The 56777-nt window shown below is 68.9% G+C and carries 52 protein-coding genes (2 of these 52 running past the window's edge); 25 read left to right on the plus strand and 27 right to left on the minus strand.

Annotated elements, in window-relative coordinates:
• Window positions 1-172: the final stretch of an Ig domain-containing protein gene (locus KB221_03855; protein ID WIY70166.1), read on the plus strand. 245 nt of this gene lie to the left of the window's left edge; the window shows 172 of its 417 coding nt (coding positions 246-417); its start codon lies beyond the left edge, outside the window; its stop codon occupies window positions 170-172.
• A 27-nt stretch (window positions 173-199) separates the two neighbouring features.
• Here KB221_03855 and KB221_03860 read toward each other — a convergent pair whose 3' ends face one another.
• From KB221_03860 to KB221_03875, 4 genes are all read right to left on the minus strand, one after another.
• Entirely contained in the window at window positions 200-1846 is a 1647-nt protein-coding gene (locus KB221_03860) for a peptide chain release factor 3 (GenBank protein ID WIY70167.1), read from the minus strand.
• 108 nt (window positions 1847-1954) lie between these two features.
• Entirely contained in the window at window positions 1955-3526 is a 1572-nt protein-coding gene (locus KB221_03865) for a DUF1570 domain-containing protein (GenBank protein ID WIY70168.1), read from the minus strand.
• 67 nt (window positions 3527-3593) lie between these two features.
• The gene (locus KB221_03870) at window positions 3594-3974 is read right to left on the minus strand and encodes a hypothetical protein (protein WIY70169.1); all 381 of its coding nucleotides are present in this window, start codon (window positions 3972-3974) and stop codon (window positions 3594-3596) included.
• 262 nt (window positions 3975-4236) lie between these two features.
• Entirely contained in the window at window positions 4237-4575 is a 339-nt protein-coding gene (locus tag KB221_03875; GenBank protein ID WIY70170.1) for a DUF1491 family protein, read from the minus strand.
• Window positions 4576-4632: 57 nt separating this feature from the next.
• On the opposite strand from KB221_03875, the gene KB221_03880 reads away from it, so the two are divergent.
• Window positions 4633-5493 (plus strand): hypothetical protein, encoded by an 861-nt coding sequence (locus tag KB221_03880; protein ID WIY70171.1) that lies wholly within the window; start codon window positions 4633-4635, stop codon window positions 5491-5493.
• Window positions 5494-5502: 9 nt separating this feature from the next.
• Here KB221_03880 and KB221_03885 read toward each other — a convergent pair whose 3' ends face one another.
• Entirely contained in the window at window positions 5503-6003 is a 501-nt protein-coding gene (locus KB221_03885) for a hypothetical protein (protein WIY70172.1), read from the minus strand.
• A 3-nt stretch (window positions 6004-6006) separates the two neighbouring features.
• Window positions 6007-7689 (minus strand): HAMP domain-containing sensor histidine kinase, encoded by a 1683-nt coding sequence (locus KB221_03890; protein WIY70173.1) that lies wholly within the window; start codon window positions 7687-7689, stop codon window positions 6007-6009.
• Between the two features lie 175 nt (window positions 7690-7864).
• Between KB221_03890 and KB221_03895 the strand changes: the two genes are divergently transcribed.
• Window positions 7865-8287: a SufE family protein gene (locus tag KB221_03895; GenBank protein ID WIY70174.1), complete on the plus strand. Its 423-nt coding sequence runs from the start codon at window positions 7865-7867 to the stop codon at window positions 8285-8287.
• Window positions 8288-8296: 9 nt separating this feature from the next.
• Here the strand turns inward: KB221_03895 and KB221_03900 are convergent, their stop codons facing one another.
• The 3 genes from KB221_03900 to KB221_03910 all read right to left on the minus strand — a co-directional run bounded on the left by KB221_03900 (window position 8297) and on the right by KB221_03910 (window position 10063).
• Window positions 8297-8824: a hypothetical protein gene (locus KB221_03900; protein WIY70175.1), complete on the minus strand. Its 528-nt coding sequence runs from the start codon at window positions 8822-8824 to the stop codon at window positions 8297-8299.
• A 157-nt stretch (window positions 8825-8981) separates the two neighbouring features.
• Window positions 8982-9710 carry a DUF6456 domain-containing protein gene (locus tag KB221_03905; protein ID WIY70176.1) on the minus strand — a complete coding sequence of 243 codons (729 nt, stop codon included), beginning with the start codon at window positions 9708-9710 and terminating at the stop codon, window positions 8982-8984.
• Complete coding sequence (locus tag KB221_03910) at window positions 9707-10063, minus strand: chromosomal replication initiator DnaA (protein WIY70177.1); 357 nt, start codon at window positions 10061-10063, stop codon at window positions 9707-9709. Before KB221_03910 ends, KB221_03905 begins: the two co-directional genes overlap by 4 nt.
• A 296-nt stretch (window positions 10064-10359) precedes the next feature.
• On the opposite strand from KB221_03910, the gene KB221_03915 reads away from it, so the two are divergent.
• Window positions 10360-11073, plus strand: coding sequence for a response regulator transcription factor (locus KB221_03915; GenBank protein WIY70178.1), 714 nt, complete (start codon window positions 10360-10362; stop codon window positions 11071-11073).
• Window positions 11074-11452: 379 nt separating this feature from the next.
• On the opposite strand, the gene KB221_03920 is transcribed toward KB221_03915, so the two are convergent.
• Window positions 11453-12955 (minus strand): DEAD/DEAH box helicase, encoded by a 1503-nt coding sequence (locus KB221_03920; protein WIY70179.1) that lies wholly within the window; start codon window positions 12953-12955, stop codon window positions 11453-11455.
• Between the two features lie 284 nt (window positions 12956-13239).
• On the minus strand, window positions 13240-13899 hold the full coding sequence (locus KB221_03925) for a DUF1345 domain-containing protein (GenBank protein WIY70180.1): 660 nt from the start codon (window positions 13897-13899) through the stop codon (window positions 13240-13242).
• 120 nt (window positions 13900-14019) lie between these two features.
• On the opposite strand from KB221_03925, the gene KB221_03930 reads away from it, so the two are divergent.
• Window positions 14020-16125 (plus strand): malate synthase G, encoded by a 2106-nt coding sequence (locus KB221_03930; protein WIY70181.1) that lies wholly within the window; start codon window positions 14020-14022, stop codon window positions 16123-16125.
• A gap of 74 nt (window positions 16126-16199) precedes the next feature.
• Here KB221_03930 and KB221_03935 read toward each other — a convergent pair whose 3' ends face one another.
• Both KB221_03935 and KB221_03940 read right to left on the minus strand, forming a co-directional pair.
• Window positions 16200-17582, minus strand: a complete 1383-nt coding sequence (locus KB221_03935; GenBank protein ID WIY70182.1) for an HlyD family type I secretion periplasmic adaptor subunit — start codon at window positions 17580-17582, stop codon at window positions 16200-16202.
• Complete coding sequence (locus tag KB221_03940) at window positions 17579-19411, minus strand: type I secretion system permease/ATPase (protein ID WIY70183.1); 1833 nt, start codon at window positions 19409-19411, stop codon at window positions 17579-17581. The genes KB221_03935 and KB221_03940 overlap by 4 nt, the downstream gene beginning before the upstream one ends.
• Window positions 19412-19639: 228 nt before the next feature.
• Between KB221_03940 and KB221_03945 the strand changes: the two genes are divergently transcribed.
• A complete protein-coding gene (locus tag KB221_03945; GenBank protein ID WIY70184.1) occupies window positions 19640-20518 on the plus strand; it encodes an ABC transporter ATP-binding protein in 879 nt (292 codons plus the stop codon).
• A gap of 10 nt (window positions 20519-20528) precedes the next feature.
• Window positions 20529-24101, plus strand: coding sequence for a M1 family aminopeptidase (locus KB221_03950; GenBank protein ID WIY70185.1), 3573 nt, complete (start codon window positions 20529-20531; stop codon window positions 24099-24101).
• A 3-nt stretch (window positions 24102-24104) separates the two neighbouring features.
• Here KB221_03950 and KB221_03955 read toward each other — a convergent pair whose 3' ends face one another.
• From KB221_03955 to KB221_03975, 5 genes are all read right to left on the minus strand, one after another.
• Window positions 24105-25148 carry an LLM class flavin-dependent oxidoreductase gene (locus tag KB221_03955; GenBank protein ID WIY70186.1) on the minus strand — a complete coding sequence of 348 codons (1044 nt, stop codon included), beginning with the start codon at window positions 25146-25148 and terminating at the stop codon, window positions 24105-24107.
• Window positions 25148-26062, minus strand: coding sequence for an alpha-L-glutamate ligase (locus tag KB221_03960; GenBank protein ID WIY70187.1), 915 nt, complete (start codon window positions 26060-26062; stop codon window positions 25148-25150). The genes KB221_03955 and KB221_03960 overlap by 1 nt, the downstream gene beginning before the upstream one ends.
• Window positions 26063-26164: 102 nt before the next feature.
• A complete protein-coding gene (gene upp / locus KB221_03965; protein ID WIY70859.1) occupies window positions 26165-26794 on the minus strand; it encodes a uracil phosphoribosyltransferase in 630 nt (209 codons plus the stop codon).
• Between the two features lie 20 nt (window positions 26795-26814).
• Window positions 26815-28056 carry a URC4/urg3 family protein gene (locus tag KB221_03970; protein WIY70188.1) on the minus strand — a complete coding sequence of 414 codons (1242 nt, stop codon included), beginning with the start codon at window positions 28054-28056 and terminating at the stop codon, window positions 26815-26817.
• On the minus strand, window positions 28043-29296 hold the full coding sequence (locus tag KB221_03975; protein WIY70189.1) for a GTP cyclohydrolase II: 1254 nt from the start codon (window positions 29294-29296) through the stop codon (window positions 28043-28045). The genes KB221_03970 and KB221_03975 overlap by 14 nt, the downstream gene beginning before the upstream one ends.
• Window positions 29297-29474: 178 nt before the next feature.
• Here KB221_03975 and KB221_03980 point away from each other — a divergent pair, with 178 nt between their 5' ends.
• The 5 genes from KB221_03980 (at window position 29475) to KB221_04000 (ending at window position 33439) form a co-directional block, all read left to right on the plus strand.
• A complete protein-coding gene (locus tag KB221_03980) occupies window positions 29475-30173 on the plus strand; it encodes an SDR family NAD(P)-dependent oxidoreductase (GenBank protein WIY70190.1) in 699 nt (232 codons plus the stop codon).
• 89 nt (window positions 30174-30262) lie between these two features.
• Window positions 30263-30592, plus strand: coding sequence for a helix-turn-helix transcriptional regulator (locus KB221_03985; protein ID WIY70191.1), 330 nt, complete (start codon window positions 30263-30265; stop codon window positions 30590-30592).
• Between the two features lie 23 nt (window positions 30593-30615).
• Complete coding sequence (locus KB221_03990; protein ID WIY70192.1) at window positions 30616-31728, plus strand: hypothetical protein; 1113 nt, start codon at window positions 30616-30618, stop codon at window positions 31726-31728.
• 105 nt (window positions 31729-31833) lie between these two features.
• Window positions 31834-32937 (plus strand): Ada metal-binding domain-containing protein, encoded by a 1104-nt coding sequence (locus tag KB221_03995; GenBank protein ID WIY70193.1) that lies wholly within the window; start codon window positions 31834-31836, stop codon window positions 32935-32937.
• On the plus strand, window positions 32918-33439 hold the full coding sequence (locus KB221_04000) for a methylated-DNA--[protein]-cysteine S-methyltransferase (GenBank protein WIY70194.1): 522 nt from the start codon (window positions 32918-32920) through the stop codon (window positions 33437-33439). The genes KB221_03995 and KB221_04000 overlap by 20 nt, the downstream gene beginning before the upstream one ends.
• Before the next feature lie 4 nt (window positions 33440-33443).
• Here KB221_04000 and KB221_04005 read toward each other — a convergent pair whose 3' ends face one another.
• Window positions 33444-34112, minus strand: a complete 669-nt coding sequence (locus KB221_04005; protein ID WIY70195.1) for a hypothetical protein — start codon at window positions 34110-34112, stop codon at window positions 33444-33446.
• A gap of 141 nt (window positions 34113-34253) precedes the next feature.
• Here KB221_04005 and KB221_04010 point away from each other — a divergent pair, with 141 nt between their 5' ends.
• The 6 genes from KB221_04010 to KB221_04035 all read left to right on the plus strand — a co-directional run bounded on the left by KB221_04010 (window position 34254) and on the right by KB221_04035 (window position 41074).
• Window positions 34254-35099: a hypothetical protein gene (locus KB221_04010; GenBank protein WIY70196.1), complete on the plus strand. Its 846-nt coding sequence runs from the start codon at window positions 34254-34256 to the stop codon at window positions 35097-35099.
• Window positions 35100-35260: 161 nt separating this feature from the next.
• The gene (nadA, locus tag KB221_04015) at window positions 35261-36340 is read left to right on the plus strand and encodes a quinolinate synthase NadA (GenBank protein ID WIY70197.1); all 1080 of its coding nucleotides are present in this window, start codon (window positions 35261-35263) and stop codon (window positions 36338-36340) included.
• A 187-nt stretch (window positions 36341-36527) separates the two neighbouring features.
• Complete coding sequence (locus tag KB221_04020) at window positions 36528-37310, plus strand: peptidase M50 (protein ID WIY70198.1); 783 nt, start codon at window positions 36528-36530, stop codon at window positions 37308-37310.
• Window positions 37307-38827 carry an L-aspartate oxidase gene (locus KB221_04025; GenBank protein WIY70199.1) on the plus strand — a complete coding sequence of 507 codons (1521 nt, stop codon included), beginning with the start codon at window positions 37307-37309 and terminating at the stop codon, window positions 38825-38827. Before KB221_04020 ends, KB221_04025 begins: the two co-directional genes overlap by 4 nt.
• An 11-nt stretch (window positions 38828-38838) precedes the next feature.
• On the plus strand, window positions 38839-39684 hold the full coding sequence (gene nadC / locus KB221_04030; protein ID WIY70200.1) for a carboxylating nicotinate-nucleotide diphosphorylase: 846 nt from the start codon (window positions 38839-38841) through the stop codon (window positions 39682-39684).
• Between the two features lie 97 nt (window positions 39685-39781).
• A complete protein-coding gene (locus KB221_04035) occupies window positions 39782-41074 on the plus strand; it encodes a hypothetical protein (GenBank protein ID WIY70201.1) in 1293 nt (430 codons plus the stop codon).
• Window positions 41075-41139: 65 nt separating this feature from the next.
• Here the strand turns inward: KB221_04035 and KB221_04040 are convergent, their stop codons facing one another.
• Window positions 41140-42141, minus strand: coding sequence for a cell wall hydrolase (locus tag KB221_04040; GenBank protein ID WIY70202.1), 1002 nt, complete (start codon window positions 42139-42141; stop codon window positions 41140-41142).
• Between the two features lie 558 nt (window positions 42142-42699).
• Between KB221_04040 and KB221_04045 the strand changes: the two genes are divergently transcribed.
• Entirely contained in the window at window positions 42700-42885 is a 186-nt protein-coding gene (locus KB221_04045; GenBank protein ID WIY70203.1) for a hypothetical protein, read from the plus strand.
• A gap of 159 nt (window positions 42886-43044) precedes the next feature.
• On the plus strand, window positions 43045-43407 hold the full coding sequence (locus KB221_04050; protein ID WIY70204.1) for a DUF6481 family protein: 363 nt from the start codon (window positions 43045-43047) through the stop codon (window positions 43405-43407).
• Between the two features lie 36 nt (window positions 43408-43443).
• On the opposite strand, the gene KB221_04055 is transcribed toward KB221_04050, so the two are convergent.
• Window positions 43444-47493, minus strand: coding sequence for a PAS domain S-box protein (locus KB221_04055; GenBank protein ID WIY70205.1), 4050 nt, complete (start codon window positions 47491-47493; stop codon window positions 43444-43446).
• A 276-nt stretch (window positions 47494-47769) separates the two neighbouring features.
• On the opposite strand from KB221_04055, the gene KB221_04060 reads away from it, so the two are divergent.
• The 3 genes from KB221_04060 (at window position 47770) to KB221_04070 (ending at window position 51147) form a co-directional block, all read left to right on the plus strand.
• Window positions 47770-48930, plus strand: coding sequence for a cell wall hydrolase (locus KB221_04060; protein WIY70206.1), 1161 nt, complete (start codon window positions 47770-47772; stop codon window positions 48928-48930).
• A gap of 167 nt (window positions 48931-49097) precedes the next feature.
• On the plus strand, window positions 49098-50684 hold the full coding sequence (locus KB221_04065; protein WIY70207.1) for a PAS domain-containing protein: 1587 nt from the start codon (window positions 49098-49100) through the stop codon (window positions 50682-50684).
• A 55-nt stretch (window positions 50685-50739) separates the two neighbouring features.
• The gene (locus KB221_04070; protein WIY70208.1) at window positions 50740-51147 is read left to right on the plus strand and encodes a response regulator; all 408 of its coding nucleotides are present in this window, start codon (window positions 50740-50742) and stop codon (window positions 51145-51147) included.
• 9 nt (window positions 51148-51156) lie between these two features.
• Here KB221_04070 and trxB read toward each other — a convergent pair whose 3' ends face one another.
• A complete protein-coding gene (trxB, locus tag KB221_04075; protein WIY70209.1) occupies window positions 51157-52167 on the minus strand; it encodes a thioredoxin-disulfide reductase in 1011 nt (336 codons plus the stop codon).
• Window positions 52168-52234: 67 nt separating this feature from the next.
• Here trxB and KB221_04080 point away from each other — a divergent pair, with 67 nt between their 5' ends.
• Window positions 52235-52558 (plus strand): hypothetical protein, encoded by a 324-nt coding sequence (locus KB221_04080; GenBank protein ID WIY70210.1) that lies wholly within the window; start codon window positions 52235-52237, stop codon window positions 52556-52558.
• Here the strand turns inward: KB221_04080 and KB221_04085 are convergent.
• The 5 genes from KB221_04085 to KB221_04105 form a co-directional block, all read right to left on the minus strand.
• Window positions 52555-53493 (minus strand): mitochondrial fission ELM1 family protein, encoded by a 939-nt coding sequence (locus tag KB221_04085; GenBank protein WIY70211.1) that lies wholly within the window; start codon window positions 53491-53493, stop codon window positions 52555-52557. The genes KB221_04080 and KB221_04085 overlap by 4 nt on opposite strands.
• A 53-nt stretch (window positions 53494-53546) precedes the next feature.
• Window positions 53547-54020, minus strand: a complete 474-nt coding sequence (gene greA / locus KB221_04090) for a transcription elongation factor GreA (GenBank protein WIY70212.1) — start codon at window positions 54018-54020, stop codon at window positions 53547-53549.
• A gap of 137 nt (window positions 54021-54157) precedes the next feature.
• A complete protein-coding gene (locus tag KB221_04095; protein ID WIY70213.1) occupies window positions 54158-54373 on the minus strand; it encodes a hypothetical protein in 216 nt (71 codons plus the stop codon).
• A 99-nt stretch (window positions 54374-54472) separates the two neighbouring features.
• The gene (locus tag KB221_04100; GenBank protein ID WIY70214.1) at window positions 54473-55138 is read right to left on the minus strand and encodes a glutathione S-transferase; all 666 of its coding nucleotides are present in this window, start codon (window positions 55136-55138) and stop codon (window positions 54473-54475) included.
• A 132-nt stretch (window positions 55139-55270) separates the two neighbouring features.
• Window positions 55271-56593: an amidohydrolase gene (locus KB221_04105; GenBank protein WIY70215.1), complete on the minus strand. Its 1323-nt coding sequence runs from the start codon at window positions 56591-56593 to the stop codon at window positions 55271-55273.
• 115 nt (window positions 56594-56708) lie between these two features.
• Between KB221_04105 and selD the strand changes: the two genes are divergently transcribed.
• Window positions 56709-56777, plus strand: the 5' portion of a protein-coding gene (selD, locus tag KB221_04110) for a selenide, water dikinase SelD (GenBank protein ID WIY70216.1). 978 nt of this gene lie beyond the right edge of the window; the window shows 69 of its 1047 coding nt (coding positions 1-69); the start codon lies at window positions 56709-56711; the stop codon falls past the right edge of the window.

The following is a 56777-nucleotide window of genomic DNA, read 5'->3' on the forward strand; positions in this document are numbered from 1 at the left end:
AAGCGGCAGCCTGCCGGCCGGCCTGACCCTGTCAGAGGACGGCGTGGTTTCCGGCACACCGACCGGGTCTGGAGATTGGAGCTTCACCGCCCGGGTCGTGGACAGCGGCGGCCAGTCCGCGACCCAGTTCTATCATTTGAGGATCGTCAGCTCCGCGCCCCCGCGTCGCTGAATCCGCGGCGACCCGGGACCTGCAGGCCTACCCCCGCTCCTTCGTCTTCGTGAACGCCACCTGCGGGAAGCGCTCCATCACATAGCCGGTCTCCCAGCTGGACTTGGCGAGGAAGACCGGGTCGTCGTCGATGTCGCGGGCCATCTGGCCGCGGTATTTGCCCATGAAGTCCTCGAGGTCGGACTTGGTCCCGCCGATCCAGCGGGCTTCGGCCCAGGGCGAGGGCTCGAAGATGACCTCCAGTCCGTATTCCTCGCCCAGACGGTCGGCCATGACCTCGAACTGCAGCTGGCCGACGGCACCGACGATGAAGTCCGAGCCCATTTCGGGGCGGAACAGCTGGGTCACGCCCTCCTCGGCCAGGCCGTCCAGCGCCTTCTTCAGGTGTTTGGCCTTGAGCGGATCCTTGACCCGGACGCGCTGGAGGATTTCCGGGGCGAAATTCGGCAGGCCGGCGAAGCGGATCAGACCGCTCTCGGACAGGCTGTCGCCGACGCGCAGGACGCCGTGGTTGGGGATGCCGATGACGTCACCGGCATAGGCGTCCTCGGCCAGTTCGCGATCGCTGGCGAAGAACATGATGGGGGCGTTCACCGACAGCTGTTTGCCGGTGTTCTGGACCTTCAGCTTCATGCCGCGCTGGAACTTGCCCGAGGCCATGCGGAACATGGCGATGCGGTCGCGGTGGTTGGGGTCCATGTTCGCCTGGACCTTGAAGACGAAGCCCGTGACCTCGGCCTCGCCGGGCGCGACCGTCAGGGGGACCGGCTCGGCGGCGTTGCGGGTGCCGGCGGGGGCGGCCTTGTGGGCCTTCATGGTTTTCGGAGGGGGCGCCCATTCGCCGATGGCGGCCAGCAGTTCGTCGATGCCGAAATGGCGCAGGGCCGAGCCCCATAGCACGGGGGTCATATGACCCTCGAGGAAGGACTGGCGGTCGAACGCGGGATAGCCGCCCTCGACCAGTTCCCGTGCCTCCAGCAGGGCCTCATGCTCGCCGGCCTCGAAATACTGACCGGCTTCGGACAGCGGCAGGGCGTCAGGGTGGGGCACGTCCTCGGCGGCGCCCGCGGGCTTGCGGGCGTAGGGTTGGAACCGGCCCGTGCCCATCTCGACCATGCCGCGCAGGCGGTTGCCGCTCTGCGCCGGCCACCAGATCGGGGCGGGGTCCAGCTGCAGGCGCGAGGCGATCTCGTCCAGCAGGGCCATCGGGTCCTGGGCCTCGCGGTCCAGCTTGTTGATGAAGGTGATGATCGGGATGTCGCGCAGGCGGCAGACCTCGAACAGCTTCAGCGTCTGCGGCTCGATGCCCTTGGCGGCGTCCAGCACCATGATGGCGCAGTCGGCGGCGGTCAGGGTGCGGTAGGTGTCTTCCGAGAAGTCCTCGTGCCCGGGCGTGTCGAGGAGGTTGAACATCTTTGCCCCCCCGTCTTTTGTCGTGTGCTCGAACGTCATCACCGAGGCGGAGACGGAGATGCCGCGCTCCTTCTCAATCTTCATCCAGTCCGACTGGGTGCGCCGGTTCTCGCCGCGCGCGCGCACGGCACCGGCCGCGCGGATGGCTCCCCCCGCCAGCAGGATATGCTCGGTCAGGGTGGTCTTGCCCGCATCGGGGTGCGCGATGATGGCGAAGGTCCTGCGGCGCAGGGCCTCCTGTTCGAGAGTGAGTTTCGACATGGTGGCGGGGGTTAGCGCGGACGGGGCCGAAAGTCACCCGTCGGCGATGGGACCGGGTCAGGGTGTGGCAGCCGGGCGGTCGCCTTGTCGGCGAGACCGGCCCGGGATTCAGTCTCCGTCTGCGGGTTCGCCCGGGGCTGGGGGCTCCGTCGCTTCCGCCGCCGCGTCCGCGTCCGGCGGCGCATCGACGTCCAGCGGCTCCAGCCCGGCCTTCTGGCGCGCCTCGGCCAGCAGGGTCCTGACGGGTGCCAGACCGTCGCCGCCGTGCGGATTGTTGGCCAGCGGGGCCAGAACAAGGACGGCCTCCAGATACCGCTCCTTGTACATGAGGAGCTGCGCCGCCTCGAACGCCGTGGTCCCGATCTGGGGGGCCAGGCGCCAGGCGGACTCGGCGATGGTCACGTCATTGTCGGAGGGAAAGCCCGCCGCGCCGCGGCGATTGTCCAGCAGCGCCAGATAGATGCGGTAGTCGAGCGGATCGGCCTGATAGGCCGCCGCCAGATGGGTCCGGGCCTGTCGGGTGAGCGCCAGTCTGGCCGCATCATCCTCGGTGGCATCGGCCTGTTCGTCCAGGACGACCCCCATCAGCCACTGCGCCTCGGCGTCCTCCGGCCAGGCGGCCAGCACCGGCTCGAGCGTCCGGCGGGCGCCGTCGAGGTCTTCGGTCTCCCGCTGGAGCTTGGCGAGAACCACGGCCGGCAGCCGGTCTTCGGGATTACGGGTCGCGGACGCCTGCGCCCGGGCCACCAGGGCCGGCCCGTCGTCGCCGAGCGGGCGCGCGGATCGCAGGTCCAGCCACACGACATCGCCGGTGCTGCGCGGCAGGCTGGTGACGGTCACCTCGGCCTGGGGCAGAGCCTGCTGCAGCGTATAGACGGTGATGCCACGCGACAGATAAGAGCGCATTTCGCGTCCGAGTTCATCGGGGGTGCGGCCGATATGGGTCGCAAGGGCGTCGATGGGTTCCTCGCCGCGCGAGACGGCATTCAGATAGGCGGACATCTGGGCCCGCCTCGCCGGGTCGCCCAGCAAATAGTGCGTCAGCAACCAGGCCTGGGCGTAGTAGGCGGCGCCGCGCCGCGCGGAGTTGCCCGTCAGGCGCGACCGCAGCACGTCCTCCATCGGCACCCAGCCGTTGGTGTCCTGAAGGGAATAGAGCCGTCCAAGCCGATACATGCCGTAGCGGACGCGGCTGATGCCCATTTCCGAGGGCGCGAAATATTCGGCGAACCCTTCCACGAACCAGCCCGGATAGGCGGCGTTGTTATACTGGAACAGGTAGTGGTGGCCGTATTCGTGGAACAGCGTGTTGTCGCTTTCCTCATTGTCGGTGTCGACCACGGCGAAGATCCGGTCGTCGGTGCGGCTGTAGAAGCCCGAGACGCCCTCGCGCATTGACGGCCAGATCTGGCGCATGTCGGCCCGGCCGTCGGCGAGGTAGATCCACAGTTTCGGCGCGACGACGTCGTCCTGTTCCGGCGGCATGAACATCGCCAGCATCGTGTGGAAGCGTTCGACCTTGCGGGCGTATTCCGAGATCGAGCCGCGGCTTGTGTCGCCGATGATGACGAAATGCTCGGTCTCTGCGCGGAGCCATTCCGCACGCGCGGGCGCGGCCACGAAGCTCGTCAGCGCCACAACGGCCAGCAGGGCCGCTTTCGCTATCGCCTGAATACGCATCACCCCGTTCCCCCAACCTTGGGGCGAGAGCCTATCCGCTGTGGATGCCGGTGTTCAAGCGTCGTCGTCAGGCGGCCATGCGCATCCAGACCGCGCGGTCGGCGGCGAGAGCGTTCAGCTGGCCCTTGGCGGCACGCGTCTTCAGCTGGCGCATGATGGTGTCGGGCAGGGCGCAGAACTGCGGCTCGACGAGGGTCGGATCACAGCCCGCGGCCGGGGCGGCGAACAGGGCGGCGTTCACCTCCGGCGACCGGTCGTGGATCAGCCAGGCCAGACGGCGCGCCCGCTGCGGGTCATTCAGATGCAGCAGCGGGTCCTCGGAAAACAGTTCGCAACCGAGTTCCAGTACATAGTCGAGCTCAAGGCTCTCAAAGCGGCGCGCGTCGCCGGGCGTGACCGGGGCGGCCTCATCCAGATCGAACACCACGTCGTTGAGAAGAAAGAGCATCGACAACACCCACCATCGCTCCGGGCTCATTGCGGCCCGTTGAAGCTGACCATAGGCGCCTCCGCTTGAGGTTCCGTGTGCGAACGCAGTTAAGGATTTCGCACTGGCGGCGGGGGACGGTCACAGGTGGTTAGGGGTGATTGGTGGTTGGTGATTGGTGACAGGCCGCCAGCCGGGGCGTGGCGTGGCGTGGCGCGGCCTTTGCCGCCCTTCCGCCGCCAGTGATGCGACCAGCCACCAATCACCAACCACCAATCACCCATCACTCGCCGCCCCCCGCCACCTTCTCCGTTATAAAGTGCCGCCCCTCGCGGTCCTCGATCTCGACGACCCAGAGGTCGGGGTCGTAGCCGGCCTGGCGCTGGATATAGGCGTCGAGCTCGCTCTCGAATTCGCTCTCGACCGGCTGCATCCACAGCCGCTCGCCGTCGGGTCCGAAGGCCTCACTATAGAGTCGGGCGCGGCGGCTGGAGGTGTCGAAGGCCTTGACGATGACCGTCCCGGCGCGGGCGTCGCCCTTGCGCGCGACGGTGGCGAAGGCCCCGCCCAGCTCGGCGCGGCGGATCAGGGCGGACACCCAAAGGTCGCTCGAAAGAAGCACTTTGATAACCCTGCTCGGAAACCGGACCGGAACGCGTGATGCGTAGTGTGCGGTCCCATGACGATAGGCCAGACCGCCTCGAAGACCAAAGCCGTCCTGCTGGCCGCCGCTGTGCTGGCCTTGCCCGACGTCGCCCGGGCCGGGGCCGCCGACACCTATTATGAGCGGGCCTTCGTGGTCGCCGCCGACGCGCGCTGCAACCTGTTCGCCCCCCATATCGACGCGGCCCTGAAAGCGGCCACGGCCCAGGCCCGCGGCGCCGCCCTGCGTTCGGGGGCGGGCGAGTCCGACCTCGCCGCCGCCGCCGGCCGCGCCCGTGCGCGCGCGGCCACAGTCTCCTGCTCGGATCCCCAGTTGGCCACGGTCCGCGCGCGGGTCGACGGCGCCTTTGCCGGCTGGCTGCGCACGCCGCGCATGGTCTTCCCGGGCACCCGTCGTTCGTGGGTCGCGAACCGCGTTAGCTCAACCGACGCCAACTGGCGGCTGCAGCAGATGTCCATGGTCGGTGCCTCGCCGGTGGCCTTCGGCTATGCGGGCAAGGGCGATACACCCGGCCTGACGGCGGTGGTCAGCTTCGTCGGCCGCTCGCGTCCCTATGCGGCGCGCATCGTTCTGCGGGACCCGGTCCGGGCGTCGCGTCCCTGGCTGGCCGGCGACGGTCTGGTTCCGGTCTCGGCCCGCGCCAGCCTTTGGGCCACGGGCGTTAGCGCCGCCGATCCGACCCTGCTGGCCGAGGAACGCCGCGCCGGCGAGGCCTGGCGCTTCCCTGCGGCGACCGCCACCGCGCTGGAGCGTCTGGACCCGCGCGAAACCTTCGCCATCGAGTTCCATTTCCGCGACGGCAGCGTGGCGACCGCGAAATTCGAGGCCGGCGACTTCACGGCGGGCCGGGCGTTCCTTGCGATGGGCATGCTCTAGGTCGACCCGCTAATAGGGTGCCGGCACATTGCACCAGGCGGACACCAGCAGACCGGTATCCGGATCGTAGACGACATTCACAACCGAGCAGCCGCCGTGAACGAATTGCGGAAGCCGGCCGGTTTCGCTGACCACGATCCCTGCGGGACGATCGACGACAGCCGTCGAGACCAGAACGCCGACGATGCGCCGCCCGACGAATTTACGGTCGCCTTCCGGTGAGTCTTCGAACGTCGTGAACGGCAGATCCTCTTCGGAGCGCAGGGTCAGAAGAGCGTAGTGCCGAACGTACCGGTCTAGTGGCAGCGCCCGATCCGGGACTGAGGGCTGCGCACCGGGCGGATTTCGGGGAGCCCAAAGTCCCGCCGAAATCCTGGCAGTCAGAAGTGTCTCGAGTTTGCCAACGTCTTCTGCGCCCGGAACCGGTGCGCCATGATTGCCGAGAGGGGTGGCGATCGCAGCAAAGGTCGCCGCACCCGCCAGACCCATCAGGACCAGCGCGCCGCGCATCGGCTAGCCCCCGCTCTTCATCGGCATCTGGATGATCTCGGCACCGCCCTCCGGTGCGGGCGCGCGGGCGATCAGGGCGACCGGCAGGCGCACCGTCACGGCCGTGCCCTCGCCGAGCGTGCTGTCGATGCTCATCCGGCCGCCGTGCAGTTCGGCGAAGGCGCGGACCAGTGACAGGCCGAGGCCGGTGCCCTGCCGGCGCTGTTCCATCTCGCCGGCCTGTTCGAACGGCCGGCCCAGACGGCGCACGTCCTCGGGGGCGATGCCGACGCCGGTGTCGGCGACGATGACTTCCAGGTAGGGGCCGATGGCCTCGACCGTGACAGTGATCGACCCGCCCTTCGGCGTGAATTTCACCGCATTGGACAGCAGGTTCAGGGCGATCTGTTTCAGGGCGCGCTTGTCGGCCGAGACCTCGACCGGATCGCCGGGCAGGATGCTGGACAGGCTGACGCCCTTGTCGTCGGCGTTGACGCGGACGAGCGCCATGGCGGCCGAGACCACTTCGCGGGCGTCGAACCGCTCCAGCGTCAGGGCGTAGCGTTCGGCCTCGATCTTGGTCACGTCGAGCACGTCGTTGATCAGGTCCAGCAGATGGCCGCCGGCCTGGTGGATGTTCTCGGCGTATTCGCTGTACCGGTCGGGCAGTGGGCCGAAGATGCGCTGGCGCATGATGTCCGAGAAACCGAGCACGGCGTTCAGGGGCGTGCGCAGTTCGTGGCTCATATTGGCAAGGAAGCGCGTCTTGCCGGCCTCGCGCGCCTCGGCCTCGGAGCGGGCGATCTCCAGACCCAGTTCGCGGGCATACTGGGCGGTGGCGTCGAAGACCTGGGCGATCAGGCGCGGGCCTGACGGGTCGTCCAGTCGCCGCACGATCAGCTGCACCCGGCGGTCCAGCGCCATGCGCGGCGCGAACAGGGCGGTGCCGTCATGGCCCTTCAGGGCGCGTTCGATGGCGTCCAGAAGCCGGGGCCGGTCCGGCGCATGCACCGCAGCCACGAGCCCCGTCTCGAACAGGGGGTCGACCGGCAGCGAGACGGGCGGCGCGCCATAGGCGGCGAGGACGCGTCCCGACGGTTCGAGCACCAGCGTCAGTCCGGGCTGGGCGGCCAGCAGGGTCTCGACCCGCGCCGTCTCGGCCTCGGCCGCCGTCAGCCGGGCCTCCCGCTGCCGCCATGACAGACGCACCGCCAGGGCGGCGGCGGCGGCGGTCAACAAGGCCGAGATGGCCGCCAGACCGGGCAGGTGCGGGCCAGGGGTGACCCAGGCCGACAGCAGGCCGGCGACGGCCGCCACGCCGACCGCAAGGGCGCCGACCTGCACCGGTCGAGGCCCGCCGAGGGCGATCCCCGCCGCCAGTGGAAGGAAGACAAAGCCGCTCAGCGGCCCGGTCAGGCCGCCCGACAGAGCGGCGGTCAGCACGGCGGCGAGGCTCCAGACGCCGAGCTGGGTCATGCGCTCCCGGGGGCCGTCGTAACGCAGCAGACCCAGACCGCTGAGCCCGGGCACCACCATCGCCAGGACGCCATAGAACAGCGGGCCGTCGACGCCCCCGAGCCAGCGTCCGCCCAGCGCCAGCAGGGCCGCCGCCACCGCCCAGCCCGCATGCCACGCAGCCAGCGACGGCCGATCGCTCAACGGAGCGTCGGGCAGGGGCTTCGGGTCAGGGCGGGCGGACTGGATCAAGGGCGGGTCGTGGCGGGCCGGACAGGACGCCGCCGGCTCTTTCAGCCTAGCCTTCCGGGTGAGTCGTCCAAAGCCCGCACCCGTTCCAGGCGACTGGCAGCAGGGGCTTGCGACCTCTTTTCCGGGGAAAGGACAGACGGTTGTCGTTAACGCCGGTCCGGCCTATCTGGCGCCCATGACCGACACCCCCTCCATCGATGACGTCCTGGCCGAACTGGTGGAGGAGTTCGATCTGCTCGGCGACTGGGAAGGGCGGATCGAATACGTGATCGAGCTGGGCAAGGGCCTGGCGCCGTTGCCGGACGAAGCGCGGACCGAGGCCCACAAGGTGCCGGGCTGCGCCGCCCAGGTCTGGCTGGCCGTGCGGCGCGAGGGCGATCGCCTCGCCTTTGATGCCGACAGCGACAGCGCCCTGTCCAAGGGCAACATCGCCCTGCTGCTGCGGCTGTATTCGGGTCGGATGCCGGCCGAGATTCTCGGTTTCGACGCGCGCGCCGCGCTCGATCGTCTGGGCCTGCCGTCGGCCCTGACCCGTCAGCGCGCCAATGGTTTGAACGCCATGGTCGGCCGGATCAGGGATGCTGCTGCGGCGGCCTGAGCGCCGGGCTCAGTAGTAGGTGCCGCGCACCGTCATGGTCGGGCGCTCGCCGGGCTGTTCCGACACCTCGACCGCCAGACCGTATTCGTCCGGATAGGGGCTGAGCCGCTCCCAGCGCCGGGGGTTTTCCGGCGGGCTGGTCCAGTAGCGTTCATCGCGGAAGGCGCGGCGGCCGAGGTCGGCCAGTTCGTTGGCGCTGGCCCGGCTCGAGGAGATGGTGCAGCTGGCCTCATAGGCCGCACGCTCGCCGCGTTCCACGGTGCCTTCCTCGATCTTGACCCGCCAGACGCCATCGTTGGACACCATGGTGATCTCGGACGCCCACTCATCCAGCGGTGCCGTGTCGTTGACGGGGCGGCGGAACTCGAGCGTGCGGGCGGCCCGGATCGACCGCTCGAGGGTCTGGGCGCGATTGGCGTAGGGCAGGCAGACTTCGGTCAGCAGACCCGCCGGCACGGTCTCCTGGGCTGCGACCGGGGCGGCCATGAACACCAGGCCGGCAAACAAACTCGATACTGCGACTGACTTCACCGTCATCCCCGGGGCTCGACGGCTATCGGGAGCCCGTCACCTGAACGCGATAGCGCGCCCCGAGGGGGCGCGCTTTCATCTTCATCCTACGGCTGAATAATCGCCGGAGAAAGTTACGAGCCTGTAACGTTGGCCCTCCCGCGTTCCGTCGCGGCTCCGGTGTTCAGCCGATGCGGTAGTGGGCGGCCAGGGCCGTGAGGCCCTCCAGCAGCCGAAGCTTGCCCTCGCGGCGGCGCAAGCCCAGGTCCCGTTCGGCCGCCTGCAGGGCCGAGGCGCGGATGCAGATGGCCTCGACCATGGGCCGGGCGACGCCGCAGGCGGACAGGGCGGCCTCGACGCGCCGGGCTGCAGCCATGGCCGGATCGCCCGGCTCTGCCCGGACAGCTGACCCGCCACCGGCGCGGGGCAGGGCATCCCAGCGCAGGGTGAGCGACGGCCCGCGCGCCGCCATCTCGGCGTCGAGCCCCAGACGGGCGGCCGCCGCGACCTGGGCGACGCCGAGCCAGGGGTGTCCGTCGGCGGTCCTGCGCTGCGCCAGCCAGGCCACCGCCGACTGCCCCAGGTTGGCGCGGCGTTGCACCGCCCGGCCGTCGCCCAGCATCACGGTGCGGGTTCCTTCGAGCAGGCCGGGCCGGCCGGGTTCGGGCGGGGCCTGCCGCTCCAGCGCGGCGGCGCGGGCGACCCAGCCGCCGCCGGGGCGCCGTCTCAGGCCCGGATCTTCCACCAGTTCGCGGAACCCGGCCTCGTCCACGATCTGGACGACCCGGCCGCGACGGTCCCCGCCGGGTCTGAGGCCGTAGCCCCCCGCGACCGCCTCGATCCAGCCGCCGCGCCGGGCGAGCACCCGCCGGGCCCGCGCCACCGCGCCCGGGCCTGTGGCTGGGCCGGTCATGCCGGCAGCTCGCAGGCCGGCGCTTCAAGAAGCTGGTTCACGCACAGTTCCAGCCGGTCCAGCAGGGCGTCGACGGTCGGATGATCGCGCCCGTCCTCGGCCCAGCGACAGGCCGCGGCCGCCGTCGCCCGGTTCAGGCCAAAGGCATGCGCCACCCGGTCCAGCGGCCAGCCGAAGGTGACATAGGCGGTGTACAGCGCCAGCCAGCGCGCCCGGCAGACCCGCCCCTTGAGCCGCACGGGTGCCGTCATCCTCTCCACGCTGATCCCCGTCGCCGCGGCGACCAGCTGCAGCGCCAGTCCGGCGCGAATGCGGTCCGCGTCGGCGACCGGCACGCGGTAAACCTCGACCATGTGAAACTCCCATCATCCCAGGGCGTCGGTCATTGAGGCTTGCCGACGCTGATTGCGGAATATAATCCTACAACCACGTCGAAAACGGTCGCATCGGGGAGCCCCTGATCGCTGGTCGAAAAAACCTCGCTCGCTTGACTCAGGACTCTCGACGCCGATTCGCAAATCAGCCTACGATTCGCCTCAATGGGGTGGCGTTAACCTTTCTTAAGTTTTTACTCGGTTAACTCTCGAACAAGGTTACCCGGCATTTGATGTCCGGACTTACTGTCTAGCTTTTGCCTGGAGGGGCATGAATGCGCGTCCTGCTTATCGAAGATGATCATGCGACCGCGCAGAGCATCGAACTCATGCTCAAGTCCGAAGGGTTCAACGTCTACACGACGGACCTGGGTGAAGAGGGCATCGACCTCGGCAAGATCTATGACTACGACCTGATCCTGCTCGACCTCAACCTGCCCGACATGAACGGCCTTGAGGTTCTGCGTCAGCTGCGCGTCGGCAAGGTCAATACGCCGGTGATGATCCTCTCGGGCTCCTCGGAGATCGAGACCAAGGTCAAGACCTTCGGCGGCGGCGCCGACGACTACATGACCAAGCCCTTCCACAAGGACGAGCTGATCGCGCGCACCCACGCCGTGGTCCGCCGCTCCAAGGGTCACGCCCAGGCCATCATCCACACCGGCGAGATCGCCGTGAATCTGGACGGCAAGACGGTCGAGGTGAACGGTCACCGCGTCCATCTGACGGGCAAGGAATACCAGATGCTGGAGCTGCTCTCGCTCCGCAAGGGCACCACCCTGACCAAGGAAATGTTCCTGAACCACCTGTACGGCGGCATGGACGAGCCCGAGCTGAAGATCATCGACGTCTTCATCTGCAAGCTGCGCAAGAAGCTGGCCACGGCCGCCGGCGGCAAACACTACATCGAGACCGTCTGGGGCCGCGGCTATGTGCTGCGCGACCCGTCGGAAAGCTCAGCTCCGGCCCCGGTCAGCGCCGCCGCCTGATCGGTCCGACGATCGAGACATTGAAACGCCCGCCGGAGAGATCCGGCGGGCGTTTTTCATGCGAGGCGTAGCAGCCCCTATCTCGCATATCCCCAGACCAGCATCAGCGCAGCGAAGACCAGCACCCAAAGGAAGTGGTTCCCCTGTGCCTGACCTTCGCGGTTTTCACGTTGGGCGAGGGCGTCTTCCCTGGCGACCCAGGCGGGGACCGCTGCCCGGCTTTCACCTTTGACAGGCGGGCGGGGCGGGCCGTCGACATTGTCCATGCCGGCAAGGTCTCCCGGTCGAGCCTTCGCGTCAACGTGGCCGACCGCGTCATGCGAAAACGCCCGCCGGATCGCTCCGGCGGGCGTTTCTGTATTCACGTGAGCGTTCAGGCTCAGCCCTGGGTCGCATACCCCTTGCCGCCATTCGACGGCTTCCGGCGGCGCGGGCGGCGCTTGATCTCGCCGTCGGGCTTGGCCGAGGCTGTGGCCGGGGCGCTGGTGTGGCGCGGGTCATTGTTGGTCGAGCGCGGACGCTCGCGGGCCAGCGGGTCGAAGGCACGCTCGGGGATCGGACGGGCGTCGCGGCCCGGGCCGGCCTTGCGGACGCGGTGCGGTTGTCCGCCGCCTTCCAGCTTGACGCCGTCGCGGCGCGGATTGCGCGGGCCGCGCTGCTGCTGGCGGTCGCCGCGGCCGTCGTCGGGCATGGAAGCCTTGGACTTGACGCCCGAGGCCATGATCGACTGGTCCAGCAGGGCCAGCGACTTGTCGTTGCGGCGGTCGGTCGAGGGGATCTTCTGGCGCGTGACCTTTTCGATGTCGCGCAGCAGCTTCATCTCGTCGCCGGCCACGAAGCTGATAGCCGTGCCATCGGCGCCGGCGCGGGCCGTACGGCCGATGCGGTGCACATAGGCTTCCGGCACATAGGGCAGCTCGAAGTTCAGGACGTGCGAGACGCCGTCGACGTCGATGCCGCGGGCGGCGATGTCGGTGGCGACCAGAACGCGCAGCTTGCCGGCCTTGAAGGCGGCCAGGGTGCGTTCACGCTGGGGCTGGCTCTTGTTGCCGTGGATGGCGCCGGCTTCAACGCCGCCGGCTTCCAGATAGGCCGCGACCTTGTCGGCGCCGTGCTTGGTCTTGGTGAAGACCAGGCAGCGCGTGTAGTGCGGATCGGCGAACATCTCGGTCAGCAGGGCGCGCTTGCGGCCCTGCTCGATGTGGATGATCGACTGGCTGATGCGCTGGACCGTGGTGGCCTGGGGCGTCACAGACACCTTGACCGGGTCCTTGAGCAGTTCGCCGGCCAGCTTGCCGATCTCGGTCGGCATGGTGGCCGAGAAGAACAGGTTCTGGCGCATGGCCGGGATGCGGCTGACGATCTGGCGGATCGGCTTGACGAAGCCGAGGTCCAGCATCTGGTCGGCCTCGTCGAGGACGAAGATCTCGGTGCAGGACAGGTCCAGCGTCTTCTGCTGCATATGGTCCAGCAGACGGCCGGGGGTGGCGACCAGGACGTCGAGGCCGGCCTGGATGGCGCGTTCCTGCGGGCCGTATTTCACGCCGCCGAAGACGACCGCGACCTTGAAGCCGAGGTGACGGCCGTAGGTCTTGAAGCTCTCGGCGATCTGGCTGGCCAGTTCGCGGGTGGGCGACAGGATGAGGACGCGCGCGGTGCGCGGCTTGGGCGCGACGCGGTTGGCGGCCAGACGGTGCAGGATCGGCAGGGCGAAGGCCGCTGTCTTGCCGGTGCCGGTCTGGGCGATGCCCAGCAGGTCCTTGCCGGCCATGACGTCAGGGATGGCCTGGGCCTGGATCGGGGTGGGGGTGGTGTAGCCTTCGGACGCGAGCGCCTGAAGGAGGGCCGGGTTGAGGCCGAAGGTGTCGAATGTCTTGCTCATGGAGCGGATGTCTTTCGCGTATGCGGCGACGCGCAACAGCCATGGCTCAACGCCGAAAAGGCCGCGCACCGCCAGTCCCGACAGGGCCTCAGGGTGAGGCCTTCGGGGTGGATCGGGCGCCGCCCCGCGTGTCCGGGCAGCGAATGAATCTTGAGGGCCGGCCGCTGCTACAGTCAGGTCTTCGAAAGTCGGAAGACCCACACGCGCTGGAGCGCACCGGGGCATCGCAATTGTGCGACGCAGCGCAAATGGGCGCTCAATGGGGCCAAGTCAAGGCGGAGAGGTTAACCGCCGCCCAGCAGGCCGACGGCCAGATTGACCGTCAGCGCGACGATCACGGTGTTGAACAGGAAGGCCGTGAGGCTGTGCACGGTCGTCGTGCGGCGCAGGGTCCGGTCGGTGATCTGGATGTCGGCGGTCTGCTGGGCCACGCCGATGATCAACGCGAAATGCAGGAAGTCCCAGTAGTCCGGCGCCTCGCCGCCGGGGAAGAGGAGCCCGCCGCGGTCCTTGCCCTTGCCCGCCGGGGCGTAGAAGGCGTGGGCGTAGTGGAAGGCGAAGATCAGGTGCACGAAGGTCCAGGACAGGGCGACGGTCGTGAGCGCCAGTATGGCCGCGCCTCCGGTTTCCTGACGGTCCCCGGCGACACGGACGGCTTCGCCGATCACCACGGCGATGCTGGCCAGCGCCGCGAACAGGGCCAGCGGCAGCACGGCACCCCCCGCCTCATCGAGCGCGGCGGCGCGCTGGCGGATATCATCGGCTGACCGGGCGCGGGTGAGCTTCCAAACGGTCTCGACCAGGAACAGGCCGACGCCGACGTCCCAGCCCAACGCCAGGCGGGACAGCCAGCCGCCGCCGGTGGGCCAGAACAGGCTGGAGGCCGCGATCAGCAGCAGCAGGACCAGGGGCCAATGCAGGCGCAGCCAGGAGGGTGATTTCATGGGGCGATGATGCGCCCGTCCCGATCCACAGCAAGCCCTGTCTTCTTCGCGCCTGCGAAAAGCCCTCGACTTCCGCAGGGTCATCACGGAATGTTTCAGTCCCGCCCCAAGGAGTGCTCCATGTCGATGACGCCGCGCGCCGGTCTGCAGATCGCCGGGGAACTGGCCGCCTTCATTGAGGCCGAGGCCCTGCCGGCGACCGGGCTCGAGGCCGACGCCTTCTGGACCGGGGTGGCCGCGATCTTCGCCCGGTTCGCGCCGGAGAACCGCCGGCTGCTGGCCGTCCGGGACGACCTTCAGTCCCGGATCGACGCCTGGCATCGCGCTCGACGCGGCGCGGCCCATGACGGCGCGGCCGCCGAGGCCTTCCTGCGTGAGATCGGCTATCTGGTCGACGAGCCCGCGCCCTTCGCCATCGGCACGCGCAACGTCGACGCCGAGGTCGCCACACTTGCCGGGCCGCAGCTGGTGGTGCCGAGCCTGAATGCCCGTTTCGTGCTCAACGCCGCCAATGCCCGCTGGGGCAGTCTGTATGACGCCCTGTACGGTACCGATGCCCTCGGCGACCTGCCGCCGCCGGGACCCTATGACGCCGCGCGCGGGGCGCGGGTCGTGGCGCGGGCCAAGGCCTTCCTCGATGAGGCCGTTCCCCTGGCCGAAGGGTCATGGGCCGAACTGGGCGATCCGCACGGCGGCATCGCGATCCGCGACCCCGGTCAGTATGTCGGCCACAGCGCGCGCGGACGGCTGTTCCGTCACAACGGCCTGCATATCGAGGTCGTCTTCGACCGCGACCAACCGATCGGCCGCGACGACCCGTCAGGGATCGCCGATGTGGTGCTGGAGTCGGCCCTGTCGACCATCGTCGATCTGGAGGACTCGGTCGCCGCCGTGGACGCCGCGGACAAGGTCGCTGCGTATCGCAACTGGCTGGGCCTGATGCGCGGCGATCTGGTCGAGACCTTCGACAAGGGTGGCCGGTCGATGACGCGGGCGCTGGCCCCGGACCGGGGCTTCACCGCGCCCGACGGCGCGACCGTGACCCTGCCGGGCCGGTCGCTGCTGTTCGTGCGCAACGTCGGCCACCTGATGACGACGCCGGCCGTGCGGCTGGCGGACGGATCGGACGCGCCTGAGGGGGTGCTGGACGCCATCGTCACCAGCCTGATCGGGATGCATGACCTCAAGAGTTTCGGGGCGGTCCGCAACAGCCGGGAAGGCTCGATCTATATCGTCAAACCCAAGATGCACGGGCCGGAGGAGTGCGCCTTCACCAACGCCCTGTTCGACGCGGTCGAGGACCTGCTGGGGCTGGCGCGGCATACGATCAAGGTTGGCGTCATGGACGAGGAGCGCCGCACCTCGGCCAACCTCGCTGCCTGCATCCATGCGGTGAAGGACCGGATCGTCTTCATCAACACCGGTTTCCTCGATCGCACCGGCGACGAGATTCACACGGCGATGCAGGCCGGGCCGGTGGTGCGCAAGGGCGACATCAAATCCTCCGCCTGGATCGCCGCCTATGAGGCGCGCAACGTCGCCATCGGTCTGGCCTGCGGCCTGTCCGGCAAGGCCCAGATCGGCAAGGGGATGTGGGCCGCGCCCGACCGTATGGGCGACATGCTGGAGCAGAAGGCCGCCCATCCGAAGACCGGGGCCAACACCGCCTGGACGCCCAGCCCGACCGCCGCGACCCTGCATGCGCTGCACTACCACCAGACCGATGTCTTCGCCCTCAGGGCCGCGATCGCGGCGCGGCCGATCCCCGGGCTGGAGGACCTGCTGACTCCGCCGCTCGCCCATGGCGTCAATTGGTCGGAGGCCGAGGTTGCCGAGGAGCTCGACAACAACGCCCAGGGCCTGCTCGGGTATGTCGTACGCTGGATCGACCAGGGTGTCGGCTGTTCCAAGGTGCCGGACATCCACGACGTGGGCCTGATGGAGGACCGCGCCACCCTGCGCATCTCGTCCCAGCACATGGCCAACTGGCTGCTGCACGGCGTCTGCACCGCGGCACAGGTGGAGGCGGCGCTGCTGCGTATGGCTGCCAGGGTCGACGCCCAGAACGCCGGCGATCCGCTCTATCAGCCGATGGCCCCGGACCCGGTGAACAGCCTCGCCTTCCAGGCCGCCCGCGCGCTGGTGTTCGACGGCGCCGCCCAGCCGAACGGCTATACGGAGCCGCTGCTGCATGCGTTCAGGCTGAGGGCCAAGGGGAGGGCTTAGGGCTTGGGGCTTGGGGCCGGGCAGAGCGACCGGTTCTTCCCTAGGCCCTAAGCCCTAAGACCTGATCCCCCGCCTCACTGTCCGCTGCCCGAGCGCCACAGGTTGTTGGTCAGAGGCTCCAGCAGGTAGCCGAGCGCCGTGCGCTTGCGCAGCAGGACCACGACCTCGACAGGCGCACCCGGACGCAGGGTCTCGGCACCGCGGCCCAGTTTGGCCAGTTCACTGGCGGGGACCACGATTTCCGCCCGGAAATAGCTCGCGCCGGTTTCCTCGACGGTGAAGCTGTCGGCGGAAATCCGGGTCACACGGCCATGGACGATCGGCGGATTGCGTTCGCGCAGGCCCGGGAATTTGACCTCCGTGTTCTGGCCGACCCGGAGGTTGTCGACGTCGTTGGGCGCGATCTGGGCGATGATCACCTGGGAGGCGTCCCTGGGCACGATCTCCATCAGGGTCTGGCCGGGCTGGATGACCCCGCCCTGGGTGAAGATGGTCAGGCCGACGACCTCGCCCGAGGCCGGGGCCCGGACCTCATTGCGCGCGATCTGGGCGCGAAGCTCGACCATCCGGGGACGGAGTTCATTCAGCTGGACATCGATCTGCCGTAGCTGATCGGCCACGTCCTCGTTCATCTTGGTCGAGACGCTCGACATCTGCAGCCGGGTCTCTCCGACCGCCGCCCGGGACTGGGCGATCTGGGCCCGCAAGGATCCCAGCTCGCCGTCCAGCTGCGCGGCGGTCCGCTCCAGCGCCCGGACACGGGTCAGCGGCGCATAGCCCTTTTCAGCAAGCCCGCGCATGCCGGTCAGTTCATCCTGGATCAGCCGCTGCTGCTCGACGTTGGCGACGATCTGACCTTCATAGCCCGCGATCTGCTCGTTCAACTGGGCGACGCGCTGGCCCAGCACCCCGGTTTCGGTTGACCGGCCGGTGCGACGGGCGCCGAACTGCTGCTGCTGAATGCGCAGGGATTCCCGCGCGAGGAGCTGGTCCTCGGCCGGCAGGTTGGCGAACTCGCGTGGTGTCGGAATGCTGCCAAGCCTGTCGCGTTCGGCGATCAGCCGGGCCCGCTGGGCGATCAGGGCGTAGACTTGGCTGGCCACGCCGCGCTCGGTGGCCTTGAGCTCGCCGCTGGAGAGTTGAAGCAGGACCTGACCGGCGCGGACCGTGTCGCCCTCGGCGACCAGCAGGGCGCTGACCACCCCGCCCTCGCGGTGCTGGACGGCCTGGCGGTTGCCGGAAATGGCGACCTGGCCCTGGGCATAGGCACCGGCGTCCAGTGGAGCCAGGGCGGCCCATCCGAGGAAGATGACGAAGAACAGGACGATGATCGTCCCGCCGATCACCAGTTCGCGGCGGGGATTGTCGAGGAAGCCCGCCGGACCAGGAGCCGGCACCGGCGGTACGGGGGCTTCGGGCGGGGGTGGCGGAGCCGGGGGAGCGACGACGTCGGTCATTGTGTGCGCCGCGGCTGGTTCTGGGCCGTCTGCGGTGACGGCTGGGGCTGAACCTGCCGTTGCTGCGGCTGGCCCTGCGACTGCGCCGTCGGCTGGCCGGCCGGAGCCGCCGGGCGGCCGGCGGTGGCGCGCATCTTCTCGAGAACCTCTTCGCGCGGACCTTCCAGCTGGACCACGCCGTCACGCATCATCAGCAGCCGATCGACCCGCGCGAGGACGCCGGCGCGGTGGGCGATGATGACCACGGCCGCGCCTCGGGCGGCGGCACCGAGAATGGCCTGCATCAGGGCGGCTTCGCCCTCCTGGTCGAGGTTGGAGTTGGGCTCGTCCAGCACCAGCAGGACGGGGTCGTTGTAGAGCGCCCGCGCCAGCGCCACGCGCTGCGCCTGCCCCGCCGAGAGACCCTGCCCATAGGGGCCCAGAATGGTGTCGTAGCCGTTCGGCAGGCGCAGGATGAGCTCATGCGCGCCCGCCGCCATGGCGGCTTTCACCGCGTTCCGGTCGGCGGTTTCCTGATCCACGCCGATGGAGGTCGAGAAGCGGGAGATGTTGTCCTTGATCGAGCCGGCAAACAGGCTGGGGACCTGGGGCAGATAGCCGATCCAGCGGGCCAGCTCGTCGCCGTCCCGGGCCTCGTACTCCGCACCGTCCAGCCGGACCGCACCCGCCTGGGGCTTGAGCGCACCGGCGATGACGCGGGCGAGGGTGGTCTTGCCGGAACCGCTCGAGCCGACGATGCCCAGTGTCTCGCCGGGCTTCAGCGCGAAGGCGACGCCGCGCAGCTGGGGCGCTTCCGTGTCGGGGAATTTGACCGAAACCCCCTCGACCTGCAGCCGGCCCCTGGGGTCGGGAAGGGTGGTGCGTTCACGTTCCACCGAGGCGGTGCTGGCGAACAGGTCTGTCAGGGTCTTCCAGCTCGTGACGGCCTGCACCAGGCTGGGCCAGACGCCGACCAGCAGTTCGATCGGGGCGACCGCGCGGCTGAGCAGAACCGAGGCGGCGATGATCGAGCCCGGCGTGATTTCGCTCTTCACGGCCAGATAGGCGGCCAGGCCAAGGGCCGCCGACTGCATCACCAGCCGAAGGAATTTGATCGCCCCCGAATAGTGTCCGCCGGCCAGCTGGGCGTCGGCCTGGGCGGCGGTGGCCAGCTGGCGTTGCTCGATCTGGCGCGCGATCGAGGACTGCCGCATCCCCAGGGCGCGCACGACCTCGGCCTGGCTGGCGACGCCTTCCTGAGCGGCATAGGCGTGGTTCTGGGACTGGATGGCCTTGTTCAGGCGGGGACGGGTGTCGCGTTCGTTCAGCCAGGCCAGGGTGAACAGGATGGTCCCGCCCACCAGTGTCAAAACCCCGATGGCCGGGTGAAGCAGGAAGCAGCACAGCAGATAGATCGGGGTCCATGGCGCATCGAACAGGGCGAGCATGCCCTGACCGCCGATGGCTCCGCGGACGTTGTCGAACTCCCGCAGTGCCTGGGTGTTGGGCGATTTGGCCTGCAGGTCGACGACCCGCGCCAGCACCTTGCCGGACAACAACCGGTCCAGCCGCAGCCCGGCTCGCAGCATCAGCCGTCCGCGCAGCCAGTCGAGCCCCGACAGGGCCGCTAGGGCGAAGACGGCGACCGCCGTGATGAGAACCAGCGTGGTCAGTCCCCCGGTCGGCACGACGCGGTCATAGACCTGCATCATGTAGAGCGTGGGGGTCAGGTACAGCAGATTGACCAGGGCCGAGAAGACGAAGGCCCAGATGAAATGGGTCCTGCACGCCTTCAGCGCCTCGGCGAGGGGCTCGGTGCCCGGCTTGCTGGGGAGCAGGTTCTTTAACACGGCAGCGGCTGGTTCCTGCGAGATCGAGCGACCAGTCTAACGGTTTGAAGCGGTTGCAGATAGACGGCGCGGTGGGGAGCCCAAATACCAGAAATCGGGTGGGACGGAGGCATCATCGCGTCAGTCCGGTAATTCCCGGCCGCAGTGGGGATTCACAAGATGTCAGAACCGTAACTTGCGGGCCGGGGTCTGTGGTGACAAGGTTCCTTTACTTCACGGAGGGCTGTCATGCTGACGATCGAAAACCTGACTCACGTCTACGGCAACGGTACGCGGGCGCTGGACGATGTCAGCCTGTCGATTCCCAAGGGGATGTTCGGCCTGCTGGGACCCAATGGCGCGGGCAAGTCGACGCTGATGCGATCGATCGCCACCCTGCAGACGCCGACCTCGGGCTCGATCCGCTTCGGCGACATTGACGTGATCAAGGACCCGGAACAGCTGCGCCGGGTGCTCGGCTATCTGCCCCAGGATTTCGGCGTCTATCCGCGCGTTTCGGCCTACGACATGCTCGACCACATGGCGGTGCTGAAGGGCATCTCCAACGGCAAGGACCGCAAGCAGACGGTCGAGGCCCTGCTGAACCAGGTCAATCTGTGGCCCGTGCGCGGCAAGGCGCTGGCGGGCTTCTCGGGCGGGATGCGCCAGCGCTTCGGCATCGCCCAGGCCCTGATCGGCAACCCCGAACTGATCATCGTGGATGAGCCGACCGCCGGCCTCGACCCGGAAGAGCGCAACCGCTTCCTCAACCTGCTGGCCGAGGTGGGCGAGAACGTCGTCATCATCCTTTCGACCCACATCGTCGAGGACGTCACCGACCTGTGCCCCCGTATGGCGGTGCTGGCCGGCGGCAAGATCCAGCTCGAAGGCGCGCCGGTCGAACTGACCCACGCCCTCGAGGGTCGCGTCTGGCGCAAGACCATCGACAAGGCCGATCTGGCGGCCCAGCAGGCCAGCCGCAACGTCATCTCGAGCCGCCTTTTCGCCGGCCGCACCGTGATCCACGTCCTGTCCGACACCAATCCGGGCGACGGCTTCGAACGGGCCCAGAGCGGGCTGGAGGACGTCTATCTGGCCACCGTCAACGCCTCGCGCCGCGCGGCCTGAGGGACGGATCATGTTCGCCAAGATCGCCAGTTTCGAATTCCGCTACCAGCTGCGCCAGCCGGCGTTCTGGGTCATCGCCATCGTCTTCGGCCTGCTCGCCTTCGGCGCGGTTGCCAGCGACAACGTCTCGCTCGGCTCCGGTGGCAATGTGTTCAAGAACGCGCCCTATGCCCTGGCCGGCGCGCACATCATCTTCAACGTCTTCTTCATGCTGGCGACGACGGCGATCGTCGCCAATGTCGTGGCGCGGGATACGCAGACCGGCTTCGGGCCGTTGATCCTGTCGACCCGGATCACCAAGGCCTCTTATCTGTACGGCCGCTTCTTCGGGGCCTTCGCCGCGGTGGCGCTCTGCTACATGAGCATCGCCATCGGCACCCTCATGGGCACCTTCATGCCCTGGGTCGATCCGGAGACCGTCGGGCCCCTGCGGCTGGGTGACTACGCCTATGCCTACCTCGTGTTCGGCCTGACCGGCCTGTTCCTGACCTCGGCCCTGTTCTTCATGCTGGCGACGGTCACCCGGTCGATGATGGCCACCTATATCGGCGTCGTCGCCGTACTGATCGCCTATCTGGCCTCGACCGGCGTACTCGGCTCGCGGCCCGAGTTCGAGACGGCCATGGCCTGGGCCGAGCCGTTCGGCTCCGGTGCCTATGCCCTTGTCACCAAATACTGGACGGCGGCGGAGCGAAACACGCTCAATGCACCGATCGAAGGCGTCCTGCTGTGGAACCGGGTGATCTGGACCGCGATCGGTGCCGTCTTCCTCGCGGCCGCCTATCTGCTGTACCGGCCGTCCCCGCGCGGGGCCAAGCTGAAGAAGCAGGAGCGTCTGAAGGCGCTGGTCGAGAAGGACGTCGTCGTCACGCCCGTCGGTGCCCTGCCGAGGCCCAGCTACGGCTTCGCCAGCGGCCTGACCCAGCTGTGGTCGCGCGCCGTGTTCGAGACGGTGTTGGTGTTCAAGAGCCCCGCCTATGTGGTGCTGGTCCTGCTGGCCATGGCCTTCGCCGTCGCGACCCTGTTGTTCACCGGCGAGATCTACGGCGCGCCGATCCTGCTGGTGACGCGGGTCGTGATCACCGCCCTGCTCGGCACTTTCGGCCTGATCTCGATCATCATCGCCATCTATTACTCGGGCGAGCTGGTCTGGCGGGATCGTGACCGCAAGATGCACGAGATCGTCGACGCCTCCTCGACCCCCGACTGGACCTTCCTGATCCCGAAGACCCTGGCGCTGGCGCTGGTGCTGATCTCGACCCTGCTGATCGGCGTCCTGGCCGGCATCGTGACCCAGACGATCAAGGGCCACACGGACTATGAGCTGGGTAAATACCTGCTCTGGTACGTCGTCCCCAATGCGATCGGCATGATCCAGATCGCCGTACTCGCGATGTTCGTCCAGGCCCTCTCGCCCAACAAGTTCGTCGGCTGGGCGATCATGGTCGTCTATCTGATCTCGACCCTGGTGCTGGCGAACCTCGGCTTCGACCACATCCTGTACCGCTACGGCGCGGGCATCGGCGTGCCGCTGTCGGACATGAACGGCCGGGGCGATTTCGCCGGCTTCGCGGCCTGGCTCGACGCCTACTGGACCGCCTTCGCCGTGATCCTGCTGGTGCTGGCCTATGGCCTGTGGCGGCGGGGAACGGAGAGCCGGCTGTGGCCGCGGCTGAAGCGGCTGCCGCACCGACTGATGGGGCCCGCGGGCCTGATTGGCGGGGCGGCCCTCGCGGCCTTCGTCGGCCTCGGCGTCTTCATCTACATGAACACCAATGTCTGGAACGAGTACCAGACCCAGGCCCAGCAGGAGGCCGAACAGGTCGCCTATGAGAAGGCCCTGCTTCGCTACGAGACCACGCCCCAGCCGTCGGTGGCTGATGTCCGACTCGTCATGGACCTGCGCCCGCATCAGCCGAAGCTGACGACGCGTGGAACCTATGTGCTGGTCAACAACACGGCCGCGCCCCTGCCGGAGGTTCACCTGCGCTGGACCGGCGATCTGGAGATGGCCAGCCTGGTCGTCGAGGGCGCGAGCGTCGCCCGCGAGTGGGACGATTTCGACTACCGGATCTACAGGTTCGCCACGCCGATGCAGCCGGGCGAACGCCGCACCGTCACCTTCGAGTCGGTGCTGGAGCAGCGCGGCTTCAAGGCCGGCGGCAACACCACCCGGCTGGTCGACAACGGCACCTTCGTGAACAACATGGAGTTCGCGCCGATGGTCGGCATGGACCGTCAGGGCCTGCTGACCGACCGCACCAAGCGGCGCAAGGCGGGCCTGCCGGCCGAGCTGCGTCCCGCCAGGCTGGAGGACGAATCCGCCCGCGGCCGCAACTACATCGGCGCCGACTGGGTCACGGCCGACATCACCATCTCGACCGAGGCAGACCAGACGGTGATCGCGCCCGGGCGGATGGTCTCGGACGTGGTCAACGGTGACCGCCGCACCAGCCGGTTCGTGACCGAGTCGCCGGTGCTGAACTTCTTCTCGGTGCAGTCGGCCCGGTATGAGCGGACCGCGCGGATGCACAACGGCGTGGAGATGGTGGTCTTCCACGACGCCGCCCACGACCGCAACGTGTCCCGGATGCTCGATGCGCTTTCGGCGTCGCTGGACTACTACCAGGCCAATTTCAGCCCCTACCAGTTCCGGCAGGCGCGGATCGTGGAGTTCCCGGACTACGCCAGCTTCGCCCAGTCCTATCCCAACACCTTCGCCTGGTCCGAAGGGCTCGGCTTCATCGCCGACCTCAGCGACCCGACCAAGGTCGACTATGTGACCTATGTCGGCGCGCATGAGTTCGCGCACCAATGGTGGGCGCACCAGGTCGTCGGCTCCAACCAGCAGGGCATGACCGTCCTGTCCGAGACCCTCGCCCAGTATTCGGCGCTGATGGTCATGGAGAAGATGTATGGGCAGGAGCAGATCCGCCGCTTCCTGAAGCAGGAGCTGGACCGCTACCTGCGCTCGCGCGGCACCGAGCGGCTGGAGGAGATGCCGCTGATGCGGGTCGAGAACCAGCAGTACATCCACTACCAGAAGGGCGGGCTGGTCATGTATCTGCTGCGCGACCAGATCGGCGAGGATGCGGTCAACCGCGCCCTGCGCCGGGTGCTGGCGCAGTACGCCTTCAAGAGCGCACCCTATCCGCGCTCGCTGGACCTGATCGCCGCCCTCCGCGCCGAGGCACCGGCCGACAAACAGGCCCTGATCACCGACCTGTTCGAGAAGATCACGATCTATGACGTCAAGACGACCGGGGTGACGGCCACGCGCCGCGCCGACGGCCGCTGGGACGTGGCGGTCACGGTCAACGCCCGTAAACTCTATGCGGACGGCAAGGGGGTCGAGACGGCGGCACCGCTCAACGAGATGTTCGACGTCGGCATCTTCACCGCCGAACCGGGCAAGGGGGCCTTTGACCAGGACGACGTGGTCCTGCTCGAGCGCCGGCCGATCCGGTCCGGGGTGCAGACCCTGCGCTTCATCACCACGCGTGAGCCGCGCTTCGCCGGTGTGGATCCGTACAACAAATGGATCGACCGGGACTCGAACGACAACGTCAGGGCCGTCGGCTAGGGCTCAGTTCGGCCCGGGTCGGATGACCTGGGCCGAGAACCGCTCCATCTCTTCTTCCTGCGGACTCATCTGCAGCAGGAGGAGGTCGAGCCCGGCGTCCTCATAGGCCTCGACCCGTTCGGCGATCTGCTCGGGCGTGCCGACCAGCTGGGGGCGCAGCCCGGGGTTGGAAACCGAATACTCCTGGATCTTCAGCTCCCGCTCCAGCTGGGTGCCCGAGAGCCACTGGTCGAAATTGGCGAAACCGGGCGGGGGCGCGCCGGCGTCGAGGCCGGGAATGGTCGTGATCCTGGCCTGTTCGGCCTGCGCCTCGGCCTCGCTGTCGCGCACGATCGCATAGGCGGCCATGCCGTACTGCATCGGTGGCAGCCCCTCGCGCTCGCGGCGTTCGCGCATGTCGGCGATCTTCAGCCTGATGTGCTCAGGGGTGTCGCCGTGCATAACATAGGCGTCGCACTGGCGCGCGATCATGGTCTTGGCGGCATCGCTCTCGCCGCCGGCATAGATCACCGGCCGGGGCCGGGCGACCGGCTTGGGCTCCACGATGGCCTGGTCGAGATTGTAGTAGCGACCCGAGAAGCTGAACTGCGGCTCGCGCCACAGGCCGTCGACCACCTGGAGCCATTCGGAGGTGCGGGCGTAGCGGTCATCATGTTCGTCGAACTGGAGGCCATAGCTGGTCGCCTCCTTCGCCCACCAGGACGACACGACGTTCAGGGCCAGCCGCCCGCCGGCGATGTTGTCGATATTGGCCGCCGCCTTGGCGAACAGGGCCGGCTGATGGAAGTTCGGCCGCACCGCCACCATCAGCTCAATCGAGTGGGTCACCGCCGCCAGGGCCGCCGCGGTCGACCAGGCGTCCAGCGCCGGGGCCTGCACGCCCTTGATGTCGTTCAGGTTCAGCTCGGCGATCAGGGTGAGGTCGTAGCCGATCTCTTCCGAACGCTTCACCAGCCGTGACATCGACTCCCACGAAGCCGCGCCATCCTCTTCCGGGTGATTGCGCAGCCAGCCGCCGAAGACGGGAGCCCAGTATCCGTATCGCATCAGACGGCCTTTCCGGCGGTGATCCGGTCGACCAGATAGTCGATCAGGCGGTCGTGTGGGTCGAAGCCGAGCACAGTCACCGGGTCTGCGACGAAGTTCGACAGGGCGTTGATGTCGTAGAATTTCACCGAGCCGTCGCGGTCGTCGACGAGGTATTCGACCCCGCCGACATCGATCTGTGAGGCGCGGGCGATGGCTTCCGCCGCGGCGATGACCTCAGCCGGCGGGGTGACGGCCTCGATCTGGATGGAGGCCTTGCCCGGCGCGATCATGCAGACGTCGGCGAGGCACAGGTCGAAGCCGCCGGTCTCCACGCTGCAGGCATAGAGGAAGCGGCCGTTCAGGGTCTCGACCCGGACGATGCGGCCGTCGCGGGCCGGGGCGTGCTCCTGCACCAGGGCGCAGCTGTTGATGCCCATGGACACCGAGCCGGCGGCGACCGCCTCGGCCAGTTCCTCCGGCGTGTCGAACCGCTGGATGCCCGCGCCCGAGCCGCCGATGTCCGGCTTGACCAGAACGGGGAAGCGCAGGCCCTGCGCGGCCTTCGACAGGTCCGCAGCCCGGTGGACCATCCGCGTCTCCGGCGCGCCGTAGCCGAGGCGGCGGATCAGGGAAATCTGCCGGCCCTTGGAGGTGTCGACCTCCAGCGCCGCGCCGTTGACGACGCGGGCACCCTGACCCTCCCAGTGATCGAACAGGGTACGGGCGTAGAAGATCGGATGCTCGGTCTCGCGCAGGAAGGCGGACATGCCGATGCGGTTGAAGATCAGCGGGGCCGGTGGGGCACCCGGACCGGTGTCGAAGACATGGTCGCCCGCGTGGATCCTGGTCCAGTCGACGCCGCGGCGGTCCAGGGCTGCGAACAGCGGCTCGAACCATGCGGGATGCTCATAGAAGATCGCCAGGTCCGTCATGCGCGTACGTCCACCCTGCTGTCGAAACTCGAGGGAGGCGATCTCGACGCGGGTTCGATCTGGTGCCGACGTGCCGGTCCGTCAAGGCCGGAGAGGGCGGACCTATCGCGTTCCGAACAGGCGGTCGCCCGCGTCGCCCAGCCCCGGCACGATATAGCCGTGGTCGTTCAGCCGCTCGTCGACCGCCGCCGTCCAGATGGGCACGTCCGGGTGCCAGCCGCGAAGTCGTTCCAGCCCCTCGGGCGAGGCGACGAGGCAGACGAAGCGAAGGTTGGTGACGCCGCGCTCCTTGAGCCGTTCGATGGCGGCGACGGCGGTGTTGCCGGTGGCCAGCATGGGGTCGATGACGACGCAGAGGCGCTCGGCCACGTCCTCGGGCGCGCGGAAATAGTATTCGACGGCGTCCAGCGTCACTGGCTCGCGGTACAGGCCGATGTGGCCGACGCGGGCCGAGGGGACCAGTTCCAGCATGCCCTCCACAAGGCCGAGGCCGGCGCGGAGGATGGGAACGAAGACCATCTTCTTGCCGGCGATGCGCTGGCCGGTGGTCGGGCCGACCGGGGTCTCGACCGGATAGTCCTCCAGCGGCAGGTCGCGGGTGACCTCGTAGCAGAGCAGGGTCGAGATCTCGCGCAACAGGTCGCGGAAGCGGGCGGTCGAGGTGTCCTTTGCCCGCATGATCGACAGCTTGTGGCGGACCAGCGGGTGGGTGACGACGGTGACGCCGTCCATCCTGAAGGGCTTTGTCGTCATCAGAATACGGTCCCGTCGGAGAGGATGGTCAGGGGCGGTCCGCCGCCGGGCCTGCGCTCTGCGGCGGCGCGGCGGCCGGCGGCCCAGGTGCCGCCCTCCAGCACGCTGGCCAGTGGCATGGCCCCGGCGCTGACGCCGAGCTCGGCGCGGACCAGGGGGGCGATCCGGTCGAGCAGGGCGACCGTCATGGCGCGCCAGCCGACCACCAGCGGATCGGAGACGGGCCACGCTTTGGCGGCGTCGGCCGGGTCTTTCAGCGTCAGGACGCCGAGGTCCATGAACAGGCCGCCGTTGCGGTATTCGGCCAGGCCGGTGAGGCCGTCGAGATCGATGACCTCGACCCCCGCGGTCTGCAGCGGCTCGACCAGCGAATAGCTGAGCCACTGGGACAGTTTATGGATCGGGACGAGGCCGTCGGTGGCGTCGTCACGCTTCATCGCCGGATGCCGCCAGCAGTCGCCGAGGTCGACGCCGCCGAGGTTCAGCCGGTCGCGCCAGACCGGGCCGAGCGCCTCCAGCAGGACCTCGAGGATCACCGGGGCGGGCAGGCGGTCGTCCTCGTCGGCGCGGTCGACCATGGCGTCGAACAGGCCGCCGGGCCGCGGCTCATCCTCGAGCGCGAACAGGTCAGGCTCGGCGAGACAGGCCTGTCCCAGCCGGCGCAGCAGTGCGGCACGGCCCTCGAGCCCGACCAGCGGGTTCTTGTCCGAGACCTGGAAACCCTTTGCCAGATCGGCGGCGGTCAGGAAGGTCAGGGCCACGGCGTCGACGCGCCAGGGATCGTCCTCGGTGATCGAGAAGGCTCCAGCCTCGAACATCCGCAGGGAGGCGATGGCCAGCCCCTCGGACCGGGTGAGGGTTCGGCCGGTGAGAGCGTCCTTGTATGACCAGTCCGGTCCGGCGCCGGCGTCCAGCAGGACCGAGACGATGGCGAGGTCGAACTCGGTCCGCGCCCGCGAGGCGGGATCGAGCCAGTCGCGGGCCTCGGCGACCGGGCCCCACAGATCGACGCCATCGACGGCGAAATGGCGCCAGCGGGCGTGGAAGGGCACGGCCAGGGTCGGATACTGGTCGCGGATCACGGCGGCGACGTAGCGTGCGGTTTCCGGCAGCCGATCGAGATCGACCGTCCAGTGATCGAGGCCGCCGGCGACGCCGATGGCCAGCATCTCATGGGCCCGTTCGCGGACGGCGGCGGCGTTGAGCAGGCTGCGCGCCTGCGCGGCGTCAGAACTGCTCAAGGTCGCGGCCCACCACGCGGGTCAGGTCTTCGGCCGACGGCGGGGCGTCGGGGGTGAAATAGCCGGCCGCCTTCTTGGCCTCCATCTCGACCGAGGCGTCGGGCGGAACGAGATAGTCGGGGATGGGCACCCGCTCGCAGATCTCGATGCCGGATGCGGTCAGGGCGTCGTGCTTCATGTTGGACATGGAGACGAAGCGATCGATCTTCGTGATGCCCAGCCAGTGCAGGATGTCCGGCATCAGCTGCTGGAAGCGGGCGTCCTGGACCCCGGCGACGCATTCGGTGCGCTCGAAATAGGTCGCCGCCTGGTCGCCGCCCGGCTGGCGCTTGCGGGCGTTGTAGACGAGGAACTTTGTTACTTCCCCGAGGGCCCGGCCCTCCTTGCGGTTATAGGCGATCAGGCCCGCGCCGCCGTCCTGGGCCTCGCGGATGCACTCCTCGATGCCGTGGGTCAGATAGGGGCGGCAGGTGCAGATGTCCGAGCCGAAGACGTCCGAGCCGTTGCACTCATCGTGCACCCGGCAGGTCAGGCGGCGGTTCGGGTCGGCGATCGCGGCCGGGTCGCCGAAGATGTAGAGGGTGATGCCGCCGATGGGGGGCAGGAAGACCTTGATGTCCGGCCGGGTGACGAGGTCGGCGTACATGCCGCCGGTCTGTTCGAACAGGGTGCGGCGCAGGGCGGTCTCGGTGACGCCGAAGCGTTCGGCGATGCCGGGCAGGTACCAGACCGGATCAATGGCGGCCTTGGTCACGGCGACGTCGCCGCTCTCATGCACGATCTGGCCGTCGGCCTTCAGCCGGCCTGCGGCGATGGCCTCGCCGATCTCGCCCAGCTGAAGCCGGGCGCGGGTGACGGCGATGGTCGGGCGGATGTCGACGCCCTCGGCCAGTTCACCGGCGAAATCCTCGACGACGCGGGCGCCCCAGGGATCGAGTGAGACGATCTTCGAGGCGTCGGTCCACTGCGGGAACGGCCCCATCGGCGTGGTCGGCGCGGTGTTGGTCAGGTCGGGCCGGTTGTTGGCGGCCATGGCACCGGATGACACGGCGAGGGCGCGATAGACCGAATAGGCCCCGCCGTGGGCGCCGATGGCGTTGCGGTCCGAGCCGGAATTCACCGTGCCGATGACCGGCCCGCGTTCCTTCGCGGTGGGCGCGCCCCATTCGATCGGGAAGCGGCTGACGGTCCCCGCGCCGGGGTGGGAGTTGAGCCGGATGTGGCTCGGGCGATTGGACATGTTTCCTCACTCGAACCGGCTTGTTGTTTTTCTTGCGCCGGACTCATCAGGACACACCCGATCGCGGGGCGTGTCCAGTGGTTGTGGACGCGCGGACACGAGGCCCTGGGGCTGAGGCATAACGCCCCCTCGCCGACCATCGCCTTGACCCGGCGCGGGCGACGGCGACATTCGCGGCATGACAGACTCAGTGAACCAGGCGGCGGTTGTTATCGGGGCCTCGGGCGGAATCGGCGCGGCGCTGGTAAGCCGGCTGCGAGCCTCCGGTCGGTACGCCGTCGTCCACGCGCTGTCGCGTTCCGGCACGGGGTTCGATCTGGAGGACGAGGTCTCGATCGCCGCCGCCGCCGCACAGGTTGCCGAGGGGCCGGCCCCGGCGCTGGTGTTCGTCGCCACGGGGGTGCTGCATCACGGGTTTGAGCCGGAACGCAGCTGGCGCGCCCTCGATGCCGAGCATCTGCTGCGCGACTACCGGATCAATGCGGTCGGGCCGGCGCTGGTGGCCAGACATTTCCTGCCCCTGCTGCCGCGAGACCGGCCGGCGGTGTTCACGGCCCTGTCGGCGCGGGTCGGGTCGATCGGCGACAACCGGCTGGGCGGCTGGCACAGCTATCGCGCGTCCAAGGCGGCCCTGAACATGCTGCTGCGCAATCTGGCCGTTGAGCTGGGCCGCACCCATCCGCAGGCGGTGGTCGCCGGCCTGCATCCGGGCACGGTCGACACCGGCCTGAGCGCGCCGTTCCAGAAGGGCGTGAAGCCGGAGAAGCTGTTCACGGCGGCCTATTCTGCGGAACGATTGCTGTCGGTGATCGCCGGTCTGACCCCCGCGGACAGTGGCGGTGTCTTCGCCTGGGACGGCGCGCGCATACCCGAATGACCCACGCCTGACCGCCGTGTCTTGACTCGGTCGCACAGTATGTCGCATACACTGTGTGTCACACACTATGTGAGATGCAGGGAAGCGGCATGAGCCTCGATCCGGACCTTTATGAATCGATGCGGCTGGAACTTCGGCGCGGGTCGCTGGTGCTGGCGGTGCTCGCCTGCCTGAGGACCGAACGCTACGGCTACACCCTGCGCCAGGCCCTGGCCGCCGACGGGCTCGAGATGGAGGAATCGACCCTCTATCCGCTGCTGCGCCGGCTGGAGAGCCAGGGGCTGCTGTACAGCGAATGGCGCGAGGAAGAGAAGCGGAAGAAGCGCTTCTACGTCCTGTCGCCCGGTGGCGTTTCGATGCTGGCCGCGCTGACCGACGAGTGGCGGGGGATCAACGCCTCGCTCGACAAGATTCTCTGAAACCCGGGCTGAAGGGGAAAGCCATGGACCTGATCGACCGCTATCTGAACGCCGTCGCCGCGCAGTTGCCGCAGGACGAACGCGCCGACATCACCGCCGAACTGCGCGACCTGATCCTGAGCCGGTTCGAGGCGAAGGAAGAGGCGCTGGGCCGCGCCCTGACCGAGGATGAGCAGGAGGCGATCCTGCGCGAGATCGGCCATCCGCTGGTCGTGGCCGCCCGCTATCGCAAGGGGCCGGACTCGCTGGTCGGACCGGAGCTGTTTCCCTACTGGCTGTTCGGCGTGAAGGCCGGACTGATGGTGCTGGCGGCGGTCTTCGCCCTCACCCTGTTCATCCGGGTGATCGGTGGATCGGACAATTTCGGGCAGGACATCGCCCAGGCCTTCCACGGCTTCTTCGGGGCCGGCCTCACCCTGATCGGGGCGGCGACCCTGGCGGCGGCGATCTTCGAGCATCAGGGCATCCGGCCGGCGTTCCTGACCAGATGGCGGGTGAAGGATCTCGGGGCCTTCGGCCTGGCCGATCCGGCGGCCTGGGGCATGTCGATGACGGGAACGGAGCCGGCGCAGGCCACGAAACCGTCCTGGATGCCGCGACGTCGGGCCAGGGCCTGGCCGGGCGGGGAGTATCTGTTCTCTTTCCTCGCCACCGGCATGTTTGTGCTGTGGTGGATCGGAGCGATCCATTTCCCCGGCTTGATGTCGGTTGAGCTTCGCGGCGAGGACGCGGTGGTCAGCGGCGCACCGATCTGGTCGATCCTGTTCGGGCCGATCCTGCTCTACGCCTTCGCCCAGATGGCCGTGGACCTGGCCAGCCTGGTCCGACCCTATGCCGTCCGGGCGCGGGCGGCGGCCCGGATCGTTGTCGCCGGTGCCGGCCTGTGGCTGACCTGGGTCATCTTCGAGGCGGGGCACTGGTTCACCCTGACGCGTGACGGGGAGACCGCCCGGATCGCCGGCGACTGGACCATGCTGGACTTCGATACCCTGCGAAATCTGGGCGACGGCGCGCGGGATCTGGTCGGTATCGCCAGCACCCTGTCGGTGGTGATGGTCTGGGTTCTGGCCATCTCCGCGATCAGCCTGGCGTTCAGGGTCCTTGCTGACCTGGGGCGGCTGGCGCGGGGTATGTAAGCAGGCCGCGATCAGAAGGCTCCGCCTTCTCGATCCGACGCGGCCCGGCACGGCCATGTCCGAAAACCGCGAGACTTCCATGGCCGCAGCGATCATTCTGCGGTCATGGAAAACGCCGGCGAACTCGATCAGGAGGCCTGCTATCGCGCCGTGCTGACGCGCGATGCGCGGTTCGACGGGCGGTTCTTCGGCTGTGTGAAGACCACGGGCATCTACTGCCGTCCGGTCTGTCCGGCACGGACGCCGAAGCGGGAGAACATGTTCTTCGTGGTCTCGGCCGCGGCGGCCGAGGAGGCGGGCTTTCGCGCCTGTCTGCGCTGCCGCCCGGAGACGGCCCCCGACATGGGGGCGTGGCGGGGCACCTCGAACACCGTCAGCCGGGCCCTGGCCCTGATCGAGGCGGGGGCGCTGGATGAGGACGATGTCGACGGACTGGCGGGTCGGCTGGGCGTCGGCGAACGGCACCTGCGACGGCTGTTCCGCCAGCATCTGGGCGCCGCCCCGGTCAGCGTGGCCCAGACCCGCCGGGTGCTGCTGGCCAAGGCGCTGATCCACCAGACCGATCTCAGCATGGCACAGGTGGCGCTGGCCTCCGGCTTCGGCAGCGTGCGGCGGTTCAACGAGACGTTTCAGGCCCTGTATGGCCGTCCGCCCTCGGCGCTGCGGCGGCGCGGCGAGCGGGTGCATGAGGGCGGGGTGCGGCTGAGCCTGTCCTTCCGACCGCCCTATGACTGGGACGCCATGTTCGCAGCCCTGACAGCGCGCGGCGATGCCGTCGAAGGGCGGCGCTGGTCGCGGGTCCTGACGCGGGGTGTGGACGGCGCAGACGGCGCGGTCACGGTCGAGCCGGCGGAGGCGGGGCGGGTCTCGGTCTGCGTCGAGGCGGACGACCTGAAGGCGCTGCCGGGTGTGCTGGCGCGGGTGCGGCGGGTGTTCGACCTGTCGGCGGATCCGGACGCCATCGGGCGCGACCTGTCGGCCGACCCGGCGCTGAGGCCGCTGGTCGCGGCGCGGCCGGGGCTGCGGCTGCCCGGCGAGTGGATCGACGATGGGGACGAGGCGCCCAACGACCGCCTGGACGATGAGATGCTCGCCACCCGCGCCGAAACCTGGCGCCCCTGGCGGGCCTATGGTGCGCTGCATCTGACCCTGGCCGGGATCAGCGGTGCGCGACTGATGGAGAGCGACGATGCGAAACGCGCAGCCTGAGACCCTGACCCTCGACCGGGTCGCCACGCCGGTGGGCGAGGTGCTGCTGGTCACCGATGGCGAGGGTGCCGTGCGGGCGCTGGATTTCGCAGACTATGAAGCCCGGATGACCCGGCTGCTGGCCCGCCATGCCCCGGGCGCGATGGTGGTAGAAGGTCGTGCGCCGGAGCCGGTCCGGACCGCGGTCGAGGGCTATTTCGGCGGCGACGTGCGGGCTCTGGACGGATTGACCGTCGCGACGGGCGGTACGGACTTCCAGCGCACCGTCTGGAAAGCTCTGCGGGCCATACCGGCGGGCGAGACCCGGACCTATGGCCAGCTGGCGGCGGCGATCGGCTCACCCAGGGCGGTGCGGGCCGCGGGACTGGCCAACGGCCAGAACCCCATAGCGGTCATCGTGCCCTGTCACCGGGTGATCGGCGCGAACGGGACGCTGACCGGCTACGCCGGCGGGCTGGCGCGCAAGCGCTGGCTGCTGGCCCATGAGGGTGTCGCGGTCTGACGGCTCAGAATTTGTAGTTCAGGCCCACCTGGATGATCGGGAACAGGCCGTAGCCCTCGACATCGTCAGTGATGTTCCGGCTCTCGTCGCGCAGCCGGGCCTGGAAGGTCGGATCGTTGGACAGGCTGCCGCCGGTCGAGGTCAGGGCGACTTCGGGCGCATCGCTCCAGGCGACGCCCGCAATGGCGCGAATGCCCCAGCGCCCGCTGCGATAGAAGGTGTCGTCCCAGCCGATACCGATGAAGGGGGCGACGTCCTGCAGTTTGATGGAGCCGCCCAGCGTGCCGATCTGGGCGGGCGAATAGGTCTGGCCGCCGATATTGACCGGTGCCGTGGGCGTGCCGGCCAGGGCGATGTCGCGGTCGCCCAGATAGGCCCCGCCGGAGATCAGCAGACCATTGGCCAGCGGGTGCATGTCGATGAAGGCACCGACCGTGTCGAAGGTCAGATCAGCATTGTAGTCGACGTCATCGTAGCTTTCGTCCGCGCTGTGGGTCAGCCGGTCCGTCGACCCTCTCAAGGTGAAGATCGGTCCCATCTTGACCTGTACCTCAAGGCCGATGCCCGAGGTGCCGACGGCCGCGCCGACCGCGACGCCGGGCTCCGACGATTGCGCCATCGCCGATCCGGCGGACAGAAGGACGGCGGCGACCGCGACGGGGATCAGGCGCATGGGACTCTCCGGTGAAGCGTCCGTTGCATCCTGTTCCGGTTAAGATCGTGTTTCCCATGTTCGGGGCGGCTGTCGCGTGAGGTCTTGACCAGACCGGGTTTGCTGTCGTCATCTGGCGTCGGGATGCTGGGGAGCAAATCCATGAAATCGACGCTGTTTGCGGCGCTGTGCGCTGTCCTCTGTGCGGGGCCGACCCTCGCGGTCGCTCAGGACGAGGACGACTGGGAATTCCAGCACGAGCCCAGTCTGAACCAGACGGTCGCCGCCGTCCGCTATGACGCGGGCGTGGCCATTATCGTCCAGTGCCGGGATCGCGCGCTTTCGGCTGCCCTGATCGGGATGCCGGCGGGCGTGGGCGGCATCGAGGTGCAGGCGCGGCGCGGAGACGGTCGCACCGATGTCCAGACCTGGGTCCCCGGACCGCAGCCGGGCATCCTGATGAGCACCGTGCCCGCGCGGGACATCCGCTTCATGCGCGGCGGTGGCCTGTATTCGATCCGCACAGCGGACGGAGCGTCGCGGGCCCTGCGCACGAATTTTGACCTCCCGACGCAGTCGGCGAACCTCGACCGGGTTCTTTCTGCGTGCGGCTGGGGTCTGACAGACGACCGGGACCAGCTGGCGCGGGCGGGACGAGCCGAGGTCAGCTTCCGCGATCCCGATGCGCCGCCGCCGCGCGAACGGCCGCGTGGGCGCGGGGCCCGGGCGGGCCTGCCGGAGGCCCCGACGCCCGCGGGGCCGCCTGTGCAGCAACTGCCCGTGGCGGAGCTCCAGATCAGCTGCGTGCTCCAGGACCTGAAGCTGACCGGCTGCCGGTTCGACCTGCCGGCCGCGGCCACGGCACCCGATGCCGTGCGTACGCTGCGCCGGGTGGAAGGCGGGCAGATGTACGCCCTGGAAGGGGCGACCCCGGACGGGAAGGTGGTGTTTACAACCATCCCTTCCACCACAATCATCGACTATCTCGTCACCATTCCGGCTCGCTAGCCGTCCTCCTCAGGGTGGCGATCCGGACTTGCATTTCTCCGCCATCCGCCTAGATTGTCCCTGCTTATGCTGAAAGTGAGCATAAGTCGGCGACGGTCAGTGTGACCAGTCGCCGTTCTTCGGGCCTCTGATTTGCTCAAATCGAGCAAAAGGGATGCGAAATGGCAGACGGTGCGTTCGGAATGACTGAGGCACTGGCGCGGGAAACCGCCCCGGTCTGGGCCAAGGTCAAGGACCATGTGACGCCCATGGAGTGGCCGGCGCAGGCGGCGCTGATCAGCGAGATCAATGCGCTGAAGAAGAGCCGCGACGCCGTCATTCTGGCGCACAACTATATGACGCCCGAGATCTTCCACGGGGTCGGCGACTATGTCGGCGACAGCCTTGGCCTGGCCAAGGAGGCCGCGCGGTCCAAGGCGAAGGTGATCGTCCAGGCCGGCGTGCATTTCATGGCCGAAACCTCGAAGATCCTGAGCCCCGAAAAGACGGTGCTGATCCCCGACTTGCGCGCCGGCTGCTCACTCGCGGCATCGATCACGGGCGCGGACGTGCGGCTGATCAAGCAGCGCTACCCGGGCCTGCCGGTGGTCACCTATGTGAACACCACGGCCGATGTGAAGGCCGAGACCGACATCTGCTGCACCAGCGCCAACGCCGTGCAGGTGGTCGAGTGGGCGGCGAAGGAATGGGGCGTCGACCGCGTCATCCTGATCCCCGACGAGTTCCTGGCCCGCAACGTCGCGGCCCAGACCAACATCGGCATCATCGCCTGGAAGGGCCGCTGCGAGGTGCATGAGCGCTTCACCGCCGCCGACATCGCCGAGATGCGCGAGGCCTATCCCGGCGCGGAAATCCTCGCCCATCCGGAGTGCCCCGAGGACGTGCTGTCGGCGGCCGATTTCGCCGGCTCGACGGCGGCGATGACCGACTACATCACCAGCCGCAAGCCGAAGCAGGTGGTGCTGATCACCGAATGCTCCATGGCCGCCAACATCCAGGGCGATGTGCCCGAGGTCAGCTTCATCGGCCCCTGCAACATGTGCCCGCACATGAAGCGGATCACGCTGGAGAATATCCGCGACTGCCTGCTGAACATGCAGTTCGAGGTCACGGTGCCCGAGGATATTGGCGAACGGGCCCGGCTGGCCGTGCAGCGGATGGTGGACCTGCCGCCGCCGGTGGTCCCCGCGCGCTACGACATGATCAAGGCGCGGCACCATGTGGCGGTGGAGCTGATCTGATGCACTACGTTCCGCCCGTCCGCGCGGTGGCGACGATCGACAAGCGCAGCCTGCGGCTTCTCGCCCTGCTGGCCTTGTGGCTGCGGTCAGAAAAGGCCACGTCGTCGCGATGACAGACAGCCAGACCCCCCGCCCCGGTCCCTGGGACCCCAAGCCCGAAGCGGCAGCCCCCGCACGGGAAGCGGCTGTGGCCGATCGGGGTCCGCCCCGCAGCGCCGAGCCGCCGCTCGACAAGGGTCAGCACCCGGTCTGGGCCGTAGTCTCGACCCTGCTCCTGGGCGGCTTTATCTGGTGGGTCAGCGGCAGCTGGGTGATCGCGGTCGCGGCCATCTGGGGCCTGCTGGTGCACGAATACGGCCATGTGCTGGCGATGAACCGGCTCGGGATGGGGCCGGCGAAGATCTACATCATCCCCTTCCTCGGCGGCGTGGCGAAGAGCCAGCGCCTGCCGAAGAGCGAATGGGACGGCGTGCTGGTCTCCCTGGCCGGGCCCGGGTTCGGCCTGCTGGCCGCCATTCCCTTCTTCGCCGGCTACATCGCCATGGGTCACGCCGAGTGGCTTCTGGGCGCGGCGGTCATCGCCGCGATCAACCTGGTCAATCTCGCGCCCGCCCCGCCGCTGGACGGCTCCAAGGCGCTGGGTCCCGTGCTGGCGCGCATCCATCCCAATGTCGAACGCGGGGCCATGCTGCTGATCGGCGCGCTGGTGGTGTTCTGGGGGATCACCACGGGGCGGTTCATCCTCGCCGCCTTCCTGGCCATCGCCCTGATCGGCCACCTGCGTCGCGGCGCGTGGCGCCCTGATGGCCGGCCGCTGACCGGCCGCGAGGCCGCGCAGAGCGTCGGCCTGTTCCTTGCCGCCGCGGCGGCCTGCGCGGGCGTGGGCCTGGCCGCGCTGATGCCGCTTGCGGGGGGCTCCCTGCCCGGGGCGCTCGAGATCGCGGGCAGCTATCTGGGGTTCGGCGGTTGAGCCGCACCGTCCATCATGATGGGCCGCTGATCATCGGCGGCGGCTTGGCGGGGCTATCGGCCGCGCTGGAGGCCGCGCCGCGCAAGGTGCTGGTCGTCACGCCCGCGCCCCTGCTCGAGGCCTGTTCCTCGGCCTGGGCCCAGGGCGGGGTGGCGGCGGCCCTGTCGCCGGATGACGCCCCGGCCCTGCATGCGGCCGATACGGCGGCGGCGGGCGCCGGTCTGGTCGAGGCCGGGGCGACCGACACCCTGACCGGAGACGGCCGCGCCACGGTTGAGTGGCTGGCGTCGCTGGGCGCGCCCTTCGATCGTGACGCCGCCGGCGGCTTTGCGGTCAGTCTGGAAGCCGCGCATTCACACGCCCGCGTCGCCCGGGTCGGCGGCGACGGCGCGGGGCGGGCGATCCTGTCGGCCCTGATCGCGGCCGTGCGCGCCGCGCCGCATATCGAGGTCTGGGAAGACGGGCGGCTGCGCGGCCTGGTCCAGGACGCCGGCGGTCGGGTCTGCGGTGCCCTGATCGAGCGTGGGACGCCCGGTTCGGGGCGGATGATCAAGGTGTTGGCCCCCGCCGTCGTGCTGGCCACCGGGGGTGCCGGCGGCCTGTTCGCCCGCACCACCACCCCCGCCGCCCTGCTGGGCGAAGGCATGGCCGCGGCCTATCTCGCGGGCGCGGAAATCCTCGATCCGGAGTTCGTGCAGTTCCATCCGACCGCCATGGATGTCGGCCTCGACCCCATGCCGCTGGCCACCGAGGCCCTCCGGGGCGAGGGCGCGCGGCTGATCGATCGGGACGACCGCTTCCTGCTGGGCGAGGCGGCGGACGCCGACCTGCAGCCGCGCGATGTTGTGGCGCGGGCGGTGCATGCCGCGCGCGCCGCCGGTCGCGGGGCCTTCCTCGACTGCCGCAGCGCCATCGGGGCCAGGCTGGCCGAGGAGTTTCCCACCGTCTTCGCCGCCTGTATGCGGGCCGGGCTGGACCCGCGCGAGACGCCGATCCCGGTCGCCGCGGCGGCTCACTATCACATGGGCGGGATCGCCGCGGGCACCGACGGCCGCACCAGCCTTCCGGGCCTGTTTGCCGTCGGCGAATGTGCCTCGACCGGCGTGCATGGCGCGAACCGCCTGGCCTCCAACTCCCTGCTGGAAGCCGCGGCGTTCGGACGGCGGACGGGACGGGCGGCGGCGCTGGAAGCTCCGGGGGTGGGCGAGACCCTGCCTGTGACGGTGGCTCCGGACCTTTTGCCCGACGCGCTGCAAGCGCTGCGCAATGCGATGAGCGACGGTTCCGGCGTGGTGCGCGACGCGGCCGGTCTCGGCGCCACCCTGGCCGTCATCGCCCGGCTGGAAGCCGCGGCACCGGGCGCCCTGCCGCTGGTCGCCGCGCGGCTGATCGCCGAGGCGGCGCTGGCGCGACGCGAGAGCCGCGGCGGCCACTATCGCTCGGACTATCCCGCGACCGCCGCCGTCGCCGACCATACCCACGTCCACGCCGACCCTGTGCTGGTCGCCGCAGCCTGAACGAGCGACCGATGATCCGATCCCTCCCCGACATCCTGATCGAACCCTTGGTGCGTATGGCGCTGGTCGAGGATCTCGGCCGGGCCGGTGATGTGACGGCGCAGGCCTGCATCCCCGATGGCGCGCGGATGCGGGCCGTGTTCGCGGCGCGCAAGGCGGGCGTTCTTGCGGGAATCGATTGTGTGCGCCTGGCCGTGCTGGCGATGGACCCAGGGGCTTCCATCGCGCTGAAGCTGCGCGACGGCGACGCCTTCGAGGCCGGGGCGGTGCTGGCCGAAGTAGAGGCCGACGCCCGCGCCTTCCTCGCCTCCGAACGGACGGCGCTGAACCTGTTGGGACGTCTGTGCGGCATCGCCACCCTGACCCGGGCCTATGTCGAGGCCGTCGCCGGCACGAAGGCGCGGATCGCCGACACCCGCAAGACCACGCCCGGCCTGCGCGCGCTTGAGAAACACGCGGTGCTGTGCGGCGGCGGGGTCAATCACCGCTTCGGGCTGGATGACGCCATCCTGATCAAGGACAACCATGTCGCCGTCTGCGGCGGGGTGGGCGAGGCCGTGCGTCGGGCGCGCGCCGTGGTCGGACACCTGATGAAGGTCGAGGTCGAGGTCGACGGGCTGGATCAGCTGGACGAGGCGCTGGCGGCCGGGCCGGACGTCATCATGCTCGACAATTTCACCCTGCCGATGCTGCGCGAGGCGGTGGCCCGCACGGCCGGGCGGATCACGCTTGAGGCCTCGGGCGGGGTCAATCTGGAGACCGTGCGCGGTATCGCGGAGACGGGCGTGGACGTGATCTCGGTCGGTGCCCTGACCCACTCCGCGCCGGCGCTGGATGTGGGGCTGGACGTAGCCTGAGCCACATTGACAATAGTTAATGTCCCTCCTGCATCCATGACGCCGCCCCTGATCCTCAAGTCATCGGGAGGACGACTTCCGTCCGGGGAGATGCACCATGATCGATCGCCGCACGATGCTGGCCGCCGCAGGCCTGGTCGGACTGGGGGCCGGACCGGCGCTGGGGCAGACCGCCCCGGCCGCGCCCGCCGCGCCCGCCGCGCCGCAGCCCACTCTGCTGGAACGGTTGGCCACGCGGGCGGGCGAGAACCGCCACAGGCTGGAGTTCGCCGACGGCCGCTTTTCCGGGCCTGGCTGGGACCTGCTGGTCGCCGAGGGACGCAAGGCGCGGTTCTTTCTGCTGGGCGAGGAACACGGGATCGCCGAGAATCCGATGCTGGCGGCGGCCCTGTTCGCGGAACTGGCACCGTCCGGATACGACACGCTCGCCATCGAGACCTCGCCACTCATGGCCGCTGAGCTGGATCGGGCGTCCGCCGGGGGCGTCGACGGGCTGCGACAGCTGTTCGCCGACCCGCGGTCCCAGGCCGCCTTCTTTGGCATGCGCGAAGAGGCCGGGATGCTGGCGGCGATCCGCGCGGCCGTTCCACCCGGGCGGCCGGTCCTGTGGGGGCTGGACTACGACATAGCCGCCGACCGGCTGGCCATTGCGCGGTTGACCGCCCGACCCAAGCCGGCGGCGGCAGCGGCGGCGCTGGCGCGCCTGGAGGCCGCGTCACTGGCGGCCTGGGCGCAATATGAAGCCACCCGCGGGCCGCAGCACATCTTCAACTTCTCGGGCGACCCGTCCCTTGTACGGGCCGTCCGCGAAGCCTGGCCGGACGCCGACCCGGACGCGGCATGGATGCTGACGGTTCTGGAGGAGACCCTGGAGATCAACCGGCTGTTCCTCTCGGGAAGCGGCCTGGCCTCGAACCAGCGTCGGGCGGAACTGAACAAGGCCAATCTGTTCCGGTACTGGCGACAGGCCCGGTCGGAAGGCCGGAGCCCGCGGGCCATGTTCAAATTCGGAGCCAATCACATGGTCCGGGGACTGAACATGACGGAGGCCTTCGACCTGGGCACCACGATTCCCGAGCTGGCGGCGCTTGAGGGCGAGTCGACCTTCAGCCTGATGGTTCTGCCGGGAAGCGGCCGGTCGGTCGCGGTGCTCGATCCGGTCACCTGGACCTACCGCGAGAGCGAGCCTCGGGATGACTACGCCGCGGGCCTCGAGGCGGTGGCCGGCCAGGCGTTCGACGACGTCTTCACGGTCATCGATCTGCGTCCGCTCCGTGCCCTGCTGCCGGGCCTACGCACAGCGGGGGTCAACCGCGAGCTGGTCCGGATGGTTCACGGCTTCGATGGACTTCTGGTGATGAGCGGCTCCGGCCCTTCGCGGAACCTCTGACCGCGGGTCCGGGAACCGGGACCTCGCCCGGTGACGCCCTGGATGGGGTGGCGGGGACCGGAAGGTCAGGCGGTCGGCGCGGCCCGGGCGGCGGTCGCGTCGGTCGCTGCGGGGGCCGGAGCCGGGGCGGGAGCCGGGACCGGCACCATGGCACCGGGCTCCTGGGCGGCGCCGGCGTCCGCGCCACGCTCCTGGGCGACCAGCATATTGTAGGCGACCGCGCCGGCTTCGCGGACCGGGCCCGTGGGGTCCAGGCTGGCCTGGATCAGGCGGGGTGCCTCGGCCTCGCTCGACGGGCGGGCGGCGTAGGAGAAGGCCTCGCGCGAGCCTGAGCGGCCGCCGAAGCGATAGAACAGATGGTCGCCGACCTGACCGACCCGCACCAGCGAGTTGCGCCAGCCCGGCGCGACGCCGGTGGTGTGGAAATGGGTGGCGTTGCCGACGCCGGCGTAGACGGCGCCGGACAGGGCGGCCGAAGCCACTTCACGGGCGCGGTCCCAGGCGGCGCGGTTGACGCGGCCGCGCATCGAGCCGTCGCAGGTGAAGCTGAACTGGCAACCCGTGCGGCGGCCGGCCCCCTGGAAGACGACGCCGCAGACGCTGTTGGGGAAGGCCGCGTGACGAACGCGGTTCAGAACCACCTGGGTGACGGCGCGCATGCCGTCACGGCCCTCGCCGCGGGCTTCGTAATAGGCGGCCTGGGTCAGGCAATCGAGGTCGCGCGAGGCGTCGAGGGTGCTGCCGAGGCGGAAGGGCAGGGCGGCCACCGGCCCGGTCAGATTGACCCGGCGCAGGCCGCCACCGGCAGACTGGTCGCGCAGTTGTTCCAGGCGGGCAGTCAGGAGTTCGGCCTGGCGATCCCGCTGGGCACCGCCGGCGACGGTATAGGGATCGTGCCGTCGGGCGATGGTCAGGGCGCTTTCGTCCAGACCTCCCGCGGCAGCCGCAAGGGCTTCCTCGGTGAACCCCGCTGCGGTGGCTCCGTCGATGCGTTCCGCCTGGGCCCGCACGGTCGTGGCTTTCGCCGCCGTGCCGCCCAGATAGGCGCAGCCGATCGCCAGTCCCACCAATGCGCCGAACGCCGCCGCCGCCGATCCGGGCCGAATCCGGGCCGCACGATCAACAGGGGGGTTCACACGCGTCTGCGGGGCTTTCGGCAAGGGCTCAGTCCTGTACGGCAGGGCGCAATGCCGCCCCCGGGTAGTCTCGCAACCGGGCGACCCTCTCCAATCCCTGGAGATCGGCGTCGCGATCCGCTTGCGGTAAATCGACGGTCAGCGAACGAGCCGGCTATCGAGGACGCGCCTTAAGCCAGCCGTTTGTGGCGCCAATGTGGTTGATTCGCAAGATTGGTGTGCGACGCAACATCGCGGACACGCCGCGCTGTATCCGGAAGTGAACGCCTCCATCGAGCTTTATAGTCACGTTCAGTGAAACATCGCTTTACTGTAAATGCTATCACATCGACAACACGAACCAAGTGTCACGGCTGGCCTCACCGATTGATAGCGCGCCCAACTGTTGTCTTCACGATTAACAGGAATTTGCCAATGACTTGAGGGAAGCGACCGGAACCGGCGAAGGGCCGGGGGCGTTCAAGCTCCGCTATTGGAAGGATTTTCCCCATGAAACGCTTCGCTATCACCCTCGTCGTCGCCGCCACGGCCCTGGCCGCCGCCGCCTGCGGCCAGACCATCGAGCAGAGAGCCGCCACGGGTGCCGTCGCCGGTGCCGTCATCGCGGGGCCCGTCGGGGCCGCTGTGGGAGGCGCGGCGGGCGCGGCGGTCGGTCAGGCCGAGAAGCCGAACTGACACAGTCGGCCTTCGAGTGAGCGGGGCGGCGGTCATCGGCGCCTCGCGAACTTGATTTCCGCGCCCATTTAGGGTTAGCGACGCGCCGGGCTGCGCTGCAAATCGCCCGACCGCGTTCCAGCGCATCCATAAACGTTCAAGGACATCGACGCCCTCCGCATGAGAGATCTGAAACAGACCGGCTTCACCGACCGCCTTACGGCTCAGCAGGAGGCCAAGAAGGCCCTGCTCGCCCGGTTCAAGCCCAAGGCCGCCGCCCCCGATCCCGAATTCGAAAAGCTGGCCGCCAAGCGCGCCGCCGAGAAGGAGGCGCTGCGCCAGCAGCACGAGCTCGCCAAGGCCGAGGCCCGGCGCGAGAAGGCTGAAAAGGAAGCCGCGCGCATGGCGGCCAACGCAGAGGCCCAGGAAGCCGTCGAGGCCGAGAAGCGCGCCGCCCGCAAGGAGCGCAAGGCCCTGACCAAGGAAGAACAAAAGGCCGCCCGCGACGCCCGCTACGCCGCGCGCAAGGCACGCACGCGCTGATATCCATGCCGGTCGGCCGAAAGGCCGGCCGTCACCTCAGCTGAGCTCGCCCAGAATGCGGGCCAGTTGCTCGCCCGAGTAGGGCTTGCGCAGGAACGGCCAGGGCGCGTCAGCCAGGGCCGCATCCACATCCTCGCCGGCATAGCCCGAGGTCAGCACCACCCGCATTTCCGGGTAATCCCGTCCGCACATCCGCGCCAGTTCGATGCCGGTCATGCCACCGGGCATGACGACGTCGCTCAGCATCATGTCGAATTTTTCGCGCTTCAGCAGATCCAGCGCCTGCGGCGCGGTCTCGACGGCGCGCACCTCCAGCCCGAGACCTTCCAGCAACTCCAGCGCCACGACCGCGACGCTGGCGTCGTCCTCGACCAGCAGCAGGCGACGGCCGGCGGCCATCGGCCGCGCGGCTTCCGGCCCGGCGTCGGCGACGATACGGAGGGTCTCGTTCAACGGCGGCAGGAACAGTTTGATCTCGGTTCCACGTCCGACCGTCGAATGTATCTGGGCGGCCCCGCCGCTCTGGCGGGCGAAGCCATAGACCTGGCTCAGGCCCAGCCCCGTTCCCTTGCCCACGGCCTTGGTGGTGAAGAAGGGCTCGAACACACGCGCGATGACCTCGGGCGACATGCCCGCGCCATTGTCGCCGACGGTGACACAGACATAGTCGCCAGCCGCCAGGTCAGCGACTTCGCCAGCCTCGACCGTGCAGGACTGGGTCTGGACGGTGATCCGGCCCTTGTCGCCGACCGCGTCACGCGCGTTGACGACCAGATTCAGCAGCGCGGCCTCGAACTGGGACGGATCAACGCTGACCCGCGCGCCCCCACGCCGGAGCTTGAGCTTGAATTCCACGGCCTCGCCGACGGCGCGGCGCAGCAGGGGTTCGCTCTGGCGGATCTGCACGTTGAGATCGACGGCTTCCGGACGCAGGGCCTGCCGGCGTGAGAAGGCCAGCAACTGATGGGTCAGACCCTCGCCGCGCCGCGCCGCTGCCAGCGCCGCCTCGCCCAGCTTCTGGCGCTTGGCGGCGTCGTTGGGCGAGCGCAGCATGATGTCGAGCGCGCCGATCACCACGGTCAGCAGATTGTTGAAATCATGGGCCACGCCCCCGGTCAGGCGGCCGACAGCCTCCATACGCTGGGCGTGCATCAGATCCGCCTCGGCCTTGGCCTTTTCGGCCAGCGCCGCGCCGACCCGCTCCTCGAGCAGTTCGTTGATCCGCTTCAGGTCTTCCTCGGCGCGCTTGGCGTCGGTGACGTCGAGGTTGGCGCCGACATAGCCCTGGAACGTCCCGCTCGCATCGAAGCGGGGAATGCCTTCACAGCGAAGCCAGCGCGCTCCCAGACGCGGATGCTGGACCCGCATGGTGCGCTGGTAGCGGTCCCTGGCCTTCACGGCGCGTTCGAAGACCTCGTGATCGCCTTCAAGGTTCAGCGTCGTCACGGTCTGCCGCCAGCTGGACGCGAGGCCCGCTTCGCTGACCTCGAACCAGGTCTTGTAGCTGCGGTTGGCGAAGGCGAGGTCGCCCTTCTCATCCGTCATCCAGATCTGCACCGGCGCGCTGTTGGCGATGGTACGGAAGCGGGTTTCGGATTCGGACAGCCGGTTTTCGGCCTCCACACGCGCGGTCTCGTCGCGCAGGGTCAGAACGGCACCGATCCGGCCCCCGTCCGGCTTGAAGACCGGGCGGGCATTGCCGACCGCCAGCACTTCGGACCCATCGGGTCGCCGGATGCGCCAGCGGGCATTCAGGACCGTCTCGCCCCCGATCACGGCGCGCGCGAGCGGAAGCTGGTCGGACGAGTAGGGAAGGCCATCCTCGGTGAACAGATGATAGGTGGCGGAATAGTCCTCGGGCCCGACGTCCAGACGGTCGACCCCGTGCAGACGGACGGCGGCGTCGTTGACGAAGGTGATCCGACCCTCGGGATCGGTCACGATGACCCCCTCGGCCAGTTGGCCCAGAATGGCGTCCCGTTCGGCCGCAGCCGCTACGAGATTGGCGGCGGTCTCTCGGATGTCCGTGACATCGAAGGCGACGCCTACAAAGCCGATGACCGCATTGTCCGCGCCCTGACGGGGCCGCGAGAAGGACTTCAGCCAGCGATACTCGCCGTCGTGCCGGAGGTAGCGGGCTTCCATCGAGAACGGCTGGCCGGATCCCTCTCCGGCGAGGGATTCCTTCAGCACCCGCTCATGATCGTCCGGGTGGATGATCGCGCGCCAGTCGGCCAGCCTCGCCTCTTCATAGGTGCCGCCATTGTAGGCGACATAGGCCTGGTTGACGAAGGCACGGGTGCGGTCCTGCTGCGTCACCCAGATCAGCACCGGAGCCGTGTCGGCGATGGCGCGGAAGCGCTCCTCACTCTCTCGCACCTCTGCCTCGGCGCGGGTGCGTTCGATCTCGGTCCAGGTGCGCAGGGCGACGTCCTGCAACAGGGCGATTTCCGCCCCGGTCCATTCGCGGACGGTCGAGTGGTGCGCATAGAGGAAGGCGCGCAGGCCGCCGCCGCGGATCACGGGTGCGCGCATCAGGGCGCGTGTTTCCAGCCGATTGAAGACCTCCAGCCCGTCGCGGGTGCGCGGGTCCTGCTGAACGTCCGTAATATGGATCATGCGACCCTCGGCGAGGTCGGCGATCAGGTCGGCCCCGAGATCCTCCAGACTGAACTCGCCCTGGGCGCTGACGACGCCGGCCGTCCAGTCGCGGGTCATGGAGACCAGACCGCGTTCCTGGTCGACCTCGCCATAGCCGACCCGGTCCGCACCGAGTTCGACGCCGAGGGCCCGCTCGACCTCAAGGATGACGGCTTCGGGAGACGTCAGATCACGCAGCCGGTCGGTCAGTGCCAGAAGGAAGGACTGCCGTCGCTCCTGCCGTGAAAGCGCGTCGAGGGCCTCGCGGGTCTCGGTGGTGTCAAACGACATACCGACGTAGCCGAGGAAGACCCCGTCACCGGCGAACCGCGGCTTGACCGAAATCCGCATCCAGCGCCAGGCACCGTCCGCACGCTGGAACCGCGCCTCGAAGCCGTAGGGCAGGCGGTCGGGCCGTGCCGCAGCCATGGCCGCCTCGACGCCGGCCGCGTCGTCGGGATGAATGGCGGCCTTCCATACATCGCCCAGAAGGCGGTCGGCGGGTTGACCGTAGAACTCGACAAGAGCCGCGTTGACGAACTCGACCCTGGCCTCGGCATTGGTCATCCAGACGGGGGAGGGGGCCGTGTCGGCCATCAGCCGGAACCGGGCCTCGCTCTCGCGCAGCGCAGCCTCGGCGGCGCGGGCCTCGGTGACGTCGGTGTTGACGCCGATCAGGCCGCCATAGCGGCCGTCGGGCTCCAGACGCGGCCGGGCGTCCGTGTGCAGAACCCGCCACTCGCCATCGTGGCGACGGAAGCGGGCTTCGGTGGAAAAGGCGGCCTGGCGCGTCGCGGCCTCCGCCGTCACCGCCCAGACCTGCTCGACATCATCGGGATGGATCAGGGCGCTGAAATCAAAGCCGTCCAGCGACTCCGGCGCGTCCCAGAAGGCGCGCTGGGCGGCGTTCAGCTGGATGCAGCGGCCGGTCTCGTCGCTCATCCACAGCATGACCGGGGCGTGTTCGCTGACCAGGCGGAGCTGATGTTCGCGATCGTCGATGCGGGCCCGGCTGCTGTTCAGGGCCTCAAGCGACGCATCCAGGGCCCCGACCATGTCACGGAGCGCCGATGCGACGGCTGTGACGAACAGGCCCACGACGATGAAGTTGACGGTTGCGACGATCCCCAGCCGATCCGCCATCCCGGCCCCGACGGCACCGGGACCGACCAATAGCCAGCCGCCGAACAGGCAGGCGGCTGTGGCTGTCAGCCCCGCCAGCCGGCCTGCGGCCAGTGAGGCGATGATCACGCCCGGCAGCAGGATCATGAAGCCGGTGATATTGCCGTAGAAGCCGCTGAGCGAGCCGCGGAGGCACAGGGCCGCCCCTGCGGCACCGATGCCGACCAGCAAGGACACCCACCACGGGCGGGTCTTTACCCGCGCCAGCCGGGTGACGGCGGCACCAATACTGAACACCCGAACGAAATTCCCCAACGCGCTCATAGACCCCCGCTCGCGCGTACGCGTCATCGGCGAACGCCCTGGGCGGGCTTGAGTTCCCGTAAGCGTGACGATCGCAGCGGGGTTCGTCCGTGGGTCGAAAAGAGCCGAAGTCGGCGGGGCCTTTCACGCCCCGAAAGCGTTGGAGCTTGACCGAACCGGGCTTTTCCGCCTGAAAAGCGCCCCGCTTGGCGCGCAATCTGCACGATCGTCGGGCCATGTCCCGGCTTGGGAGCTGACTATTTGGCCAGGATCGACTGGACCGTGACGTTGAAGAGGATGCGCCGGCTTCTGGCCGTCGCGCCCGTGATGCTGGCTGCCTTCGGGGTCGCCATGGCCGCCAGTTCAACGCCGCGCCCCGAGATCGATCGCCGCGCCGAGACCATCCGCAGCCTGACCGGAGGCGATCTGGGCCCCGGCGGTTTCGCCGCCATTACCGGCCGGATGGACCCGTCCCAGCTGGCCATCGCCCTTCGTCACGACCCCGGGGAACGTCGCGCCGCGCTCTATGGACTGACCCCCGGCTGGGAGAGCCTGACCCTCGCCGGCCGGCCGACGCTGGACTTCGGCACCACGGGCCTGGACGCCATGAAGCTGAACGCGGCGACGCCGGACGCCTCGCAGTTTCTGCGCGTCGCCGCGCCCTTCGTCTTCAAGCCGGCGACGGCAGAGGATCGCCGTCGGGCGCTGCGCTGCCTGACCCAGGGCATCTATTATGAGGCCGCGCTTGAGCCCACCGAGGGCCAGGAGGCCGTCGCCCAGGTCATTCTGAACCGGGTGCGCGACCCCAACTACGCCAACAGTGTTTGCGGTGTGGTCTTCGAGGGTGCCGAGCGCACCACGGGCTGCCAGTTCAGCTTCACCTGCGACGGGGCGCTGTCCCAGGCACCGGTCGCCTGGGCCTGGAACCGCGCCAGGGTCGTCGCTGAGCGGGCGCTGGCCGGTCATGTGTCGACCCGCGTCGGCACCGCGACCCACTATCACGCCGACTATGTCCACCCCTGGTGGGCACCGACGCTGAACAAGCTGACCCAGATCGGGGCGCACATCTTCTATCGCTGGAAGGGCGTCTACGGAGAGCCGGCGGCCTTCCGTCAGGCCTATGCCGGTCGGGAGCCCCTGATCGACGAGGCGCGCTTCTCGCGCCCCCGCATCCAGATCGCCTCTGCGGCCGAGGCCGAGCTGGCCCTCAGTGAGGCCGCCGCCAGGGGGGAAGGCGTCATCCGCACTGTCGAGATCGACGGCCAGACCCGCGTCGTCGGCGTCGCCTCGCTGGGCGGCCGCCGTCAGGCCACGGCCGCCGATATCGCCGCCATCAACCAGCGTCTCGCCGCTTTCGAGTCACCGCCGTCGTCGGCAGCGTCGGAAGCGCCGGTCCGGGCGGCGCCTCCGGGCGTGACGGTCATGGACGTCGAGGAAGTGGGCCGCCCGGCTTCCTGAAACCGTTTCGGCGCAACGGTTTTGCCCCCGGGGCATTTCATCGCCGGACCTGCGGGACAGCACGTGCGCAAGGTTCGCCGGATACGGCGACACGGCGGCCTTTTGCCGACGCGGGTCCGGACCCCGATCGAGCAACAGGGCGCTGCCGCGCCGATGGAAGGCGCCGTTTGACCAATCCGATGGCCAGCGATCCCGACGCGATTGAAGCCGAGCGGCTCCGCGTCCTCCGGTCCTTCGACATCCTGGACACCGACCCGGAGCAGGCCTTTGACGACGTCATGCAACTGGCCGCGCGGATCTGCGAGGCCCCCGTCGGCATGGTCAGTCTGGCCGTCGGCGACAGGCAGTGGTTCCAGGCACGCGACGGGGTCGACGTCTCGCAGCTCGGCGGGGCGGGCTGGTTCTGTGACTATGCGATGGCCCAACCCGGCGTGACCCAGGTCGCCGATGCCGAACGGGATGAACGGTTCGCGGGAGACGCCCGTCTGGCCGGCACCTCCGCCTTCCGGTTCTATGCGGGCGCGCCCCTGGTCGACGATCAGGGCCTCGCCCTGGGCGTCCTGTGCGTGCTCGATACCCGCGCGCGCGCCGGGGGCCTGAACGAGACCCAGCTGATGACGCTGGACGTCCTCGCCCGGCAGGTCATGGCCCTGCTGGAACGCCGCAGGGCGTTGCGTGAGCGTCGGCGCAGCGATGAAGCCGCCACAGCCGCGGTCGAGGCCGCGCGGCTGGTGACCGAAAAGCTGGCCGAGAGCGACGCCCGCTTCCAGGCCATCGCCGACAGCATGCCCCAGATGGTCTGGTCATCGCGGCCCGACGGTCACCACGACTACTATAACGCCCGCTGGTACGCCTTTACCGGGGCGGCGGAGGGCTCCACCCTCGGCGACGCCTGGGGGGAGATGATCCATCCCGAAGACCAGGAACGGGCGCGGACGGCCTGGCGCGCCTCCCTGTCGACCGGCGAGCCCTATGAGGTCGAGTACCGGCTGCTGCACCACACCGGCTCCTATGCCTGGACCCTGAGCCGCGCCATGCCCATCCGCAATGCGGCGGGGGCCGTCACGCGCTGGTTCGGGACGGGCACGGACATCGCCGAGATGAAGCGACTGGAACAGGCCAAGGCGCTGCTGAGCCAGGAGTTGAGCCACCGGATCAAGAACATCTTCGCGGTGATCTCGGCCCTTCTGGCCCTGTCGGCGCGCCAGTACCCCGAGGCCAAGGCCTTCGCGCGGGCGGCCAGAACGCGGATTTCCGCCCTGGCCCGGGCCCATGAGTTCGTGCGGCCGCATACGGAATCCAGCAGGCCCAGCCTGGACGGCACCACGCTGCACGCCTTCCTCTGCGACCTGTTCCTGCCCTACGACGACGACGCGGGCGTGCCCCGGGTGGTGGTCAGCGGCGACGACGCGGATTTCGACGATCAGGCCGCGACGCCCGTCGCCCTGCTGTTCCACGAACTGGCCACCAACGCCGCCAAATATGGCGCCCTGTCCGCCCCCGAGGGCCGGGTCATGCTGTCGACCCGGCGGCAGGGTGACCGCTATGTCATGCGCTGGCGCGAGCGGGGCGGCCCGGCGGTGCGCGGCATACCGGACGCCTCCGGCTTCGGTTCGTCCCTTCTGGCCCTGTCGGTCGAGGGTCAGCTGGGTGGGGCCCTTGAACAGACCTGGGCGCGTGAGGGGCTGGAGGTTGTCGCCGACATCCCGGCCACGGCCCTGGCACCCCGCCGCGCGGCCGGAACATTCATGTGAACCGCCATCGGTGGCTCGCGTTGAGGGGGCACACGCCTGTTCTGAATCGAAACCAATGACCGCCCGTATCCTGATTATCGAAGATGAAGCCCTGGTGGCGATGGAGCTCCGCTTCGTACTGGAGGACCTCGGCTATGAGGTCGTCGGCACCGCGCCGGACGCCCGGACCGCCCGTGCGCTCGCCAGCCGCGGCGGCGTCGAACTGGCCCTGGTCGATATTCACCTGACGGATGGTGCCACCGGCGTCGGACTGGGCCAGGAACTGGGCGAGGACTTCGGCGTCACCGTCCTCTACATGACCGCCAATCCCGGCATGGTGCGCCACGGCATCCCCGGCACCATGGGCGTCCTGACCAAGCCGACCGACGAGGGCTGCGTGCGCAGTGCCGTCGAATACGCCCTGCACCTGCGGCGCGGCGAACCGGCACCGGTGGTTCCCGACGGCCTGCAGATGTTCGGCTGAGGCCGGGGCCTACCAGACGCCGATCTTTTCCGCTTCCTTGTGCGAGATCGGATCGCCGGCGCGGGCATGGTCCGCTTCGGCCAGGAAGCGGACGGCTTCCAGCGCGGCCATACAGCCCATGCCGGCGGCGGTGACGGCCTGACGGTAGATGTCGTCGGTGACGTCGCCGGCTGCCCAGACGCCCTCGATGGCCGTGGCCGCCGTGCCCGGCTTCACCACGAGATAGCCACCCTGTTTGGTCTCAAGCTGACCGGCGAACAGCTCCGATGACGGGGCGTGGCCGATGGCGATGAAGACGCCGTCGGCAGAGATGTCGCGGGTCTCGCCGGTCTGGACGTTCTTCAGCCGCGCCCCAGTGACATTGACCCCGCCGAAGCTGTTGGTCTCGCCCAGGATCTCGTCGATGGCGCTGTTCCAGAGCACCTCGACCTTGGGATTGGAGAACAGCCGGTCCTGCAGGATGCGCTCGGCGCGGAACTCGTCGCGGCGATGCACGACCGTGACCTTGGAGGCGAAATTGGTCAGGAACAGCGCCTCCTCGACCGCGGTGTTGCCCCCGCCGACGACAATGACCTCCTTGCCGCGATAGAAGAAGCCGTCGCAGGTGGCGCAGGCCGAGACGCCGAAGCCCTGGTATTTGGCCTCGCTCTCGATCCCCAGCCATTTGGCCTGGGCGCCGGTGGAGATGATCACCGTCTCGGCGAACAGCTCGGTCCCCGAATCCAGCGTCAGGCGGAAGGGCCGTTGCGACAGGTCGGCCTTGACCACGATGTCCTCGATGATCTCGGTCCCGACGTGCTCGGCCTGGGCGCGCATCTGCTCCATCAGCCAGGGCCCCTGGATGACATCGGCGAAGCCCGGATAGTTCTCGACATCCGTGGTGATGGTCAGCTGGCCACCCGGCTGAAGGCCGGCGATGACGACGGGGTTCAGCAGGGCGCGGGCCGCATAGATGGCGGCGGTCCAGCCGGCGGGGCCGGAACCGATGATGGCGACGCGGACAGTTCTGGGGGTGCTCATGGCATCTATTTAGGCGGTGATTCCCCTTCGCGCGATGTTAGGCTGCAGGGAAACTGGGGAGGATCGCATGGCGCAGAAAACGTACATGGGTATGGGCATCGCCCTCGGCACGGCGATCGGCGTGGCGCTGGGCCTCGCCATGGACAACCTCGCCCTGGGCATCGGCGGCGGAATCGCCATCGGCGTGGCCCTCGGGGCGGGGATGGATTCGGGCCGGAAGGGCAAGGACGAAGGCAAGGGCAGGAACCGGGACGGATCCGCTTCGGACGGCGGGAGTGGCTACACCTCGGACGGCGGCAGTCGCGACAAGAGCCCTGACGGCGGGTCGGACAACGGCTCCGACAGCGGCTCGGATGGCGGCGGCGGAGATGGCGGCGGGGGCGGCGACTAAACCTTCGTCATCAGACGCGCCAGAACCTCCCGCGCCGCCCGGTCGGTTTCGGCGAGCGGCTCATAGGTCCAGCTCGCCAGCGACCCGTCGAACGGCCGTGCCGCGCCGCGCGCCCGCAGGTCCGCATGGAGGCGCGCGAATTTGTCCGCCGGTTTCAGCGGGATCATCGGCAGGATGTGTACCGGCGCGCCTGTCGATGCGGCCTCGGCGGCCATGTTGGCGCTGTCCTCGGTGACGAGGATGTGGTCGGCGAATTTCAGGAAGGCGAAATAGGGGTTGGCACCCTCGCCGTCCCAGATCAGGCCGGGCAGGTGGGCCAGCCGGGCGGTCATGGCCGCCTTCGCCGCTTCGGGCGTGCGGCGTGAGAAGGTCAGCATCAGCGAGCCACCGGCGGCTTCCACGGCCCGCGCGATGCGGTCGGCCAGGTCGGCGGCGTGGGCCCCGGTCAGGTCAAACGCCCTCGACCGCCCCCCGATCAGGGCCGCCACGCGCGGCCGGGGCAGGGGCTCCAGCCGGTCGGCGAAGTCTGCGGCGCCCTCAGCCAGCCGGTCGGCCGTCACCCGGTGGGGCGAACCGGTGATCGACAGCACATTGGCCCCGCCGACGCCGTCATGGGCCGGGGCGACGACGAGGTCATAGATGTCGTTGCGCCAGCGGGGGTCCTGGGTCTGGACCACGAAGGTCTTGCCGCCCGATCTTGCGCGGACCTGCGCCGACAGCGGCAGGGTGGCGCGGCCGGTGGCGATCCAGAGGTCCGGCCAGGCCTCGCCGGCGGCGGGTTCGACGGGGTCGGACGACGGGTCCAGCATCCACGGTGCCTTCAGGGCCGACGGCAGTTTGTCGAAGGCTTTGCGCCAGCGGACGCGCTTGACGACGATGCGGGACGAAAGAAGGCGCTGGATGGCTTCCGCCAGACCCAGCGCCTGATTTTCCATGCCGGTCCGGCCGTCAGAGACGACCCGGATCGAGAGCGGGGTCTGGTCGGACCCTATTTCCACTCGACCTTGAGGATCTCGTAGGCCTTCACGCCGCCGGGCGTGTTGACCTCGACCACGTCACCGATCTCTTTCGAGATCATCGCCCGGGCGATGGGCGAGGCCACGGAGACCTTGCCCGCCTTCACATCGGCTTCGTGCTCGCCGACGATCTGGTAGCGGGCCTCTTCCTCGGTGTCCTCGTCGACCACGGTGACCGTGGCGCCGAACATGACCTGGTTGCCGTTCAGCTTGGACACGTCGATCACCTGGGCGCGGCTGATCTTGTCCTCGATGTCGGCGATCTGGCCTTCGATCCAGCCCTGACGCTCTTTCGCGGCATGATACTCTGCGTTTTCAGACAGATCGCCATGCTCGCGCGCTTCCGAGATGGCCGAGATCACGCTCGGCCGCTCCACGGACTTCAATTGCTTCAGCTGATCGTCGAGGACACGGTAGCCCTCGGCCGTCATCGGCACTTTTTCCATATGTCGTGAGTTTCTTGCTTCGCCCGACTGAAGGTTTGGTAACACGCCAGAAGTCGCTGGGCGCTTGCGACCGGCCAAAGAGACTAGGGCGCCGGGCCCCAAGGTTCAAGGGCAAAGGCGTTTCAGGAAGATTGCTGTTATGCGACCGTCTTGCGCCGTCGCTCGCGAATTCTCTGGATTTCACCCCATAGTTTGACCCGGCCGACCAGGCTCAGGGCCAGCCAGCCGACAGCCACCAGCCCCACCAGCATGAACAGGCTGGAAACGAGCACGGCGCCCGCGGCGATGAACGCGAGGATGAAGGCGACGGCGGCGACGAGGGCGGCGATGACCTGGATGGTTCTGGGGCGCATGGGACAGTCAACGTCCGATTCACGGACGGGTTGCGCCGCGAACGGTTCGACGTTCCGGTTCCCGGCGACTGTGGCGCCGGCGCCAGCCTGGGCCCAACCTCAGGCGTAGCTGTACGGACCGCCACGCTCGAGCGCGCGCTGATAGGCCGGCCGGGCATGAATCTTCTGCAGGAAGGCCTTCAGCTTCGGCTTGTCCGCGCCGTAGGGGACCCGGCTGCCGGCGGCCTCGACCGGGAAGCTCATCATGATGTCGGCGGCCGAGAAGGTGTCGCCGGCGAACCATTCTGACCTGGTCAGTTCGGCTTCCCAGTAGGCCGTATGCGCCTTCAGCTGGGGGTCGATCATATTCGCGTTCATGGCCTTGCTGATGCCCTTGGCCACGCCGCGCGCCAGGAACGGCACCCGGCCGGGGATGGCGGTGAAGATCAGCTTCAGCAGCAGGGGCGTCATGGCCGAGCCCTCGGCATAGTGCAGCCAGTAGGTGCAGCGTCGCGCGGCTTCGGTCCCCGTCGCGGGCCGCAGGCTGGAGCCCGGATGGGTCTCCAGCAGATATTCGATAATGGCGCCGGTTTCCGCGATCCGCGCGTCGCCTTCATCCAGCACCGGCGACTTGCCGAGCGGGTGGATGGCCTTCAGGTCGGGGGGCGCCAGCATGGTCTTCGCGTCGCGCTGATACCGCTTCACCTCATAGGGCAGGCCCATCTCCTCCAGCAGCCAGAGGACCCGCTGCGAGCGGGAATCGTTGAGATGGTGGACGGTGATCATGGTGCGGCTCCGCTTGGCCCGCGCAGTTAGCCCGGTTGACCCGGCGTCGGTCCAGCAGATTCAGACGCGCCGCCCGCTCCGGTGCGGTCGCCTGTGCGCCGGTTTGTCGGCGGGCTCCGGTTCAGCCGCGCCTCAGCCCTTCGGCATCAATGCCTGCGCCGCCACCACCATGGCCTCGACCCCGGTGACGACTGAGGGTTGGGGGTCGATGCGGAACAGCGGCGAATGATGGCCTGGCGCGGTCGCCACGTCTGCCGCGGGCGTGCCGCCGACGCTGAAATAGACGCCCTTCACCCCGGTGTCGGGCGTGACGAACCAGGCGAAGTCCTCGGCCCCCATGCCGGTGCGGGGCGTGTCCACCAGACGTTCGGTGCCCATGGCAGCGCCGATAGCGGCCCGCACGCGGGCGGCGGTGGCGGCGTCATTGATGGTGGGGGGCGTCGTCTCGGTCGGCGAGCGGACCACGGTGGGCAGGCGATCTTCCGACACGCCCAGCGCCAGCGCCGTGCCGCGCGCGACCCGGTCGATCCCGTCCAGCAGGGCCAGACGGGTCTCGGGATTGTCCGCCCGCACGGTCAGCTGCAGGTCCACCCGGTCTGAGATGATGTTGTGCTTGATGCCGCCGTGGAAGGACCCGACGGTGACGATCGCGCCCTCCAGCGGATTGATGCTGCGGCTGGGCAGGGTCTGCAGGTTCATCACGATGGCCGAGGCGACCACGATCGGATCGATGCCCAGGTGCGGATAGGCCCCGTGGGTGCCGACGCCGTGCACCGCGATGTCGACGCTGTCCGAGCTGGACGAGGAAATCCCCAACGGCAGCTCGATCAGCCCGCTGGCGAGGTCAGCCGAGACGTGGAAGGCCAGGGCGATGTCGGGTTTGGGAAAGCGGGTGTAGAGACCGTCCTGAACCATGGCCCGGGCGCCGAAGATCCGCTCCTCGGCCGGTTGGGCGATCAGGACCAGGGTGCCGGACCAGTCCTGCCGCCGCGCCATCATCTGCCGCGCCGTGCCGATCAGGGCGGTAATGTGCACGTCATGGCCACAGGCGTGCATGACCGGCTTTTCGACGCCGTCGCTGTCGACCTGAACCACGGTGGAGGGATTGGCCACGCCCGACTGCTCGGCCAGCGGCAGGCCGTCCATGTCCGCGCGGATCATGACGGTGGGGCCGTCGCCGTTGCGCAGCACCGCGACCACGCCCGTTCCCCCGACGCCGGTGGTGACGTCATAGCCGAGGGCGGTCAGCTGGGCCGCCATGATGCCGGCGGTGCGGACCTCCAGACCCGACAGTTCGGGGTTGCGGTGGAAGTCGTCGAACAGGGCACCGAGGTTGGCGTCGTAGTCGCGCGCGATGGCCTGGCGCAGCTCGACATCGGTCGAGCCGGTCTGGGCCTGGCCCGCCCCGGCCGTGAGCAGCGCCAGCGCTGCCGTCGTCGCAAGAAGAAGTCGCATCGTTCCGCCCCCGGTTCTGAAGCGCGAACCTTGGTCCGGCGACGGCGGCCTTGCAACGGCCAATGCGGAGGGCCTCGCTGTTGAGTTCAGCGGCGATTTGGCCCTAAGCCAGACCATGACCACGATTGAACCCCGCCTGACCTCCCTCGCCCACGGCGGCGGCTGCGGCTGCAAACTGGCCCCG

This window comes from Aquidulcibacter paucihalophilus, assembly GCA_030285985.1.
Lineage (GTDB): Bacteria > Pseudomonadota > Alphaproteobacteria > Caulobacterales > Caulobacteraceae > Brevundimonas.

What these genes read in the sequence shown, in the direction of transcription:
- KB221_03860 (WIY70167.1), bottom strand. Translation starts at nt 1,846, where the DNA reads ATGTCGAAACTCACTCTCGAACAGGAGGCCCTGCGCCGCAGGACCTTC.
- KB221_03865 (WIY70168.1), bottom strand. Translation starts at nt 3,526, where the DNA reads ATGCGTATTCAGGCGATAGCGAAAGCGGCCCTGCTGGCCGTTGTGGCG.
- KB221_03870 (WIY70169.1), bottom strand. Translation starts at nt 3,974, where the DNA reads ATGCTCTTTCTTCTCAACGACGTGGTGTTCGATCTGGATGAGGCCGCC.
- KB221_03880 (WIY70171.1), top strand. Translation starts at nt 4,633, where the DNA reads ATGACGATAGGCCAGACCGCCTCGAAGACCAAAGCCGTCCTGCTGGCC.
- KB221_03885 (WIY70172.1), bottom strand. Translation starts at nt 6,003, where the DNA reads ATGCGCGGCGCGCTGGTCCTGATGGGTCTGGCGGGTGCGGCGACCTTT.
- KB221_03895 (WIY70174.1), top strand. Translation starts at nt 7,865, where the DNA reads ATGACCGACACCCCCTCCATCGATGACGTCCTGGCCGAACTGGTGGAG.
- KB221_03900 (WIY70175.1), bottom strand. Translation starts at nt 8,824, where the DNA reads ATGACGGTGAAGTCAGTCGCAGTATCGAGTTTGTTTGCCGGCCTGGTG.
- KB221_03905 (WIY70176.1), bottom strand. Translation starts at nt 9,710, where the DNA reads ATGACCGGCCCAGCCACAGGCCCGGGCGCGGTGGCGCGGGCCCGGCGG.
- KB221_03910 (WIY70177.1), bottom strand. Translation starts at nt 10,063, where the DNA reads ATGGTCGAGGTTTACCGCGTGCCGGTCGCCGACGCGGACCGCATTCGC.
- KB221_03915 (WIY70178.1), top strand. Translation starts at nt 10,360, where the DNA reads ATGCGCGTCCTGCTTATCGAAGATGATCATGCGACCGCGCAGAGCATC.
- KB221_03920 (WIY70179.1), bottom strand. Translation starts at nt 12,955, where the DNA reads ATGAGCAAGACATTCGACACCTTCGGCCTCAACCCGGCCCTCCTTCAG.
- KB221_03925 (WIY70180.1), bottom strand. Translation starts at nt 13,899, where the DNA reads ATGAAATCACCCTCCTGGCTGCGCCTGCATTGGCCCCTGGTCCTGCTG.
- KB221_03930 (WIY70181.1), top strand. Translation starts at nt 14,020, where the DNA reads ATGTCGATGACGCCGCGCGCCGGTCTGCAGATCGCCGGGGAACTGGCC.
- KB221_03935 (WIY70182.1), bottom strand. Translation starts at nt 17,582, where the DNA reads ATGACCGACGTCGTCGCTCCCCCGGCTCCGCCACCCCCGCCCGAAGCC.
- KB221_03945 (WIY70184.1), top strand. Translation starts at nt 19,640, where the DNA reads ATGCTGACGATCGAAAACCTGACTCACGTCTACGGCAACGGTACGCGG.
- KB221_03950 (WIY70185.1), top strand. Translation starts at nt 20,529, where the DNA reads ATGTTCGCCAAGATCGCCAGTTTCGAATTCCGCTACCAGCTGCGCCAG.
- KB221_03955 (WIY70186.1), bottom strand. Translation starts at nt 25,148, where the DNA reads ATGCGATACGGATACTGGGCTCCCGTCTTCGGCGGCTGGCTGCGCAAT.
- KB221_03960 (WIY70187.1), bottom strand. Translation starts at nt 26,062, where the DNA reads ATGACGGACCTGGCGATCTTCTATGAGCATCCCGCATGGTTCGAGCCG.
- upp (WIY70859.1), bottom strand. Translation starts at nt 26,794, where the DNA reads ATGGACGGCGTCACCGTCGTCACCCACCCGCTGGTCCGCCACAAGCTG.
- KB221_03975 (WIY70189.1), bottom strand. Translation starts at nt 29,296, where the DNA reads ATGTCCAATCGCCCGAGCCACATCCGGCTCAACTCCCACCCCGGCGCG.
- KB221_03980 (WIY70190.1), top strand. Translation starts at nt 29,475, where the DNA reads ATGACAGACTCAGTGAACCAGGCGGCGGTTGTTATCGGGGCCTCGGGC.
- KB221_03985 (WIY70191.1), top strand. Translation starts at nt 30,263, where the DNA reads ATGAGCCTCGATCCGGACCTTTATGAATCGATGCGGCTGGAACTTCGG.
- KB221_03990 (WIY70192.1), top strand. Translation starts at nt 30,616, where the DNA reads ATGGACCTGATCGACCGCTATCTGAACGCCGTCGCCGCGCAGTTGCCG.
- KB221_03995 (WIY70193.1), top strand. Translation starts at nt 31,834, where the DNA reads ATGGAAAACGCCGGCGAACTCGATCAGGAGGCCTGCTATCGCGCCGTG.
- KB221_04000 (WIY70194.1), top strand. Translation starts at nt 32,918, where the DNA reads ATGCGAAACGCGCAGCCTGAGACCCTGACCCTCGACCGGGTCGCCACG.
- KB221_04005 (WIY70195.1), bottom strand. Translation starts at nt 34,112, where the DNA reads ATGCGCCTGATCCCCGTCGCGGTCGCCGCCGTCCTTCTGTCCGCCGGA.
- KB221_04010 (WIY70196.1), top strand. Translation starts at nt 34,254, where the DNA reads ATGAAATCGACGCTGTTTGCGGCGCTGTGCGCTGTCCTCTGTGCGGGG.
- nadA (WIY70197.1), top strand. Translation starts at nt 35,261, where the DNA reads ATGGCAGACGGTGCGTTCGGAATGACTGAGGCACTGGCGCGGGAAACC.
- nadC (WIY70200.1), top strand. Translation starts at nt 38,839, where the DNA reads ATGATCCGATCCCTCCCCGACATCCTGATCGAACCCTTGGTGCGTATG.
- KB221_04035 (WIY70201.1), top strand. Translation starts at nt 39,782, where the DNA reads ATGATCGATCGCCGCACGATGCTGGCCGCCGCAGGCCTGGTCGGACTG.
- KB221_04045 (WIY70203.1), top strand. Translation starts at nt 42,700, where the DNA reads ATGAAACGCTTCGCTATCACCCTCGTCGTCGCCGCCACGGCCCTGGCC.
- KB221_04050 (WIY70204.1), top strand. Translation starts at nt 43,045, where the DNA reads ATGAGAGATCTGAAACAGACCGGCTTCACCGACCGCCTTACGGCTCAG.
- KB221_04055 (WIY70205.1), bottom strand. Translation starts at nt 47,493, where the DNA reads ATGAGCGCGTTGGGGAATTTCGTTCGGGTGTTCAGTATTGGTGCCGCC.
- KB221_04060 (WIY70206.1), top strand. Translation starts at nt 47,770, where the DNA reads ATGCGCCGGCTTCTGGCCGTCGCGCCCGTGATGCTGGCTGCCTTCGGG.
- KB221_04070 (WIY70208.1), top strand. Translation starts at nt 50,740, where the DNA reads ATGACCGCCCGTATCCTGATTATCGAAGATGAAGCCCTGGTGGCGATG.
- trxB (WIY70209.1), bottom strand. Translation starts at nt 52,167, where the DNA reads ATGAGCACCCCCAGAACTGTCCGCGTCGCCATCATCGGTTCCGGCCCC.
- KB221_04080 (WIY70210.1), top strand. Translation starts at nt 52,235, where the DNA reads ATGGCGCAGAAAACGTACATGGGTATGGGCATCGCCCTCGGCACGGCG.
- KB221_04085 (WIY70211.1), bottom strand. Translation starts at nt 53,493, where the DNA reads ATGGAAAATCAGGCGCTGGGTCTGGCGGAAGCCATCCAGCGCCTTCTT.
- greA (WIY70212.1), bottom strand. Translation starts at nt 54,020, where the DNA reads ATGGAAAAAGTGCCGATGACGGCCGAGGGCTACCGTGTCCTCGACGAT.
- KB221_04095 (WIY70213.1), bottom strand. Translation starts at nt 54,373, where the DNA reads ATGCGCCCCAGAACCATCCAGGTCATCGCCGCCCTCGTCGCCGCCGTC.
- KB221_04100 (WIY70214.1), bottom strand. Translation starts at nt 55,138, where the DNA reads ATGATCACCGTCCACCATCTCAACGATTCCCGCTCGCAGCGGGTCCTC.
- KB221_04105 (WIY70215.1), bottom strand. Translation starts at nt 56,593, where the DNA reads ATGCGACTTCTTCTTGCGACGACGGCAGCGCTGGCGCTGCTCACGGCC.